Below are 57,671 nucleotides of genomic sequence, written 5' to 3' on the forward strand. Positions count from 1 at the left end.
GGGGCCGCGCTGACGCCGCAGCGCCATCGGCGCCAGTTGCTCAGGCGCCGACACGCGCGCACTGGCGGCGGCAGCGGGAACGGTCGGCATGGCGGCGCGGCGGACGGTCTTCATTTGCTCAAGTCGATGCTGTAGAGGGCGAAGCCTTTGCCGCCGCCGTCATCGGCTTTCAGCTGGCTGACGTTGGCCAGGCCGGCGGCGCGGGCCAGCTCCAGCTGATTCGGTGCGGAGTGGAACACCACCGGGCCTTTAATCGCGGCCGGCGCGAAACGCCAGCTGCGGGTGGCGCCGTTGTGTGCGCGCGTCAATTGGCCGGTTTTCTTGATGTAGGCGATCAGCACGTCCCGGCTGGAATCCGGCGCAGCGATGACGGTGCGGCTGCCATCCAGGCCTGGGAAGCCGCCGCCACCGCTGGCGCGGTAGTTGTTGGTGGCGATCAGGAATTCCTGTGTCGGCGACAGCGGTGCACCTTTGTAGTGCAGGCCGGCGATGCGCTGGCCCACCGGCTGGGTGACGTCGATCTGGTAGCGGATGTCGGCATTGGTCAGCATGTCGAAATTGAAGCCGGCAAAGCCGGTGTTGACCAGCTCCTGCGGCGCGCTGCTGGCCGGGTCGATGCGGTTGAAGCGCTCGGCGGATTTTTCCAGCCAGGCTTTCAGTTGCGCGCCGTTGAGTTTTACGGCGTGCAGCGCGTTCGGGTACAGATACAGGTCGGCGGCGTTGTTGAGCGCCACCGCGCCCGACTTGACGTCGGTGTAGTCGGCCACGCCGGCGGCGCCGGTCTTGAACGGCGACGCCATCGACAGCACCGGCAGCGCGGCGTACTGCGGCAGGTTGGCCTTGACGTAGTCCTGCACGTAGGCGGTCTGCGCCTGGTTGACCAATTCGATGGCGCTGATGTCGCCGACGTCGGCGAAGTAGCTGGTCATGCGGAAGTCGCTGGTGCCGACAGGCGTTTGCACGTAGCGGATAGTGGCCGCGTGTTCGTTGGCCACCAGCGCGGCGATAGCCGGGTCGGCGGCGACGTAGCTGCCGTCGGCCTGCTTGGTGCTGCGCGCTTCGACCGTGGTTCGGCTTTTGTCGATCACCCAGTGGCTGCCGTCATAGGTCAGGTGCAGGCCGATCACGCCCAGGTGCTTGCCCCACAGGTTGGCCATCACGGCCGGCACGCCGTAGATGGTGCCTTTGACCTTGTCGACGCCCGGCAGGTTGAAGCCGGCGCGCTGGCTGGCGGCGTCCGGGAACGGCAGGTGTTCGTGGCCGATCAGCAGCGCGTCCACGCCCGGCACTTGCGCCAGGTAGTAGTTGGCGTTTTCCATTTGCGGCGTGTACGGCGCGCCATCGACGCCGCCGTGAGAGACGGCGACGATCAGGTCGGCGCCCTCGGCGCGCATCTGCGGGATGTATTTTTGCGCGGTTTCGCGCACGCCTTCGGCGTAGACCTTCCCTTCCAGCCAGCGCTTGTCCCACGACAGCACGCCCGGCGGCGTGAAACCGATCACGCCGATCTTGATGGTGGCGCGCAGCGGTTTGCCTTCCGGGCCGGTGGCGACGATCGCGCGCGTGAGGATGCGGTATGGGGCGAACAGCGGCTGCTTGGTGCGGGCGCTGTAGATATTGGCCAGCACGATCGGGAAGTCGGGGCCGGCGCAGCGCGGCGCGTCGGCCGGCACGCTGTCGACGTCGAAGTGGCTGGCGGTGACCTGATTCAGATATGCCAGACCGTAGTTGAATTCGTGGTTGCCGATGCCGGCGATGTCGACCTTCAGCTGGTTCATGGCCTTGTAGATGGCCAGCGTGTCGCCGCAGGCCACCGGCTGGACCAGCGCCTGGTATTCGGCCAGCGCCGTGCCTTGCAGGGCGTCGCCGTTGTCGATCAGCAGATTGTTCGGGTATTCGGCGCGCGCCTGTTTGATCAGCGTGGCGGTGCGTTCCAGGCCGAGCGCGGGATCGGCCTGCAGCTTGTAATAATCATAACTGAGCACGTTCGCATGCAGGTCGGTGGTTTCCAGCAGCGCCAGCGTGGCCTGCGCCCCGGCGCGCGGGCCGTTATCGAACGGGAAGCCGGCGCAGCCGGCAAGCAGCAGGGGCAGAGCGAGGTAGACGAGACGCATGGGCTGGGCGAATTGGGCGAAATAGCGATTTTACAGGCTGCAGCATTCTATCTGGTTTTCGGCAAATATTGTGGCAAAAATGGCAGCATTGCGCGCGCGAAGCGGCCTGCGGCGCGCCGCACTGGGAGAGCCGGCCCGGCTAGCGTATAATTCAGGGTTTGATTTCAGCCTAAGAGAAGAAGAAAACCATGGAAGCCGAACGTATCAACGCCCTCACCTCCCTGCTCGCCGATCTGACCACGCGCGAAGCCGAACTTCGGAGGTATCTTTGACTTCGATCGCAAGTCGGAGAAACTGGAACAAGTAAACGGCGAGCTGGAAGATCCAGCCGTCTGGAACGACCCGAAAAAAGCCCAGGACCTGGGCAAAGAGAAAAAATCGCTGGAAGCCATCGTCTTCTCGCTGACCAAGGCTGACGCCGATCTGAAAGACATGGCCGACCTGGTCGCCATGGCCAAGGAAGAAGGCGACGACGACACGCTGGAAGCGCTGATCCTCGACGCCGAGGAAGTGCGCAAGGTCATCGAAGGCATGGAGTTCCGCCGGATGTTCAACAATCCGATGGACCCGAACAACTGCTTCGTCGACATCCAGTCCGGCGCCGGCGGCACCGAAGCCCAGGACTGGGCCTCGATGCTGCTGCGCCAGTACACCCGCTATTGCGAACGCAAAGGCTTCAAGGTCGAGATCATGGAGCAGTCCGACGGCGAGGTGGCCGGCATCAAGACCGCCACGCTGAAGGTGGAAGGCGAATACGCCTACGGCTTCCTGCGCACCGAGACCGGCGTGCACCGCCTGGTGCGCAAGTCGCCGTTCGACTCGGCCGGCGGCCGCCACACGTCGTTCGTGTCGCTGTTCGTGTACCCGGAAGTGGATGATTCGATCGATATCGAGATCAACCCGGCCGACCTGCGCATCGATACCTACCGCGCGTCCGGCGCCGGTGGCCAGCACATTAACAAGACCGATTCCGCCGTGCGTCTGACCCACGGCCCATCGGGCATCGTGGTGCAGTGCCAGAACGACCGTTCGCAGCACCGCAACAAGGCCGAGGCGATGGAAATGCTGAAGGCCAAGCTGTACGAACTGGAACTGCGCAAGCGCATGAGCGAGCAGCAGAAGCTGGAAGACTCCAAGACCGATGTGGGCTGGGGCCACCAGATTCGCTCGTATGTGCTGGACCAGTCGCGCATCAAGGATTTGCGCACCAACTTCGAAACCGGCAATACCAAGGGTGTGCTGGACGGCGACATCGACGACTTCATCTCCGCTTCGCTCAAACAAGGCGTGTAATGACCACTCAGCGTGCTTTTATCTTCGACATGGACGGTACCATTGTCGACAATATGTCGTTCCATGTGAAATCGTGGCTGGAGTTCTTCCAGCGCCGCGGCCACGTGCTGGATGCGGATGACTTCTTCCGCAACACGGCCGGCCGCCAGGGCCATGAAATCATGAGCACCTACTTCGGCAAGTCGCTCAGCAAGGAAGAAAGCGCGGCGCTCGATTTCGAGAAGGAAGCGCTGTATCGCGAGATGTACGCGCCGCACCTGGCGCCGACCACCGGCTTCGTCGACTTCATCGAACGCGCCAAGGCGGCCGGCATCAAGCTGGCCGTGGCCACCGCAGCGCCAAACGAGAACATCGACTTCACGCTCGACGGCCTCGATCTGCGCAAGCAGTTCCACGCCATCGCCGGCGCCGCCGATGTGGCGCGCGGCAAGCCGAATCCGGACGTGTTCCTGCTGGCGGCCGAACGCGCCGGCACGTTGCCCGCCAACAGCATCGTGTTTGAAGACGCGCCGCTGGGCGTGGAAGCGGCACGCCGCGCCGGCATGCGCGCGGTGGTGCTGACCACCACCCTGCCGGCCGAAGCGTTTGCGGAATTCGACAATGTGATCGCTGTCGTCAGCGATTTCAGCGCGCTGGATGTGGACGAGCTGTTCGCCTCCGCCACCAATTAATCATCACCTCAATCAAAGTAAAGACCATGACTACGGATCTTCAAGACCAAGCAGCCGCTCCTGACGAAAACAAAATCATTGCGGAGCGCCGCGCCAAGCTGGCCGCCATCCGCGAGCAAGGCATCGCCTTCCCGAACGACTTCAAGCCGGAACACAAGGCGGCCGACCTGCACGCGCAGTTCGGCGAGAAGACGCGCGAAGAGCTGGAAGCGGCGCCGGTCACCGTCAAGCTGGCCGGCCGCATGATGCTGAAGCGCGAAGCTGGCAAGAAGGCCGCTTTCGCCACTCTGCAGGATTCGTCGGGCGCCAAGGCCGATGGCCGCATCCAGATCTACGCCACGCTGGACCTGACCGGCGAAGCCGCCATGGCCGCGCTGCACCACTATGACCTGGGCGATATCCTGGGCGTGGTCGGCACGCTGTTCAAGACCAAGACCGATGAGCTGACCATCAAGGTCACCGAGCTGCGTCTTATCACCAAGTCGCTGCGCCCGCTGCCGGACAAGTTCCACGGCCTGGCCGACCAGGAAACCAAGTACCGCCAGCGCTACGTGGACCTGATCATGAACGAAGACACGCGCCGCACCTTCAAGGCGCGTACCGCCGCCATTTCGTCGATGCGCCGTTTCATGGAAAAGAACGAGTTCATGGAAGTGGAAACGCCGATGCTGCACGCCATTCCAGGCGGCGCGGCGGCCAAGCCGTTCATCACCCACCACAATGCGCTGGACATGCAGATGTTCCTGCGCATCGCACCGGAGCTGTACCTGAAGCGCCTGGTGGTCGGCGGCTTTGACCGCGTGTTCGAAATCAACCGCAACTTCCGCAACGAAGGCGTATCGATCCGTCACAACCCGGAATTCACGATGATGGAATTCTACGCGGCGTACACCGACTACAAGTGGATCATGAACTTCACCGAAGAGATCATCCGCCAGGCGGCGATCGACGCGCACGGCACGGCGACGCTGACCTACGGCGGCCGCGAGCTGGATCTGGCCAAGCCGTTCCACCGCCTGACCATCGTGGAAGCGATCAACAAGTTCGCGCCGGGCTACACGCCGGAGCAGCTGGGCGATGCGGAGTTCATCAAGAAGGAACTGCTGAAGTTCGGCGTCAAGCCGTTTGCCACCGCCGGCCTGGGCGCGCTGCAACTGGCGCTGTTCGAGGAAACCGCCGAGGCGCAGCTGTGGGAACCGACCTTCATCATCGACTACCCTGCTGAAGTGTCGCCACTGGCGCGCGCGTCCGATACCGCTGCCGGCATCACCGAGCGTTTCGAGCTGTTCATGGTGGGTCGCGAGATCGCCAACGGCTTCTCGGAGCTGAACGATGCGGAAGACCAGTCGGCGCGCTTCCTGGCGCAGGTAGCTGCCAAGGACGCCGGCGATGAAGAGGCGATGTTCTATGACGCCGACTACATCCGCGCGCTGGAATACGGCATGCCGCCAGCCGGCGGTTGCGGCATCGGCATTGATCGTCTGATGATGATCATCACCGACTCGCCGAACATCCGCGACGTGCTGCTGTTCCCGCACCTGCGCCGCGAAGAGTAATCTTCAACGCCCACGAAAGAGCCGCTCCATCGAGCGGCTCTTTTTATTTAGCGCTTCGGCGGTGATTTCTTCTTATCGAAAAAAGTACGCAACCGAGTATTATCGTCAGGCCACACAGCGTGATCAGAGAAAGAATGTGTGAATCCAGAAGCAACATCTTGTTCGCACTCGACATCCCAAGACTGATCACACCTGTCGCAATCGCAACAGCAATCAAAAGGGCTATCATAGCCGCCGCTAATTTTCTAATAGCCATAGCGCTCCAGACCTTCACTTAACGATTTAGGTATTTGATGGTCGGCCCGCCCAACATACCCATCCCATACATTGCACTGCCGAGCCACATCCCTGCCGATACTATGCCATATGCGGCGGCAAAATCTCCCATTGATTAGTTGCAACCATATTATCCAACATGAAGATGTTACAACTGACGTATATCAATTTAATAGCACTTACTTTCGCGACATAGTCGCCAGGTAGGTCGTCGCTTACGAACAGTAATCTGCAACATCTCCAGAAAGCCACTTCGAAAATTAATCAAATGCGATGTCTTCAAGGCGGAAGCGCCATTTGAGGCGCTTCCGCCAGAGCAGGCGATGGCGCTGCGGGTGCTTGCGGTGGCGCGATAGCTTGGGCTGCGAGGCTTGCTTTTGCTTTGCGCGCTTCCTCCTGTTCCCGCTGAACTTCTTTACGCATCAGGTCGGCTTGTCGGAATTGTTTGTCGCCGGGGCGGCGTATCCGCAAGTCGAGCCACGCGTTGCGATTGGTGCGGGCGAAGGCGCGGGCAAACTCGTTTGGGGTGACGGATCGTCCACGATGGATGATTTCATCACCCTCCACGCAGGCATGGTTGTTTTCGCCGTAGCTCCACGAGCGCAGCACGGTGCCCTCGGGCAGGAGCAGGCATTTCCATTGGTAGCCGTGCAGGCCGTTTGGATCAGCTGTTTTGGGGAGCTGCTTTTGGTCGGCCAGCCAGAATCTGTTCGATGAATGTGAGTAGGGTATGGGTGGGCAGTGCCACAGTCACTGTGGTAAACATTCTTTTTCCTTCTAAAAAAAAGAGAAAAAAAGAAGGAGAAAACGAGGGTTTACCACAGGGGGGATAACTAGCTCTCCTCCCCCATGTCCTGCTTACTGGATCACGCGGTAGCACGGCGTGTAGGGCTTGCCGGCCAGTTTCATGCGCGACTGGGCGACGAAGGAGGCCAGCAGCGCGTCCATCGGGCCCATGATGGCTTTGTCACCGTGGATTTCAAAGTGGCCGTATTTCTCAATCGCGCGCATGCCCTCTTCCTTCACGTTGCCGGCCACGACGCCCGAAAAGGCGCGGCGCAGGTTGGCCGCCAGCAGGTGCACCGGCTGGTCCTTGCGCAGGCTCAGGTTGCGCATGTTCTCGTGCGTCGGCGGGAATGGACGCTGGAATTCGGCGTCGATCTTGAGGCCCCAATTGTAGTAGTAGGCATCGCTGCGCGACTTGCGGAACTCGCGCACCGCCTTGATCCCGGCCTGCATCTCGCGCGCCACCAGTTCCGGATCGTCGACGATGATCTTGTAGCGCTGCTGCGCCTCAGGGCCCAGCGTATCGTGAATGAACTGGTTGATCTGCACGAAGTATTCACGCGAGGTTTCCGGACCGGTGAAGATCAGCGGGAACGGAATCTCGGCGTTATCCGGATGCAGCAGGATGCCCAGGATGTACAGGATCTCCTCGGCGGTGCCGGCGCCGCCCGGGAACACCACGATGCCATGGCCGGTGCGCACAAACGCTTCCAGACGTTTTTCAATATCCGGCATGATGACCAGCTCATTGACGATCGGATTCGGCGATTCGGCGGCGATGATGCCCGGTTCGGTGATGCCCAGGTAGCGGCCGCGGTGCAGGCGCTGCTTGGCGTGACCGATGGTGGCGCCCTTCATCGGGCCTTTCATCGCGCCCGGGCCGCAGCCGGTGCAGATGTCCAGGTCGCGCAGGCCCATGGCGTAGCCGACTTCCTTCGAATAGTTATATTCGGCGCGGTTGATCGAGTGACCGCCCCAGCACACCACCAGATTCGGATTGAGCATCGGCTTCAGCACCCCGGCGTTGCGCAGGATGTGAAACACGGCGTCGGTGATGCCTTCGGTTTTATCCAGGTCGAACTTGGGGTTGTCGGTCACCTCGTTGCTGACGAAGACGATATCGCGCAGCACCGAGAACAGGTGCTCGTGGATGCCCTTGATCATTTTGCCGTCGACAAAAGCGATGGCCGGCGCGCCCTTGATATCGAGCTTGATGCCGCGCTCGCGCTGGACGATGCTGATGTCGAACGATTGATAGCGCTCCAGCAGCTCCTTGCCATCGTCGATGGTGCTGCCGCTATTGAGCACGGCCAGCGCGCACTTGCGAAACACGTTATACAAGCCGCCCTGGCTGGTATCGAGCAGTTTATTCACTTCCGCCTTGGAGAGAATCTCCAGGTGGCCTTCGGGGGAAATCTGGGTATCGACAACGTCATGTTCCATGATGCGTAAATCCTATTCAGTTTCTATAAGTGTTGCGCCACCAATATACGACAAACCAGCCGCTTGTGGGCTGGCAAATTATTAACACAAATGACACAAGTTTGCAGGGGCAGCATCAAAAAGTGCATCAGCAGCCACTTTGTAGATTAAAATGGCGCCCAATTTGGCCACCCCACAAGGGTGTCCAGTTCCTTTAGACCATAATTATTAGGAGGAACCGCATGAGCGGTGCGACCACCACCAACACGGAAGCAGCGATTCCGGAGTTCAAGCAGATCCTGGGGCATCCCGCCCCACTGTGGATGTTGTTCATGACCGAGTTCTGGGAGCGCTTTGCGTTCTACGGCATACGCTGGGCGCTGGTGCTCTACGTGGTGGCACAGTTCTACAACGGTGACGCGGCGGGCGAATCGTCGGCCAACCTGGTGTACGGTTCCTACCTGGCGCTGGTGTATGCGGCAGCGCTGTTCGGCGGCTATGTGGCCGACCGCGTGCTCGGCTATCAGCGCTCGATCCTGGTCGGCGCCGCCTTCATGGCGGCCGGGCTGTTCATGATCGCCTTCCCCAACGAGACGGTGTTCCAGTTCGGTCTGGCCACCATCATCGTCGGCAACGGCATGTTCAAGCCCAACATCTCGACCATGGTCGGCAAGCTGTACAGCACCGGCGACACGCGCCGCGACTCCGGCTTTACCGTTTTTTACATGGGCATCAACTCCGGCGCGATGGTGGCGCCGGTCCTGACCGAATGGCTGGCGACTGCCGTCTTCGGCACCGGCGGCATGCCGGCCTATAAAGTGGTGTTCATGTCGGCCGGCGTCGGCATGCTGGTCAGCCTGGTGTGGTTCTACATCGGCCGCGCCCAGCTGAAAGGCATCGGTGCCCCGGACGCCCGCAACGCCGATCCGAAACGCCTGCTGTACGTGGTGCTCGGCTCAGTGTGCGTGATCCCGGTGGTGTACTCGCTGCTGGCGACCGGCGCCAAGAACCTGCAAGTGGTGCTGTCGGTGCTGTTCGTGCTGCTGGCGGTGATGCTGCTGGTGGAAGGCATCAAGAACGGCAAAGTGGCGCGCGACAAGGTGATCGCCATGCTGCTGATCTTCTTCTTCAACATCATGTTCTGGTGCTTCTTCGAGCAAGCCGGCAGCTCGTTCACCTTCCTGGCCGAGAAAATCGTCGACCGCGACATGTTCAACTGGACCTTCCCGGTAGCCTGGTTCCAGACCGTCAATTCGCTGGCCATCATCGCCTTCGCGCCGCTGGTGGCCTTCATCTGGGTGGCCATGGGCCGCGCCAATCCGTCGATCCCGCGCAAGTTCGGCCTGGGCCTGATCTTCAACGGCACCGCCTTCCTGCTGCTGATGTTCGCGCTGTCGAGCCTGGTGGACGCCAACAACAAGATCCCGTTCTGGACCCTGTTCATGGTCTACGTGCTGCAGTCGATCGGTGAGCTGTGCCTGTCGCCGATCGGCCTGTCAATGGTGACCAAGCTGGCGCCAACGCGTCTGGTGGGTCTGGGCATGGGCGGCTGGTTCCTGTCGACCGGCATCGGCAACAACCTGTCGGGCATCTTCGCCTCGGCGGTGTCGGGCGAAGGCGGCATGTCGGTGCCGTCGGCGCTGCACGGCTACACCTTCGGCTTCTGGTCGCTGATCATCGGCGGCGCACTGCTGTTCCTGATCGCCCCGCTGATCCAGAAGTTAATGCACGGAGTGAAATAAAACCAACGGCGCCCGAGGGCGCCGTTTTTATTTGTCCGGTAAGATAAAACCGATGGGGCGCTTATGCCGGGAAGCTGGCTGCGCCATCAATCCCTTGAAGGTTTCAAGCATTTGCTGGAACTGTCGAAGTGTCTGTCCTTCAAAATCTTCTTGCCGTGATGACACTGTGGCCAATTGGCGCTCCAACTCGTCCAAGCGGGAAGCCAGCGCCTTGTCCGAAACAAACATCTCGCGCAGGCGAACGAACGAGCGCACTACATAGACGCCCATCTGGATTGCCTGCTGCGATCCCAGCACATTTGCTGCCTGAATTGCCCCGTGCTCGGTGAACGCGGTTGGAAGCGTCTTGGAGAATTTTAATTTGGCGAGGATGTCGCTATTTGCGACCACCTCGGCCTTCTCCTCCGATGTAAGCGTGAACATGAAATCGGCGGGGAATCGGTTCAAATTGCGCTTGACTTGCTCGTTCAGCCGTCTCGTCGGAACCCCGTACAAATAAGCAAGATCTGCGTCAATGATCACCTTCTGCGACCGTATCACCAAGATCCGTGCCTCGATCGTCAACAAAGACGTATCCGTAGATACAGGTAGGGAACAGGCCGATTTCATTGCAGGCTCCAGACAACGACGCATCATTAACCCTACTGCATCAGCACATCAACCGGTCTGAGGCAAATCAAACTAACGACTGAGCGGATGGGCGTTGAGCCAGGCTTGCAGCTGGTCGGCGGCGCTGGCCGGCAGATGCAGGCCGAGCTTGGTGCGGCGCCACAGGATGTCCTGCGCGGTGCGAGCCCATTCGTAGCGGCGCAGGTATTCCACTTCCACCGCGTACAGGCCGGGCAGGATTTCCTCGCCGAGGTCGGCCAGCGCGGCGCGCTCGGCCAGCAGGGTGTGGATGCGGGTGCCGTAGGCGCGGCAGTAGCGCGTCAGCAGCGCCGCCGGCAGCCAGCCGTAGCGGCTGCGCTGAGCGCCAACCCAGCTATCGAACTCCTTAACCGCGCGGTTCTGCGGCGTGGCGCCAAACAGGTCGCCGCCTGGCAGGCAGGCGTCGTGGGTCCAGCCGCCGTTGCGGTTGTCCAGTGCCTTGGCGATGTGGTCGACGGCCTCCTCCGCCAGCTTGCGGAAGGTGGTGATCTTGCCGCCGAACACACTCAGGATCGGCGGCCCGTGGCTGTCGATCTCCAGCCGGTAGTCGCGCGTGACGGCCTTGGCGTCGGCGCCATCCTCGACCAGCGGCCGCACACCCGAATAGGTCCACACCACATCGGCCGGCACGACCGGCGCGACAAAATACTGGCTGGCCAGCCGGCACAGATAGGCGATCTCGTCCTCGCTGATGGCGACCTGGTTGGCGTCGCCGTGGTAATCGAGGTCGGTGGTGCCGATCAGCGTAAACTCGCCTTCGTACGGAATCGCAAACACGATCCGCCCATCCGGATGCTGGAAGATATACGCGTGGTCATGCTCGAACAAACGCTTGACGACGATGTGGCTGCCCTTGATCAGCCGCAGGTGACCGCCGCCCTCCTTCGGCAGCGTCGCGTGCAGCAGTTCGGCGGTCCACGGCCCGGCCGCATTGACCACATAGCGGGCGTTGACGCGGATCTCGCCGCAACTCGGCTTGAACAGCGTGGCCTGCCAGTCGGCCGCCTGGCGCTCCAGTTTCGTGCAGACCGCCTGGGTCAGGATGGTGGCGCCCTTCTCGCCGGCGTCGATGGCGTTCAGCACCACCAGCCGCGCATCGTCGACCCAGCCATCGGAATACACGAAGCCGCGCGCAAACTCCGGCTTGAGCGGCTGGCCCAGCGCATGGCCGAGCAGCTTGATGGCGGCCGAGGCCGGCAGCAGGTCGCGCCGCGCCAGCCGGTCGTACAGCCACAGCCCGGCGCGGATCAGCAACGCCGGCCGCTGGCCGGGCGCGTGCGGCATCACGAAGCGCAGCGGCCACATGATGTGCGGCGCGGCGCGCAGCAGCACCTCGCGCTCAAGCAGCGCCTTGCGCACCAGGTTGAACTCGTAATACTCCAGATAGCGCAGCCCGCCGTGAATCAGCTTGGTGGAGGCCGACGACGTATGCGCGGCCAGATCGTCCTTCTCGCACAGCACCACCGACAGCCCGCGGCCGGCGGCGTCGCGGGCAATGCCGGCGCCATTGATGCCGCCGCCGATGATCAGGACATCGCAATCGAGAATGTGCTGGGGTTGCGCCATGTAATCCCTTGGGAGTTATATCCCTGTACGTTACGTCAAGTGACGCCAAGTAACAATAGCCATGTTCTATAATCGCGCATACTTCCGCAACCGAGAGATAGTGTTTTGACAACCTCCAACCTGCCGGCGTGGGTCAACCGCCGCAATCTGATCCGTGCCGCCATCGGCGCCGGCCTGGCCGCCCTGGTGGGCGGCGGCCTGCTGCTGGCGTATCTGCTGCTGTACGTAGCGCCTAATCTGCCGTCGCTGGACGCCATCACCGACTACCGGCCGAAGATCCCGCTGCGCATCTACACCGCCGACAACGCCCTGATCGGTGAATTCGGCGAAGAACACCGCGACTTCATCCCGATCAAGGACATGCCGGAGCTGATGAAAAAATCGCTGCTGGCGATCGAAGACAAGCGCTTCTACGAGCACAACGGCATCGACTGGAAACGCGCGCTGGGCGCGGCCAAGGCCAACCTGGGCGGCGCCATGCGCCAGGGCGGCTCCACCATCACCATGCAGGTGGCGCGTAACTTCTTCCTGACGCGCGACAAGTTCTACAGCCGCAAGCTGACCGAAGTGATGCTGGCCCTGAAGATTGAGGCTGCGCTCAGCAAGGAACAGATCCTGGAACTGTATATGAACCAGATCTACCTCGGACAGCGCTCGTTCGGCTTCGGCGCCGCCGCCCAGACTTACTTCGGCAAGCCGCTGAAGGAACTGGACGTGGCCGAAACCGCGATGCTGGCCGGCCTGCCGCAGAATCCGGCGCGCCACAACCCGGCCGTCAACCCGAAGCGCGCCAAGCAACGCCAGCAGGTGGTGCTGCGCGCCATGCGCGACCTCGACTACATCACCGACGCCCAGTACCAGAAGGCGCTGCATGAAACCCTGCACATCAACCGCAAGGGCCAGGACTTCGACGTCCACGCCGAATACGTGGCCGAACTGGCGCGCCAGACCGTGTACGCGCAGTTCAAGGAAGAATCGTACACGCGCGGCATCAGCGTCTACACCACGATCCTGAAGGCCGACCAGAAAGCCGCCTACGACTCGATGCGCCGCAACGTGCTGAACTACGACCAGCGCCACGGCTACCGCGGCCCGGAAGCCTTCATCACGCTGCCAGCCAACGAGGACGAGCGCGACGACGCCATCGAGGACGCGCTGCAAAAGCGTCCCGGCAGCGACGGCCTGATCCCGGCCGTGGTGCTGGAAGTCGGCGCCAAGGCCATCAAGGTGCAAAACCCGTCCGGCGAGGAAATCACCATCAGCGGCGACGGCCTGCGGCTGGCCGCCGGCGCACTCAGCGACAAGGCCAAGGAAGCGATCCGCCTGCGTCCCGGCGCCGTGATCCGCATCCTGCAGGGCGACAAAGGCGGCTGGGCCGTCAGCCAGGTGCCGCAGGTATCGGCCGGCTTCGTCTCGATCGACGCCGTCACCGGCGGCTACCATGCGATGGTGGGCGGCTTCGACTTTAACCTGCAGAAGTTCAACCACGTCACGCAAGCGTGGCGCCAGCCGGGATCGTCGATCAAACCGTTCGTGTATTCGGCGGCGCTGGAGCGCGGCTTCTCGCCGGCCACCATCATCAACGACGCCCCGCTCAACCTGACCGGCGCCGAAACCGGCAACGAAGCGTGGTCGCCAAAAAATGACGACGGCAAGTTCGACGGCCCGATCAGCATGCGCACCGCGCTGTCGGAATCGAAGAACGTGGTGTCGGTGCGCATCCTGCGCGCCATCACCGTACCGTACGCACACGGCTACCTGGGCAAGTTCGGCTTCGACCTGGCCAAGCATCCAAAGAACCTGACCATGGCGCTGGGCACCGGCGCCGTCACGCCTGCACAGCTGGCCGGCGCCTACTCGGTGTTCGCCAACGGCGGCTACTCGGTCGAGCCGTATTTGATCGCCAAGGTCGTCGATGGCGACGGCAAGATCATTTCCGAGGTCAAGCCGCGCGCCACGCTGCCGGACGAAGCCCGCGTGATCGACCCGCGCAACGCCTTCGTTACCGACTCGATGCTGCGCCAGGTGACCCGCACCGGCACCGGCTCCGTCGTAGCGCGCCTTGGCCGTCCCGACCTGGCCGGCAAGACCGGCACGTCGAGCGATGCAGTGGATGGCTGGTTTGCCGGCTACGGCGGCGGCATCGTCGCCGTGTCGTGGATGGGCTATGACGACTCGCGTTCGCTGGGCGGCAAGGAATTCGGCGCCACCGTGGCGCTGCCGATCTGGATCGACTACATGAAAGTGGCGATGCAGAGCCGGCCGCCGCAAGAACGTCCGGTGCCGGCCGGCCTGACGCAGGTGGATGGCGAATGGCTGTACGATGAATTCACCGGCGACGCCGCGCGCCACACGCTGGATATGGACGACCAGCCGGCTGGCGCCGAGAACGTGACGCCGGGCGAAGTGCTGACGCCTGGCGCGCCGGGTGCGCCGGCGGCGGCTCCTGCCCCGGCAACGCCGCCGGGCGCGGAAAACATCAAGCCGGTGCCGACCGGCCCCGGCCGCTAAACTGGGCTTGTCGGGCTAAGCCGGGCCTAGCTGGACGCCAGATAGCCGCGCATCATCTGCACGGCGCTGTCGGCAAAGCGGTCCGGGCCGATGTCGGCGGCGCGGTACTTCCAGCGCTTGACGTACCAGTCCTGGAACGTGGCGAGAATATGCGCGGCGACCAGGTCCGGACTGCCGCGCAGTCCCGGCACTTGCGCGATCACTTCCGCAAACAGCGCCTGCACATGCAGCTCCGACTCCTTGGCGGTACCGCGCTGCTCGGCCTGCAACACGCGCGAATCCATGAAGACGAAGTAAAACCACGGCTGCAAAATCTCCGACACATAAATCGACGCGCGGATCAGCGCCTCCAGCCGGTTCAGCGGATCGGCGACGTCGGCGAACATCTTCGGCACCTCGTGGGTCGCGTGGCGCACCACATCCTCGATCATCTCGGCCAGCTGGTCCTTGCTGCTGATGTAGCCGTACAAGCCGCCCATCGACAGCCCGGTCTCGCCGCACAGATCGCGCAGATTCATGGCGCGGAAGCCGACCGCGTTGGCCAGCTTGAAGGTGGCGTTGAAGATTTTTTCCAGGTTCTCCAGCGCCGGCTTGCGGCGCTTGACCGTGATGCGGTCGGCATAGCGGTCGAGCAGATAGGCCCAGATATTGACGCCGTCGAGCGGCGTCATCGCCTGGAATTGGTGGAAGTCGAATGGCGACGGCAAGGTTGTCCCTGTAGTTTATTTTTGATTATGATTATAGCGCAGCCGTTTGCGCCCGCTCAGCAGGCCTGCAAATTGGCTCCGCAGGCCGTGCGTGCGGACTGCAAGGCCTGCTCGCCGGTGCTACATTCTGAGCACCGGGCCAGGCTGAGTCCGGCCACAACAACAATATCATCTCGGAGACCACCATGCGCCACCGCTTCCTGCAATGCCTGACCGTGTGCCTGATGTTATTTGCCGCCGTGCCATCGCCAGCGTCGGCGGCCGGCTACACGCAAACCCACTACCCGATCGTGCTGGTGCACGGCCTGTTCGGCTTCGACCGCGTCGGTCCGGTCGACTACTTCTACGGCATCGCGCCGGCGCTGCGCAGCGGTGGCGCCGACGTCTACGTGACTTCCGTCTCGGCCGCCAACAGCACCGAAGTGCGCGGCGAACAGTTGCTGTTGCAGGTCAAGCAAATCCTGGCCGCCACCGGCGCCACCAAAGTCAACCTGATCGGCCACAGCCACGGCGCGCCGACCTCGCGCTATGTGGCCTCGGTACGGCCGGACCTGGTGGCCTCGGTCACCAGCGTGGGCGGCGTCAACCAGGGCTCGCGCGTGGCCGACGTGCTGATCGGCGCGGTGCCGGATGTGACCTACGGCGTCGCCAACGCCGTGTCGGGCCTCATAAGCTTCCTGTCCGGCAGCCCGACGCTGCCGCAGAATGCGCGCGCGGCGGCAGTCTCGCTCAGCACCGCCGGCACGGCCGCCTTCAACGCCCGCCATCCGGAAGGCGTGCCGACCACCGCCTGCGGCGAAGGCGCCTATCAGGTCAACGGCGTGTATTACTTCTCGTGGAGCGGCGCCAAGCCGCTGACCAATGTGCTGGACGCCAGCGACCCGGTACTGGGTCTGACTTCGCTGGCCTTCAACGGCGCCAAGAATGACGGTTTGGTCAGCAGCTGCTCCAGCCACCTGGGCCGCGTGCTACGCGACGACTACGCGCTCAACCACTTGGACGAGGTCAACCAGTTGATCGGCATCACCAACCTGTTCGAGACCAATCCGGTCACCTTGTATCGCCAGCAGGCCAACCGCCTGCAAGGACTGGGACTGTAATGCAGACTGTCACGCGAACCGTGCTGCGCCTGCTGGTGGTCGGCGTGCTGGCGGGCGCCGGCGTCGGCCTGTTGCTGCGCCATGATGCGCCGGCCGCCCCGGCCGCGTTAACGGCAACGGACCGCGCTGGCGTCGCCGTCAACGCGCCAGCGCCGGATGGTTCGCCCGCCGAGCGCGCCACCGCCGGCACGCAGCCGGATGGCGCCGCGCGCGCCGACGCCAACGACCGGCTGCAAGTCAACGCCGAACTGGCCTACCTGTTCGATTACTATCTTGCCGGCCTGGGCCAACGCCCACTGGAAGCGATCCGCGCCGACATCATCCGTGAACTGGACAAGCGCCTGCGCCCCGCCCCAGCCGCCGAAGCGCGGCGCCTGCTGGACGCCTACCTGGCCTACAAGCGCGCACTGGTTGACCTTGAGCGCGGCCTGCCGCCTTCCACCGATCCGGCCCAAGGCGCTCGCCAGCGGCTGGCCGCCGTCCAGCAACTGCGCAACGCCTACTTCAGCAACGACGAAAGCGCCGGCCTGTTCGGCGTCAGCGACGCCTACGACCTGGACGCCATCGCCCGGCTCGACATCAACAGCGACGCCAGCCTGAGCGACGTCCAACGCCAGCAACGACTGGCCGCGCTGGACGCCCGCCTGCCGCCAAAACTGCGCGAAGACCGCGAAGCGCCAACCCGCATCATCAAGCTGGAAGCGGCAGTCAGTCAGGCCCGCGCACAAGGCGCCGACGACAACGAAATCTACCGCCTGCGCGCAACCGCGCTGTCGCCCTCCGCCGCCGCGCGCCTGGCCGATGTCGACCAGGAGGAAGCCGACTGGCAGCGGCGCATCAGCGCCTACCAGACTCAACGCCGCCAACTACAGCAATCGGCCAGCGACGCCGGGGCGCTCCAGCAACTGCGCGAGGCCGGCTTCACGCCCGACGAACAAAAGCGCCTGCCCGCCTACGAATAATCAATGCACATAGCGGGCGATGAAATACACGCCGCCCAGCATCAGCGAGGCAAAGCCGTACAGCTTCCACATATGGCTCATCAAGGACTTGTGCAGATCCTCGCGCTGCTTGGCCATCGCTGCCTGGAACTCAATCTTGTGCTCATACAGTAGCGTCAGCACCCGCTGGATATCCTCCTTGGTCGCAAAGCTGGCGCGGATCACCGCCAGATCCACCTGCAATGCCGTCAGGCGCGCTTCCAGCGCCATCAGCCGGACTTCAGTAGGCGGGCGTTCGCCGTTTTCCGCATGGGGCGGGCTGTCTGTGGCTGGCATGATGGGCCTCCTTGATGAGTCACCAAGCTATCACCGCACCGCATGCCGCATTTGATTTGCATCAAACGAAAAAAAGGCAGCCGCGAGGCTGCCTTAGTGTACTACTACGCCAAACGTGGCTTACGTTCTTGTTGGTTAAAACTCTTCCCAATCGTCCGACGCCGCCGTCGCCATTTGCCGGGCCGGCGCCTTGCCCGCTGAAGAAGCTGAGGCCGTCGCTGGCTTGGCCGCAGCCGACTTCAGCGCCGGCCGTGCCTTCGCCGTAGCCATAGCTGCCGGTACCGTGGCCGTAGCCGTGCGCCGCGCCGCCATCGCCGGCGCACGCGGCGCCGACACTGCATCCATGCGGAACACGCTGACCACCTCCGCCAGTTGCGCCGCCTGCTCCTCCAGCGACGCCGCCGCAGCCGCAGCCTCCTCCACCAGCGCCGCATTCTGCTGCGTCACCGTATCCATCTGCCCGACCGCCATATTGATTTGATCGATGCCGGTGCTCTGCTCCTGCGTCGCCATGCTGATCTCGCCCATGATATCGGTCACGCGCTGCACGCTGGTAACGATCTCGCCCATCGTCGCGCCGGCCTCTTCCACCAGCTTGCTGCCGGCGCCGACCTGCTCGACCGAATCGCCGATCAGTTGCTTGATCTCCTTGGCGGCCGCCGCCGAGCGATGCGCCAGCGTGCGCACCTCGCCCGCCACCACCGCAAAACCACGTCCCTGCTCGCCGGCGCGGGCCGCCTCCACCGCAGCATTCAGCGCCAAGATATTGGTCTGGAACGCAATCCCGTCAATCACCGCAATAATGTCGACAATCTTGGACGACGACGCATTGATCGAATCCATGGTCTGCACCACGCGCGCTACCACCTCGCCGCCGCGCTGCGCCACCCCGGACGCCGACGCCGCCAGCGTATTGGCCTGGCGCGCATTGTCGGCATTCTGCCGCACCGTCGAGGTCAACTCCTCCATCGACGACGCCGTCTCCTCCAGCGAACTGGCCTGCTCCTCGGTGCGCGACGACAAATCCAGGTTGCCGCTGGCGATCTGCGCCGACGCCGTGGCAATCGTCTCGGTGCCACCGCGCACCTGGCCGACGATGCGGATCAGGCTATCGTTCATTTCCTTCAGCGCGCCCAGCAACTGCCCGGTTTCCTCTTTGGTGGCGACTTCGATGTGGCTGGTCAGGTCGCCGGAGGCCACCGTTTGCGCCACCCGCACCGCCTCGTTGATCGGATTGGTGATGGCGCCGGCGATATACACCGCGCAGCCAATCGCCACCGCTGCCGCAATCACCGCCGCAATCAGCATCGCCCACTCGGCGCTGCTGACCGCCGCCATGCCCTCCTGCACGCTGGCATCGGAAATGCCTTCATTCAAGCGCTCGATTTTCATCAGCGTGGACTCGGCCTTCTGGAACAGCGGCCGCGATGGATTGAATACCTGATAGAACTCGCCGAACAAGGCGTTCTGGGTCTGCTCGTCCTTGTTGGCCGCCAGCTTGGCGATGATGGCGCCGAGCTTGTCGTCGGCCGCCTTCCATGCCGCCCACTCGCCGGTGAACTGCTTCCACAAGACCGACTCCTCGGCCGTCTGCGGCAAGGGTTCGTAGCGCTTCCAGCCGCGGTCGATATTGGCCCAGGCCTTCTTGCGCATTTCGATCGCCTCGGCGAACTTGTCCTGCGACTGGTATTCGTGCGACCAGGTGCCCACATACAGCGTGGCCGCCGACACCGCCGTCTGCCCCTCGCTCATCACTAGCAAGCCCTGGATCGACGGCAGGCGCACCACGCCGATCTCATTCACCGCGCCGCCCACCTTGGCAATCCCCCGATAGCCCGCCGCGCCCACCACCAGCAGCGCCACCATCATAATGGCGACCAAAGTCGCCAGCTTCCACTTGATGAGCAGATTCTTGAACATCCGGCCTCCGGCACATTGGTTAGATTTGGTGAATATTGTTCCTACCCAACTAATATGCGACCCCGACAACGTAACCGTCAATCACATTCGTGCCCGGTGTGGCGTGGCGCGCACAGTCTCAGCCGGCGGCCACGCGATTGCGGCCGCCGCGCTTGGCCTCGTACATGGCGGCGTCGCCGGCCGCAATCAGGCGGAACAGATCATAGCTGTGCTGATCCGAGCAGACCACGCCCAGGCTGGCCGTGTAGCGCACCGACATGCCGTCCCACTCGACCATTTCATGCTCGATGCGGGCCCGCACGCGCTCGGCGATATTCAGCGCCGCCGCGTGGTCGACGCCGTCCAGCACCAGCACAAACTCCTCGCCGCCGAAGCGCGCCATCAGATCATGCGGGCGCAGTTCCAGCTTGAGCAGGCGCGCCAGGTGGCGCAGCACCTCGTCGCCGACCGGATGGCCGTGGTTATCGTTAATCTGCTTGAAGTAATCGACGTCGATCATGATCACCGCCAGGCTGCGGCCGGCACGCAAGGCGCGCAGGCCGACCCGCTTGCCCTGGGTTTCCAGGCCGGCGCGGTTCAGGGCGCCGGTTAGCGCATCCAGCGTCGACAGCCGGCGCAGGCGCTCGGCATAGCGCCACATGACCATCTGGATCAGGCCGAAGGCGATGCAGATCTGCGCCAGCGGAATCGCCAGCGTGCTTACGCCCATCACAAGCGAACTGGTGTGGTCCGCCGGATCGCTGTGCAGCAGCATGTGCACGCCGCGCAGGAACAGCGCCAGCCCCAGCAGGCTAAACCCGGTCAGGCTGACGATGCTGACGCGCCACACGCCATGACGCGCCACCACCACCGCGCACAGCCAGTTGAGCAACGCAAAATAAAACCCGCTAAAACACAGGCGCGCGCGCAAGCTCGGCGCCACCAGCGTGAACCAGCCCGGAATCAGCAGCGCAAGCACGGTAATCACCGCGATGGCCTTCCACGACAAGCTGGAGGAGCAGTGCACGCGCAGGCCGCGCAGCACCAGCGCCAGGCCAAAGGCGATCACGCCATAGCCCACCACGCCGTGCAACCACACCGGCAACGACACGCCGGTGCTCAGCGCCAGGCCGACGCACACCAGCACATTGCCACCAGCCCACCAGCGCTGTTCGGGCGGACTTTCGGTATAACACGCCGAGGCCACCAGCAACGCCGTGGTCAGCAGCGTCACGCAAACTTGCACCAGTAGAAGAGTATCGAGATTCAGCACGCCAGCATCCATGTAATGAACTGTCAATGTAGCGCAGTGACTGCTTAGAGGCAATAATTAAATTGCAGAAAAGAAATCTAACCGCCCGCCCCGAATCGGGTACAGTAACGCACATCATCCATTCCCTGTCGTTCCATGCCCTATCCTATCGAGCACAAGCTGGTGATCGGCATCGCCTCCAGCGCCCTGTTTGACCTGACCGCCTCGCACCAGGTGTATCTGGAACACGGCGCCGAAGCCTACCGCAAGTATCAGGAAGCCCAACTGTCCACCGTGCTGGACAAGGGCGTCGCCTTCCCCTTCATCCGCCGCTTCCTCAACATCAACAAATTCCACCCGCAAAGCGCGCCGGTGGAAGTGGTGCTGTTCTCGCGCAATTCGCCGGAAACCGGGCTGCGGGTGATGAACTCGATCGCCCACTACGGCCTGGACATCTCACGCGCCTGCTTTTTGACCGGCGAATCGCCGTACCGTTACCTGCCGGCGTTCAACACCTCGCTGTTCCTGTCGGCCAACGAGGAAGATGTCAAGCGCGCGCTGGCCGCGCAGTATCCGGCCGGCCTGGTGCTGCCGTCGCGCACCGAGGATGACGAGACTGACGGCGAACTGCGCATCGCCTTCGACTTTGACGGCGTGATCGCTGACGACGAATCTGAAACTATCTTCAAGCGCAATAACGACGTCAGCGAATTCCACGCGCACGAGACCGAGCGTGTCGCCATCCCGCACCAGCCAGGTCCGCTGGCCGATTTGTTCCGCAAGCTGTCGCTGATGCAGCAGCTGGAGGAAGACGCCCAGCGCGCCGATCCGGCCTACAAGAAAATCCTGCGCATCGCCATTATCACGGCGCGCAGCGCGCCGTCGCACGAGCGGGTGGTGACCACGCTGAAAAGCTGGGGCGTGTCGGCCAACGAAACTTTCTTCCTGGGCGGCATGGAAAAAGCGCGGGTGCTGGGCATCTTCAAACCGCATATGTTCTTCGACGACCAGCTCAGCCACCTGCAGTCGCCGGCCGGCAACATCCCGATGGTGCACATCCCGTTCGGCATCGCCAACCGCTAACTCTAAAAACCGGGGCTTCGTCTATAATGTCGTGAGCGGCATGGCCACCCGGGCGATGCCTGGATAACCGTTGAATGTGTGTTGTGTCGTCAGCCTTAACTAAATCCATCCCAAAACCCGGCAACCGCTTTGCCCTGCCCGCGCTGCATGGCTCGGCGGACGCGTACGCCCTGGCGCAAATCGCGCTCGAACTCAAATCCCGCGGCCAGATGCTGGCCATCGTGGTCGCCAACGCCAGCGACGCCCAGCGCCTGCTGGACGAAATCCCGTGGTTCGGCGGCGCGCAGCTACGCTGCCACCTGCTGCCCGACTGGGAAACGCTGCCCTACGACGCCTTCTCGCCGCACCAGGACCTGGTGTCCGAGCGCCTGGCCACGCTGCACGAAATCTCCAGCGGCCAGTGCGACGTCATGCTGGTGCCGGCCACCACCGCGCTGGTGCGCATGGCGCCGCCGTCCTTCCTGGCCGCCTACACCTTCTTTTTCCAGCAGGGCGAGTCGCTGGACGAAGCGCGCCTGAAAGCGCAACTGACGCTGGCCGGCTACACCCACGTCACGCAAGTGATGTCGCCCGGCGAATACTCGGTGCGCGGCGGCTTGATCGACCTGTTCCCGATGGGTTCCGCGCTGCCGTATCGCCTCGACCTGTTCGGCGACACCATCGAAACCATCCGCACCTTCGACGCCGACACCCAGCGTTCGCTGTACCCGGTCAAGCAGGTGCGCCTGCTGCCGGGCCGCGAATTCCCGATGGACGAGGCGTCGCGCACCGCTTTCCGCAACCGCTGGCGCGAACACTTCGAGGGCGATCCGTCGCGCTCAGTGGTGTACAAGGACATCAGCGCCGGCATCGCCTCGGCCGGCATTGAATACTATCTGCCGCTGTTCTTCGACCAGACCGCGACGCTGTTCGACTACCTGCCTGCGGGCGCGGTGGTGGCCACCGTCGGCGACATCGAAGCCGCCATCAAGCGCTTCTGGACCGACACCGGCTCGCGCTACCGCTTCCTGAAAGCCGACCGCGAACGCCCGATCATGGCGCCGGAACAGCTATTCCTGACCGACGAACAGTTCTTCGTGCTAGCCAAGCCAGCGCCGCAGATCGCCATCCGCCAGAACGCGGACGCCGGCGCTTCCGAGCTGTCGGCGCCGGTGCCCAACATCGCCGTCAACCGCCACCTGGACGACCCGCTGACCAATCTGCGCGCCTACCTGATGCAGTCCGGCGCGCGCGTGATGATCTGCGCCGAATCCAACGGCCGCCGCGAAACGCTGCAACAGTACTTCACCGAATACGGCCTGGAACTGGCGGCGGTGGAAGGCTTCGACGGCTTTATCGCCTCGGACGCCAAACTGGCGCTGGGCGTGGCGCCGCTGCACGCCGGCTTCGAGCTGTCGGTCGACGGCAAGCCGCTGATCTTCATCACCGAGACCGAGTTGTACGCCGGCTCCGGCCGCCGCGCCGGCAAGAAAAAACAGGAAGCCGTCACCCAGGTCGAGTCGATGGTGCGCGACCTGTCGGAGCTGAAGATCGGCGACCCGGTAGTGCACATCAATCACGGCATCGGCCGCTACATGGGCCTGACCAGCATGGACCTGGGCGAAGGCGACGCCGAATTCCTGCACCTCGAATACGCCAAAGAGACCAAGCTGTATGTGCCGGTGTCGCAGCTGCACGTGATCTCGCGCTACTCCGGCGCCTCGCCGGACGACGCGCCGCTGCACACGCTGGGCTCCGGCCAATGGGAAAAAGCCAAGCGCCGCGCCGCCGAACAGGTGCGCGACACCGCCGCCGAACTGCTCAACCTCTACGCCCGCCGCGCGCTGCGCCAGGGCCATTCGTTCGAGTATTCGGCGCACGACTACGAACGCTTCGCCGACAGCTTCGGCTTCGACGAAACGCCGGACCAGCAGGAAGCCATCAACAACGTCATCAAGGATATGACCTCGGGCAAACCGATGGACCGCCTGGTGTGCGGCGACGTTGGCTTCGGCAAGACCGAGGTGGCGCTGCGTGCAGCGTTCATCGCCGTCATGGGCGGCAAGCAGGTCGCCATCCTCGCGCCGACCACGCTGCTGGCCGAACAGCATGCGCAAACTTTCGCCGACCGCTTCGCCGACTGGCCGGTGCGCATCGCCGAAATGTCGCGCTTCCGCACCGGCAAAGAGATCGCACAGGCGATCAAGGGCATGGCCGACGGCACGCTGGACATCATCATCGGCACCCACAAGCTGCTGTCGGACGACGTCAAGTTCACCCGCCTTGGGCTGGTGATCATCGACGAGGAGCACCGCTTCGGCGTGCGCCAGAAAGAAACCCTGAAATCGCTGCGCGCCGAAGTCGACGTGCTGACGCTGACCGCCACGCCGATCCCGCGTACGCTGGGCATGGCGCTGGAAGGCCTGCGCGACTTCTCGGTCATCGCCACCGCGCCGCAAAAGCGGCTGGCGATCAAGACCTTCGTGCGCAGCGAGGGCGAGTCGATCATCCGCGAGGCCTGCCTGCGTGAGCTGAAGCGCGGCGGCCAGGTCTACTTCCTGCACAACGAGGTTGAAACCATCCAGAACCGCATGGCGATGCTGACCGAGCTGCTGCCGGAAGCGCGCATCGCCGTGGCCCACGGCCAGATGCACGAGCGCGACCTGGAAAAAGTGATGCGCGATTTCGTCGCCCAGCGCTACAACATCCTGCTGTGCACCACGATTATCGAAACCGGTATCGACGTGCCGACCGCGAACACCATCATCATGCACCGCGCCGACAAATTCGGCCTGGCGCAGTTGCACCAGCTGCGCGGGCGCGTCGGCCGTTCGCACCACCAGGCCTATGCCTACCTGCTGGTGCACGATGTGCAGTCGCTGACCAAACAGGCGCAGCGCCGCCTGGACGCCATCCAGCAGATGGAAGAACTGGGCAGCGGCTTCTATCTGGCCATGCACGATCTGGAAATCCGTGGCGCCGGCGAAGTCCTCGGCGACAACCAGTCCGGCGAGATGACCGAGATCGGCTTCCAGCTGTACTCGGACATGCTGAACGAAGCGGTGCGCTCGCTCAAGGCCGGCAAGGAGCCGGACCTGGCGGCGCCGCTGTCGACCACCACCGAAATCAATTTGCACGTTCCGGCGCTGCTGCCGGCCGATTTTTGCGGCGACGTCCACGAACGGCTATCGATCTACAAGCGCATGGCGAATTGCGAAACGCAAGGCAAAATCGACGACATGCAGGAAGAGCTGATCGACCGTTTCGGCAAGCTGCCGGACCCGGTCAAGGCGCTGATCGAAACGCACCGCCTGCGCATCGCCGCCAAGACGGTGGGCATCATCAAGATCGACGCCCATACCGAGGCGGCAAGCCTACAGTTCATGGCCAAGCCACCGATCGACCCGATGCGCATCATTGAGCTGATCCAGAAAAATCGTCAGATCAAATTGAATGGACAGGATAAACTGAAGATCACCGCCGCCATGCCCGACCTGGCGGCGCGCGTCACGCAGATCAAGGCCGCCATCAAACAATTGACCGCTTAACGACTACCTCAACTACATTAACGCACATGACTAACGCAAAAACCGCCATGAACCTCGTCCTGCAAGGGGTCGGCGATTGCAAGGCGCGGCTGGAGCGCATCAGCGCCCTCACCGCGTCCGCCAACCTGACCTGGCTGGGCGAGCGCGCGCTGCGCTGCGAAGGCATCGCCTTTTCGCCGGCGCTGCGCCAGACCATCGAAGTGGCGGCGCAAGCCGCGCAGCTGGACGCCACCTACTCGATCGGCATGCACAAGATGAGCGACTACAAGCTGGTGGCCATGGACATGGATTCGACGCTGATCACCATCGAGTGCATCGACGAAATCGCCGACATGCAGGGTTTGAAAGCGCAAGTATCGGAGATCACCGAAGCGGCCATGCGCGGCGAACTGGATTTCGCCGAAAGCCTGCAACGCCGCGTGGCGCTGCTGCAAGGCCTGGATGCCTCGGCGCTGGAGCGCGTGTACGACGAACGGCTGCAACTGTCGCCGGGCGCCGAGACCATGCTGAAGGCGGTGCAGGCGGCCGGCCTGAAAACGCTGCTGGTGTCGGGCGGCTTCACCTTCTTCACCGAGCGCCTGAAAAAGCGCCTGGGCCTGGACTACACCCACGCCAATGAGCTGGAAATCGTCGACGGCAAACTGACCGGCAAGGTAGTGGGGGGCATCGTCGACGCCGAAGAGAAAAAGCGCACAGTGGATCGCGTGTGCGCGGAGCTGGGCATCTCGCCATCGCAAGCGATTGTGATGGGCGACGGCGCAAATGACCTGAAGATGATGAGCATCTCCGGCATGTCGGTGGCATTCCGCGCCAAGCCGGTGGTGCGCGAGCAGGCCAACGTCGCGCTCAATTTCGTCGGCCTCGATGGCATCCTGCCGCTGCTGACGTAATCTAATGCCGGCGCTTCTTGGCCGCCTTGATCGCGTACATCTGCGCGTCGCCGGCGGCCAGCAGCGCCTCCACTGACTGCGGCGCGGCCGGGTCAAACTCCACCACGCCGGCAGAAAACTGCAAATCGTAGCCCCGCTTCGCTCTGCCGTTGTAGTCGGTCAGCAGGCTGCCGAATTTGTACAACACCTGCTCCGCATCGCTCTTGCCGGCGCCGGTCAGCAGCACGACGAATTCATCGCCTCCCAGCCGCGCAAACAAGTCCGTGCTGCGGAAGCTGGCCTGCATCACCTCCGCAAACGCCGCCAGCGCAATATCCCCTTCCGCATGCCCGAACTGGTCGTTGATCGGCTTGAAGCGATCTAGGTCGATAAACGCCAGCGCCGCCGGCTGACGATTGCGTACACAGAAATTCAAACCATACTCCGCCAATTGCAAAAAGCCGCGCCGGTTGGATATCTGCGTCAGGTCATCGGTAGTGGAGGTCTGAAACGCCGTCAGCTCGTCCTCAATCATCGCCGCCAGGTCGCGCAACGCCAGTGCATCGTCCTGGTCGAATTCGCGCGGCACGTGGTCGATGATGCACAGCGTGCCGACCTTGTTGCCGTCGGGTGCACGCAGCGGACAGCCGGCATAGAAGCGCACATGCGGCGCGCCGGTGACCAGCGGGTTATCGGCAAAGCGCTGGTCGGCCAGCGCATCGGGAATCAAAAAAATATCGTCGCCAAGGATGGCGTGGCCGCAGAAAGAGACATCGCGCGGCGTCTCGCAGGCATCCAGCCCTTGCGCGGACTTGAACCACTGGCGGTTTTCATCGACGATGCTGACCAGCGCAACCGGCACGCGGAACATGCGCCGTGCCATGCGGGTGACGCGGTCGAAGCGTTCTTCGGCCGGCGTGTCGAGCACATTAAGCGACTTGAGACTTGCAAGCCGGACGGTTTCATTGAGGGGAATACCGGGCTGTTCCAAGGGATCTCCTATGCTTCAAAGCGTAGTCAGGACCATGATACCTCAAAGTGCGCTGCTTACTTTCCCTTCAATGTTGCAAGCAATCCGTCGCTGGCGTCTTCCAGATAATCCAGCACATCGTCGAAGCCGCGCCCACCGCCGTAGTAAGGATCAGGCACCGCGTCCACGCCGCTGTGGGTGGCGTGCGCCATCATCATGCCCAGCTTGTGGCGGTGCTGCGGCGGACACGCTGCTAGCAGCAGCTTGAGGTTATCGTGATCCATCGCCAGCACATGATCGAAGTCTTCAAAGTCCTGCGCCGTCACCTTGCGCGAACGCTGCGCCGACAAATCGTAACCGCGCCGCGACGCATACTCCATTGAACGCTCATCCGGCGGCGCGCCGATATGGTAGCCATGTGTGCCGGCCGAGTCGATGACAAAGCGGTCGCTCAAGCCGGCCGCCTCCACGCGCTGCCGGAACACACCCTCCGCCGTCGGCGAACGGCAGATATTACCCATGCAGACAAACAGCACCGATACTGGTTTCGCCATCGTCGCTGCTCCTTATATAATCATCATCGTTGCATTCTATGCGAAAAAGGATCAAGCATGAATTTGAGTTGCGGCTGCCGCGTAAGCAAGGTGCATGATGCTGTACAGGGCGCGGACATTGCGCTGGCTGTGCTTTATCCCGCACTTGGCGAAGAACATACCGAACACTTTGGCCCTTATTCGCTGGACGTGGCCAGCAACGCCGCGCCGGCCGTTGGCGCCTACCCGCTGGTGGTGATCTCACACGGCCATTCCGGCACGCCGTGGGCGTATCGCCAACTGGCCAAGCACCTGGCGCTGTCGGGCTTTGTGGTCGCCCTGCCCGCCCACACGGGCAACACCCGCAACGATAATTCGCTGGCCGGCACCGCCGCCAACCTGGCCAACCGTCCGCGCCACATCACGCTGACCATCGACGCGGTGCTGGCCGATGCCACGCTGGCGCCGCACGTCAGCCGCAATGGCGTGGCGATCATCGGCCACTCGATTGGCGGCTACACCGCGCTGGCAGCGGCCGGCGGCCTGCCGTGGACCGGCCCTTATGAACGTAAGGACTCCAATGCGCTGCCGGAGCCAGTGCCGGTCACGCCCGATGCGCGCATCCGTTCACTGGTGCTGCTCAATCCCGCCACGTTCTGGTTCATCGCCGGTTCGCTGCGGCCGGTGCGGGTGCCGATTCTGATCCGCACTGGCGAGAAGGACGACGTTACGCCGATCGAGCATGCGCACAAGATTATCGAAGGCGTGGCCGAGCCGTCGCTGGTCGAGCACAAGGATATTCCGGGTGGCGGCCACTTCGCCTTCATGAGCAAATTCCCGCCGGAGATGACGAAGCCGAACTTCAAGCCGTCGCAAGACCCGGAGGGGTTCGACCGCGAAAGCATCCAGCCCGCTTTCTTCGCCGACGTGACCGCCTTCCTGCGGCGGACACTGTGCGACACGCCGGCCGCCGGCTAGCTATACTCAAGCCATCACTAAGGAAAGGAGAGATCATGTCGCAAGAACTCGTATTGGAAGGCCGCCTGGAATCGGCCAAGACCACCGCATGGTGGCTGTATGTGATCCACGCGGTCAGCTTTGTATTTTCGCTCGGCGCGTTCTCCATCATCCCGTTGATACTCAACTACCTGCAACGGCCCAGTACCGAGGGCAGCTTCGTGCACAGCCATCACACCTGGATGATTCGTTCGTTCTGGTGGTATGTGGTGTGGGTGGTGGTCGGCGCCGTGTTCTTCATGACGTTCATCGGCATTCCGGTGGCGTGGCTGATCTGGATCGGCGCCTGGCTGTGGAAGGCATATCGCCTAATCGTCGGCATCAGCCGCATCAACCGGAACGAGCCGGCCCCAGTGTAAGTGCCTGCCGCAGGCCGGCGACAATTACGTCGTAGGCCTGCTGGCGGCTTTCCTCATCCCGCGCGCGCAGCACGAAGGACGGGTGGTAGACCGCCACCACCCAGCGTCCTTCATGCTGGAATGGCGCATCGATCACGGCGCTCATGGTCGCGCTGCCATCCTGTAGCACCGACTTCAATGCCGTTGCACCCAACGCCACCACCACTTCCGGCTTGACCTTCTCCATTTCCTGCTCCAGCCAGACGTGGCATGCGCTGACTTCGCGCTGCGCCGGTGTCTTGTGCAGCCGGCGCTTGCCACGCAGCTCCCACTTGAAGTGCTTGACGGCGTTGGTCAGGTAGACACTGTCGCGCGCCACGCCGGCTTCGGCCAGCGCGCGGTCCAGCACCGCGCCGGCGGGACCGACAAACGGCAGGCCTTGCAGGTCCTCCTGGTCGCCCGGTTGTTCGCCCACCAGCATGATGCGCGCCTTGCGCGGGCCAACACCCGGCACGGCTTGCGTGGCGTTGCGCCATAGTTCGCAGCGGCGGCATTGGTCCAGCGTGTCCGGTTGTTCGCGTTGCGGTTGCGCGCGTTCCGCCGTCACCGCGATGGTAGTGGCGCCGCTGCGCTGGCCGACGGTGTTGGTCTGGCCGGTGCGCCGGTCGCCGTTGGCGGCGGCGCTGATCATGGTCGGCACGATGGCGCCTTCGGGCAGATTCTTCCAGAAGCGCGACGGAATATGACTGCGCAGCAGATCGGCGTTCAGGCGCGCGGGGTTGAAGATGCTGCGGTAGTAGGTGAGCCACAGCGCTTCGCCGGCGTCGTCGATGTCGGCGGCGCTGCTCATACGTGGCGGTGCGTCGTGCAGTTGCTGGCCGTCCCACAGCACGGTGGCGGCGGGTGTGGCGATCATCCAGGTGGCGTGGCCCATGCGGCGGGCGAAGTGCCGGGCGACTTGCGGCAGCACTGCGTGTGTCGGCTCGAACCAGGCGACGAAGCGCGGCGCGCCGTCTTCCTCCTTGCGTTCGCGGAATCGTACATAGGCATGCATGTCGTGCTCCTCGCGGCGGACGGCTTTGACCATGGTGTACAGGCGCGCGCCGTCCGGATCGGCGGCCGACATCACATCGCGCTCACCCAGCTGCCAGCGCCAGACTACCTTGTACAGAAAGGCCCAGCGGTCGGCAGCGCTGAAGCAGGCGGCGCTGGCCAGCATCTCCACCAGCTCGCGCGGCAGGCGCAACGCGGCCGTTGGTGCGCACGACGGCGCGGCGGCGCCGGACGCGGGCGCGGCGACGGCTGACGAGAACAAATCGCCCTCGTCCTCGCTGCCAGCCCACTCCACCGACTCCGGCGGCACACCGTGCGCGACCAACTCCCTTACCGCCGCCCGCCACTCATCAAACGACTGCACCACCTTGCGCATCATGCCGCCTGTAACTCCGGCCACAAATTCATTTGCTGCGGCGCCTCCGCCATCGACCGCCGCAGATGCTCGGACGGACTGGCGTCACGCGCAGGAAAATAATCCGCCGTGATGATAAACGGCGAAATCTTCTTCATACTGCAACGCAAACGCGACAAGTCCGCATAGCGCACCTGCCGCAAGCGGCGCAGGTCCACAATGCGCTGCGCATTGCGTAATCCTATGCCAGGCACGCGCGCGATCATGTGCGGTTCCGCACGATTCAGGTCCAATGGAAAATGCTCGCGATGCGCCAGCGCCCACGCCAGCTTGGGATCAATATCCAGCGCCAGATTGCCGCCGCTGGCCGGCAGCAACTCCTGCGCCTGAAAGCCATAACTGCGCATCAGGAAGTCCGCCTGATACAGCCGATGCTCGCGCATCATCGGCGGCGGCGCCAGCGGCACGCTCTTCGGACTTTGCGGAATCGGACTAAACGCCGAGTAGTAGACGCGCTTGAGCTTATAGCTGCCATACAGCGTCTCCGCCGTCGACAAAATCTGCTGGTCATCGCTGGCGTCGGCGCCGACGATCATCTGCGTGCTTTGCCCAGCCGGCGCAAAGCGCGGCGACTTCGGTTCCTCCGCCTTCTCATCCAGCTTGCGGCGGATCGAGCCCATGGCCAGCTTGATCGTATGAACGCTCTTCTCCGGTGCCAGCTTCTGCACGCTGTCCTGGGTCGGCAGCTCGATGTTGACGCTCAGCCGGTCCGCATAGCGCCCCGCCGCCTCGATCAGCGCCGGATCGGCATCCGGTATCGTCTTCAGATGGATATAGCCGCGAAACTGATGCACCTCGCGCAGCTCACGCGCCACCTGCACCAGCTGCTCCATGGTGTAGTCGGCCGACTGGATGATGCCCGAGCTGAGAAACAGCCCGTCGATGTAATTGCGGAGATAAAAATCAGTGGTCAGCCGCACCACCTCGGCCACCGCAAAGCGCGCACGCGGCACATTGGAGCTGCGCCGGTTCACGCAATACTGGCAGTCGTACAAACAGTAATTGGTCAGCAGGATCTTCAGCAGCGAGACGCAGCGTCCATCCGGCGTGTAGCTGTGGCAGATGCCCATGCCGGTAGTCGCGCCAAACCCGCCCTTGCCGATGGAGTCGCGCTTCGGCGCGCCACTGCTGGCGCACGAGGCGTCGTATTTAGCCGCATCGGCCAGGATTTCCAGCTTGTCCTTGATCTCCATCGCATTCCCGATATACTGTGTTTTCATACAGTATATCAGCAAACCCGCTACAAAGCCTATTTTGTCATGGACAATTGGCGGGGCTGTGGCGAGGGCGCCGTCAGCCGCCGCAGCGCGCCCTCCTCGTGCGAGTTAAGCTGGAACACGCTGACCAGCTCCGCCAGCGACGTCGCCTGCTCCTGCATGCTCTGCGCCGCCGTCGCCGCCTGCTGCACCAGTTCCGCATTCTGCTGCGTCACCGTATCCATCTGCGCGATGGCCTGGTTGACCTGCTCGATGCCGTGACTTTGCTCGCGGCCCGCATTGGTGATCTCGGAAATCAGATCAGTCACGCGCTGCACGCTGGAGACCACGCGCTCCATCGTGGTGCCGGCTTCCGCCACCAGCTTGCTGCCCTCCTCCACCTGCGTGACCGAATTGCCGATCAACTCCTTGATCTCGCGCGCCGCGCCGGCCGAACGCTGCGCCAGATTGCGCACTTCCGACGCCACCACCGCAAAGCCGCGTCCCTGCTCACCGGCGCGCGCCGCCTCCACTGCCGCGTTCAGGGCCAGGATATTTGTCTGGAACGCGATGCCGTCAATGACCGTGATGATGTCGCCGATCTTGCGTGACGACGCATTGATCGACTCCATCGTATTCACCACGCGGCCCACTACCTCGCTGCCCGCCTGCGCAACGTCGGAGGCGGAACCGGCCAGCTGGTTGGCTTCCGCCGCCGCGTCGGAATTCTGCCGCACGGTGGACGTCAACTCCTCCATCGACGCCGCAGTCTCCTCCAGCGAACTGGCTTGCTGCTCGGTGCGCGAGGACAGATCCAGGTTGCCGGCCGCGATCTGGCCCGAGGCCGACGCAATCACATGGGTCGAGCCGCGCACGTCGGTGACAATCTTGGCCAGGTTGTCGCGCATGGTCTTCATAGCGAACAGCAGGCTGCGGCTATCGCCCGAGCGCAGTTCCACCTGCGCCGACAGGTCGCCGGCAGCGATGCGGTTGACGATATCCACCGCATACGCCGGCTCGCCGCCCAGGCTACGCATCAAGCGGCGCGTGATCAGGAACGCGCCGGCCGCACCCAGCACCACGCTGACCAGCATCAGCGTAATAATCAGCACCCGCGACGACGAATAACGTTTCACGCCTTCAGCCGCCGCCTCCTTGCCGCCCTGGCTGTAGAAGTTGACCAGCTTGTCCACTTGGCCGCGCATCGAGACGATTAACTTGTTCGAGTCGCCGCGAATCAGCTTCTTGGCTTTTTCCACATCACCGGCGCGCATGGCGGCGCGGATCTTGGCGTCTTCCTCCATATAACGCCCCCACTGCTCGGTAATCTGCGCATACATGGCTTTCTCATCCGGCGTTTCCATCAGCGCCTGATATTCATCCTGCATCTTTTTCAGGTCATCCAGATCGGTGGCGATGACTTTATCGTATTTATCCATCTCACTGGCATCGCTGGAGATAATATATTGAAACTCCCGTGTGCGTATTCGCGCTATTTGAGATTTTATATCCTCAATAATTCTCACACTTGGTAACCAGCGCGAAGATAATCGTGTCGATATTTCATTCACTTGCGACAATTCCACAATAGAAAATATTCCCACAATGGCTGTCATGGACAAAACCGCACAGAATGAGGCCGCCAGCTTGGTTGCAATAGGCAATTCAGTTAATCGCATGATGATATTCCCCGGTTAATAAGTCGCTTATCTCTTCCTTGAAAATCATCATAACGCAAGCAGATCATTTTTCGGAGTCACTGTCAGAATTAAACTACAAACCGATTATTAAAAATCCCCTAGAATAAATTCAATCAACCGGGGGAGGTAATCATGTTGGCATCAATTAAATATCAAGGAAACATCGCGCAGGCGGAGGCGGATTTCTCGTGGAATAATGATTTCAATATTATCCATGAGCTATTAAGCAGGCGATTCGATAGTTTTAATGACAATGGTTTTTATCCGCATCCGGACGAAGTGGCGCTGCGCCAGGAGCTGAAGGAAGTGGCCACGCTGCGCAAATTGAGCGAACGGATACGTGGGCTGGATGGCAATGCGCTGGTGCTGCGCGGGCTGGGCCTGAGCGGCCTGCCGGAAGAGCGCCGCAACGCCGTGCTGTACGCGCTGACGCTGATGCTCGGCTACCCCACCTCCACCGACCAGCGCACCGGCCGCGTGGCGTGGGACGTCAAGGCACGGCCGGAGACCGGCATTGACGGCCGCTTCGTCACATTCTCAGAACGCGTGGGCAGCGCCGATATGCATACCGATTCGTCGTTCTATCCGATGCCGGAGGAGCAGTTCATTCTGTACGTGGTGAATGCGGCGCAGTGCCACGGCGGCCATTCGACCTTGATCGATGCGGACGATATCTACACCGCGCTGCATCGCACGCCGGAGGGTGCGGCGGCGTTTGAACTGCTGCGCACAACGCCGTTGCCGTTCCGAGTGCCGGCTGTGTATGCGGCGGGTGATGAGACGATGGAGTTTCATGTGGCGCCGGTGTTTGGCCCGCCGGTGCGGGAGGGCGACCGCTTCACCATGCGCTGGCGGTATGACGCGATCAAGAAAGGCCTGGCGGCGCGGCCGGAGATGAACAGTCCTGCGCTGGCCGATTCGGTGGAGCTCATGCACCGCGTGGCCGAGCAGGAAGCGCCGCGCTTCATGGAGCAGCTGCCGACCGACACGCTGATGTTGGCCGATAACCACCGCATGCTGCACGGCCGCACCACCTACACCGACGAGCGCCGCCACCTGATCCGCATCCGCATGTCGGACGTGCCGAACGCCCAGCGCATCGGCCCGTCCGGCGTGGTGCGGGATTAAGCCAGGATTTGCTTGAGCGCCACCACCAGCTTGGCGCATTCCTCATCGGTGCCGATGGTGATGCGCAGGAACTGGTCGATACGCGCCGACTTGAAGTGGCGCACGAGAATGGCGCGCTCGCGCAACGCCGCCGCCAACTGCGCGCCATCATGTTGCGGATGACGCGTGAAGATGAAGTTAGCCGCCGATGGCAGCACCTCAAAGCCCAGCACCTGCATCTGCGCCGTCAGCCACGCGCGGCTGGCGATGATGGCGTTCGACGTCTGCTCCATATAGGCCACATCGTCCAGCGCCGCGACCGCGCCGGCCTGCTGCACCTGACCGAGTGGGTAACAATTGAAGCTGTTCTTCACGCGCTCCAGACCCGCAATCAGATCCGGATGGCCGAGTGCAAAGCCGACCCGCAAGCCAGCCAGCGAACGCGATTTGGACAGCGTCTGGATCACCAGCAGGTTATCGAAGCGGCCCAGCAGCGCAGCGGCGCTCTGCGCGCCGAAGTCCACATAGGCTTCATCAATCACCACCACCTGCTCCGGATGCGCCACCAGCAGCGCCTCGATCTGCGCCAGCGACAGCGCAATGCCGGTCGGCGCATTCGGGTTGGCCAGGATGATCGCGCCGCATGGCTGCGCGTAATCAGCGACATCGATCTCAAAGCGCTGGTTCAGCGGAACGTAGACCGCCTCAATGCCATACAGGCTGCAATAGGTTGGATAAAAGCTGTAGCTGATATCGGGCGTCAGCAGCGGCAAGTCGTGCTTGAGCAAAGCGTGGAAGGTATGCGCCAGCACTTCGTCCGAGCTATTGCCGACGAAGACCTGCTCGCGCGTCAGCCCGAAGCGGCGCGCCACCACATCCTTCACCACCGCATTAGACGGATCGGAATACTTGCGCAAGCCATCCCCGGCCGCTTCCTGCATCGCGGCGACCGCCTTGGGCGACGGGCCGTAGGGATTTTCGTTGGTGTTCAACTTGACCAGGCCAGGCATCTGCACCTGTTCACCCGGCGTGTATGGCGTCAGGCCGTGAACCACTTTGCTCCAGAACTTGCTCATGCCATTTCCTCAAATGCCCGCTCGATGTCGGCGATTAAATCATGTACGTCTTCCAGGCCCACGTTGAAGCGTATCAGTATGCCCTTGTCGGTCCAGTCCTTGCGCATATGCTGGATGCGATATGGCATAACCAGGCTGTTGGCGCCGCCCCAGCTATAGCCGATCTTGAACAGCTTGAGCGCATCGACAAAGCGGTCGGTCTGCGCTTCGGTATAACGTTCGTCGAAGATCACCGAGAAAAGGCCGCCGGCGCCGCTGAAGTCGCGCTTCCACGTTTCATGGCCGGGACATTCCGGGAACGCCGGATGCAGCACCTTGGTGACTTCGGGCCGCGTTTGCAGCCAGGCCGCCAGCTTGCGCGCCGCCGCGTCGTGCGCGTCGAAGCGCAGGCGCATGGTCGGCAAGCCGCGCTGCACCAGATACGCATCGTCCGCACCCACGCCCAGGCCAAGCCGCATATGCGCCAGGCTGATGCGGTCGTGCAGCTCGCGGTCGCGCGTGATGACGGCGCCCATCAGCACATCCGAACTGCCAGACTGGTATTTGGTCAGCGCCTGCATGATGATGTCCACGCCCAGATCGAAACCGCGCAGCGCGAGGCCGGCAGACCAGGTATTATCCAGCGCCACCAGCACACCGCGCTCGTGCGCCGCCTTGCAGATGGCCGGCAAGTCCGGCACTTCCATCGACACCGATCCCGGCGCCTCGGTCCAGATCAGCTTTGTATTCGGCTGGATCAGCGCCGCGATGCCCTCGCCGATCAGCGGATCGTAATAGCGCGCGGTGATGCCAAAATCGGCCGACAGCCAGCGCCCCAGTTCGCGATTCGGGTTGTAGACGTTATCCGGCAACAGCACATCGTCGCCGGATTTGAGCAGCGCGAAATCCACCATCGAGATGGCGGCCAGACCGCTCGGCGCCAGCAGGCAGTATTTGCCGTCCTCGATTTCCGCCAGCCGCGCCTCCAGCGTAAACGTGGTCGGCGTGCCATGCAGCCCGTAGGTATAGGCGTTCTTGTCTTTCCATTCGCCCGAGCGCATCGCCGCCACATTCTTGAACAGCACCGTGGAGGCGTGATGGATGCCGACCGGGAAAGCGTCGAAGCCTTCCGGCGCCTTGTAGTCCGTGTGGATCAGCGCCGTCTGCGGCGATTTCTTCATGGTCGCCATCAGCGCATATTGCCGGTATGGCCCAGCGAGTAGCGGCCCGGTTGCGGCCATACGGTCAGGCCGTGCGGCTCCTGGCCGACCTTGACCTGCTTGACGTCGCCGTTGGCGGTGTCGATGCGGTACACCACATCATCGAAGCGGCCGGACAGCCACAGATATTTGCCGTCGGCGCTGACGTTGCCCATGTCCGGGCTGCCGCCGCCGGGAATCGCCCATTGCGACACCACTTTTTCGGTAGCGAAGTCAATCACCGTCACGCGGCCCTTGCCTTTACGCTTGCCGTGGATATTGTGCGTGCCACGGTTGGCCACATACAGCTTGGTGCCGTCGCGGCTTGGATACAGACCGTGCGCACCAACGCCGGTCGGGATGAAGCCTACCTTGGTGAAGGTGGCCGCATCGACGATGTGCACGCCGTCGGCGTCCATGTCGGCGATGTAGTAACGTTTACCGTCCGGCGAGACGCGGATATCCTGCGGCATGCCCTTCTTCTTGCTGCACACCTCATTCGCCAGCAGTTGGTCGATCGGGTCTTTTTCGGAGAAGCGCGTAGTCGGCATCGACAGCTTCAGATAACCGTCCACCTTGCGCGCCGCGAGGTCGATGCGCGCCACGGCGCCATCGAATTCGCAGGTGAACATGGCGTAGCGGCCGTCCGGCGAGAAGTCGGCGTGGTTGATGCCGCCGCATTGCGGCACATCGATCGCGTACTGCATCGCCATCGTCTTCGGATCGCGGAAGTCCAGGCGGTGCAAGGCTTCCGCCACCACGATGGCGGATTTACCGTCCGGCGAGAAGTACATATTGTATGGGTCGTCCACCGCCACCTGCGGGCCAGGCTTGCCGGTGCGTGGATCGATCGGCGTCAGGCTGCCCTTGTTGGTGCGCTCGGCGTTATTCGCCACCCACAGCGTTTGCAGGTCGTAGGCCGGCACCACGTGCTGCGGGCCGACGCCGACCTTGAACTTGTCGACCACCTTCAGCGTTTCGGGATCGATCACATACACGTCGTTGGAGCGCAGATTAGGCACGTAGACGCGCTGCAGCTGGTCCTTGACTGCAGGACTCATATTGGCCGGGCCGATGCCGGCGTAGACGTTGACCGGCGCCGCGGGCGCCGCACCGGCGGCCGGCGCGGCTTGTGCAGCCTGCGCGTTCTCCATGTTGGCGACAGCCAGCAAACCGCCAGCGCCGATCAAACCAGCGACGGCCAGCGCCGCCAAGACGATACGATTAGTTTTCATTTGGATGCTTTACTAGAAGTAGACGGCGCGCCATGCGCCGCAAAATCGGAAATCGCTGCCACCGAGGCGTCGACGATGCGCTGCACGCCAAGCTTGCCCAATTCGGCGGTAGCGCGGCGCGCGTCACCGCGCACGCCTTGCGCAGCGGTCGGCGACGGCCCTTTGGCCAGCGCCTCGGTACGCACCAGGGATTTATCGGTAGCCAGCATCAGCGCCGCATCGGCCAGGCCGGCATGCAGGCCGATTTCGGCCTTGCTGTAGCCGCGCTTTTCAAGATCGGCGATAAACGGTTCCTGCGTGACGTCGTAATAGGCCAGCAGCGCCAGGGCCGCAGCGTCGCCATCCTTGGCCCAGGCCTTGTTCAGCTTCTGCGCCACGCGGGTTTCGCTTTTCTGGTAACCGCCATGGTCGCCGATGAAGACGATGCGGCGGAAGCCGTGCTGGCGCAGGCTTTGCGCGGTGGCGACCAGCAGCTCTTCAAAGGTGGCTTCGGGAATCGACAAGGTGCCGGCAAACTTCATGTGGCCAGCCGGCGGCGTGATGCTGCCTTCCGGGACGTAAGCCACTACCGGGGCGACCACCGCATTGCCGAGCTTTTGCGCGATCATCCGCGCCAACACGGTGGCGCGCACATTGTGCTTGCCCAGCGCGATATAGGGACCGCTTTGTTCGGTGCCACCGATCGGAATGATGGCGGTGGTGGCGCCGGCGTCAATGCGGGAACGCAGCTCGGTGCTGGTCATCTCTTCCAGCATGACGGCCGCGTCGGCGGCCAATACAGGCCGCGCCAGCAGGCCGGCCAGCAGGCAGGCGGCAAGCGCCGCCGGGAGTTTCAAGTCACGCATAAGGCTCACTAACAAAAAAAAGGCGGACCGCGATAACGCCGGTCCGCCTTTATTATAGTGGATGTGCCGTGAAAAACGCCTTAAAGCGCCTCACCCCACAAATCGTGGGCATCCGAGGTCGTGATTTTTACGTCAACAAACTGGCCGACTACCAGCTTCTTGTGCGGTTCGTACGGCGGTTTGACGTACACCACGCCATCGATTTCCGGCGCGTCGGCAGCCGAGCGGCCCACGCCGCCGGTGCGGTTGACTTCATCGATCAGCACGCGGACGGTCTTGCCGACTTTCGCTTTCAGGCGCGCTTTGGAGATTTCTTCCTGCAGCAGCATCACGCGGCCACGGCGCTCTTCGCGCACTTCTTCCGGCACTGGATTAGCCAGTTCGTTGGCGGTGGCGCCTTCCACCGGCGAGTAGGCGAAGCAGCCCAGGCGGTCGATCTGCGCTTCCTTCAGGAAGTCCAGCAGGTATTCGAATTCCTCTTCCGTCTCGCCAGGGAAGCCGGCGATGAAGGTCGAGCGGATGGTCAGGTCCGGATTCATTTTGCGCCAGGCCAGGATGCGGTCCAGGTTTTTCTCGCCGCTGGCCGGACGCTTCATGCGCTTCAGCACATCCGGATGCGCGTGCTGCATCGGAATGTCCAGGTACGGCAAAATGTGTTCGCCCATCAGCGGGATCACCTGATCAACGTGCGGGTATGGATACACGTAGTGCATGCGCACCCAGGCGCCGTAGGACTTGGCCAGTTCGCCCAGCGCTTCCATCAGCTGCGTCATGTGAGTCTTGATCGGACGGCCGTTCCAGAAACCGGTGCGGAACTTGACGTCCACGCCGTAGGCCGAGGTATCCTGCGAAATCACCAGCAGTTCCTTGACGCCCGACTTGAACAGGTTCTCCGCTTCCAGCAGCAGTTCGCCGATAGGACGCGACACCAGGTCGCCGCGCATCGATGGAATGATGCAGAACGAGCAGCGGTGATTGCAGCCTTCCGAGATTTTCAGGTAAGCGTAGTGCTTCGGCGTCAGCTTGATGCCTTGCGCCGGAATCAGGTCGATGAACGGCTCGTGCGGCTTAGGCAGGTGCAGGTGGACCGAATCCATCACTTCAGCCAGCGCGTGCGGGCCGGTGACGGCCAGCACCTTCGGGTGGACCTTGGTGATGATGTCGTCGCCGGCGGCGTCCTTCTTGGCGCCCAGGCAGCCGGTGACAATCACCTTGCCGTTTTCGGCCAGCGCTTCGCCGATGGCGTCCAGCGATTCCTGCACGGCGGCGTCGATGAAGCCGCAGGTGTTGACGATCACCAGATCGGCGCCGGCATAGGACTTGGCGGTCTCGTAACCTTCAGCACGGAGCTGGGTCAGGATCTGTTCGGAGTCGACCAGCGCTTTAGGGCAGCCGAGCGATACAAAGCCCACTTTCGGTGCTGGCGCGCCGGCGGCTGGCTGGGGAAAACGGGAGAGTGGTTGCGATTGCATATGGTTGCCTAAAGCTTCACAATAATTACGAGCAATCGACGATTATACCATGTTACGATAGTGGCTTAACGCCCATTGCTAGAGGAGATTGTGTGGCAACACTGAAAGACGTCGCAATGCTTGCTGGTGTAGGCATGTCGACAGCATCGCGCGCCATTTCCGGCGCCGGCCCGGTCTCGGCGGAAGCGATGAAGAAGGTGCAAGCCGCCATCGAGCAACTCAACTTCCGCCCCTCCTCCATCGGCCGCTCGCTGTCGGCGCAGTCGCTGGGCATGATCGGCATTTTCTGCCCCTCCTTCTTCGGCGCCTACTACGGCACCATCCTCAAGCAAACCGACATCGAACTGCGCGCCATGCGCCGCCACGTGGTGGTGGCCACCGGTTGTGGCGACGGCTCGCCGCGCGATGAAGCCATCGAAGCGGTCAAGTTCCTGATCGGCCGCGATTGCGACGGCATCGTGGTGCTGGGTCACGACCTGCTGGACGAAGACATGCAGATGCTGCACAAGATGCATCCGAAGATGGCCTTCCTCAACCGCCGCAGTCCGGGGCTGGAGGCGTCGTCGTTCTGCCCGGACCATTACCACGGCGGCGAACTGGCTGCGCGCACTTTGCTGGATGCCGGCCATCGCCAGCTGGCGGTGATTTCCGGCCCGGTCGGCACTTCGGACAATGAGGAGCGCTTGAATGGCTTCTTCGACGAGCTGGCGCGCCACGGCATCGAACGCGATGCGGTGCGCCTGATCGCATCGGACTTCTCGCGCGAAGGCGGCTTTGGCGCCACGCAGCAACTGGTCAACGAAGGCTGCCAGTTCACCGGCCTGTTTTGCGCCAATGATGAGATGGCGGTTGGTGCGATGTCGTGCTTCCACCGCGCCGGCGTGCGCGTGCCGGACGACGTGTCGATCGTCGGCTATGACGATGACTATTCGGCGGAATTTTCGTCACCGGGCCTGACCTCGGTGCACATCCCGATGCAGCAGCTGACCCAGAATGCGGTGCGCTGGCTGCTCAACATCTGCTACGGCACCCAGCACGAAATTTCGCGCGCGTTTCCGGTGACCGTCACCATGCGCGGCTCGGTCGCGCCCCACTCTTGAACCCCGCAGGGCCACGCAGGGGGCTGACCCCGTACGGGGTCAGACCCCGACCTCTGCGCGACGCTTAGGGGTGCAAGCATAAAAAAAGGGCTGGCGAGGGGAGCCGCCAGCCCGAAAGACTACTTACCCCTTACTGCTATCAGAACTTGACCGACACCCGGCCGCCGAAGGTGCGCGGGTTGTTGTAGTACGCGGCCCAGATCTGCTGCGTCGGCTGGCATGGCGCGCCGACCTGCGTGCAGACTTCGATCGCGTCGTACTTCACTTCCTTGTCGGTGGCATTGTTGACGAACAGCTCCGCCGTGTAAGCCTTGTTGCGTGGCTCGAAGCGCACGCTCAGGTCCAGCGTGGTGTACGAATCCTGCATCTTCACGCCTGGATGGCCCGGCACGTCGTTGGCAAATGCGCCCGATCCGACGAAGGACTTGGTTTCGTAGTGCGCCGAAATACGCGGCGTGATGCGGCCCTTGCCGATGTCGAAATCACGCTCGTACATCAGCGTACTCGCAAAGGTCGGCGCGTGTTTCAGCACGGTGCCGCCGACGTTGACGGTCGGCGCGGTGGTGCCGCAGGCCTGGCCATTGGCGCGTGCCGCATCGACGTCGCAGGACAGGAAGTCGTCATAGCGCGCCTTCAGCCAGGTCGCGTTGCCGCTGAAGCGGTCGACGCTGGTCGGACGCCACATCCATTCTGCCTCCACGCCCTTGACCGAAGCGCCGGCGGCGTTGAAGTTTTGCAGCGTGTTGTTGACTACCTGCGACTCCAGCTTGTCCTTGTACTTCATCCAGAAGGCGTCGATGTTCAGCGACAGCTGTTTGTTCAGCAGGTCCGACTTGAAGCCGAGTTCATAGCTGGTCAGCTTTTCAGGCTTGGTGGTGGCGCCGCCGTCGCCGATGGCCGGCGAGTGGAAGCCGGTGGTCACCGAAGCGAAGGTCAGGATATCCGGCGATACCTTGTACTCCACGCGGCCCAGCCAGGTGGCCTGGCCGTATGCCAGGTCGGCCGTGTTGTCGCCGTAGGTATTGCCGCAAGTGGCTTGATTCACCACCCCGCCCGGCCCAATGTTGTGGGTATTGATGGTGCCGACGCCTGGCGTGACCAGTTGCGCGATCTGGCTCGGCGTCAGGGTGGCGCCGCGCGGCGCGTTGTCCGGCCAGTTCGGGCAGGCCCAGTTCTGGCCGCCGATGTCGAACTTGTGGTCCTTGGTGTAGCGCGCGCCGGCGGTCAGCTTCCATACCGGATCGATATCGTAGCTGGCTTGCGCAAAGGCGGCCTTGGAATGCAGCTCGCGGTCGCCCTGGATGAAGGACATGGCCGAGGCGTACTGGCCCACGGTCGGCTGCACGAAGATCACGCTGCCGTTGGCGATATCCTGCGCCAGCATGGCTTCGGAAATCTGGCTGCGGTCGATGTCGAAGCGCACCTTGTTTTTCTCGCGGAAGAAGAACAGGCCGCCCACCCATTGCAACGGCGAGTCATATTCCGAACGCACCTGCACCTCGTTGGAGACGCTGTCGAACTGCGACCATTCGGTGCGGTTCTCGGCCTTGAAGCCTGGGTAGAAGCCGGCGTCCGCATCGCTGGCGTTGGTCCGTTTCAAACGGCTCCACGCGCCCAGATACTGGGTAGCGATGCCTTCCACCGGACGCCATTCGACCTTGGTCTTGGCGGTGATGATCGACTGGTCCAGGTTACCCGGCGTATCGATCAGCGCGGAGCGCAGATTCTGGCCCGGCTTCGGTTCGGCCGACAGGTAGATGTTGCCGGCGCCGGTGTCGCTGTAATAGTCGGCGATAAAGGTCGCCTTCAGCTCCGGCGTGAACTTCCACAGCAGCGAGGCGCGCGCGCCCGACTGGTTGCCGGCGCCGTACTTCTGCGCGCCCGGTGATACGTTGGAGCCCTTGAGGAAATCGACATATCCGTCATGCTGGTCCTTGATCGCGGCGATGCGCAGCGCGATGTCGTCGCTGAGCGGGATGTTGATCATGGCCTGCGTCTGGATGTGGTGGTAGTCGCCGATGGTGACGCTGGCCGAGCCGAACACCTTGGCGGTGCTTGGCGCGCCGGACACCAGGTTGACCGCGCCGGCGGTCGAGTTCCGGCCGTTCAGCGTACCTTGCGGGCCGCGCGCCACCTCGACGTGGTTCAGGTCATACATCAGCGCCGTGGCGCCCTGTGGACGCGGCACGTAGATGCCATCCACATAGAACGCCACCGCCGGGTCGCCCAGCTCCGTGTGATTGGCCGAGCCGACGCCGCGCATGTAGACGTGGACGCCGCCCGAATCGCTGTGCGGCTCCACAACCAGGCTAGGCACCATGGCGGTCATGGTCGCCAGATCCTTGACCTGGTTGTTGGCCAGCGTGTCCTGCGTGTAGGCCGTGATGGCCAGCGGCGTATCCTGCACCAGCGTGTCGCGGCGGGTGGCGGTGACGATAATCTTCTCCATGTTGTCGCCGGCGGCCGGGGTGGCGGCTGCAGGTGGTTGCTGTTGCTGCTGCGCGTATGCTGCGCCGCCGCTCAACATCATCTGGGCGATGCTTAAAGCTAGAACTGTTTTTTTCATTGATGTCTCCTCGCTTATTCCAAGTGGAACCGGTTCCACCACAAGACGCACCTAGGCGTCGGGCCATACCATGGCAGACCCGGTAATTTAGCAACTACGGAAATTCGGGGTCAGTTCTGCCAAATGTACATGGGCTCGTGTGCATTTGGCAGAACTGACCCCGGGTTTTGCTTTAGAGCCGCTGTTCGCTGGCTCCGTCAAACAGGGAAATACGATTGGTACGGATCGAGAAATTGATGTCCTTCTCGGTCTCGATTTGCAACTGGTCCTGCACGATGCCCGCAACCTGGGTGCCGTGGAAGTCCAGCCACACTACGCGGTGCGCGCCCATGGCCTCGATCAGCGAGACCGATGCGCGCACCGCTGCACTGCCAGCGACGCCGTCACCATGCCCGACGTCGATGTCCTCCGGCCGCACACCGAGCACGCAATCGTGCTTGCCGGTGAGCGGCTGCTTGAATGGATAGCCGGTCACGTCGACCGACAGATGCTGGTTGCTGAAGATGGCCTTACCACCCTGCTGCTCCAGCGTGCCCTTGAACAGATTCATGCCCGGCGAACCAAGGAAGGTCGCCACGAACAGATTGGCCGGCGTGTTGTAGATAACGTCCGGCGTGTCGAACTGCTGCACCACGCCGCCCTTCATCACCGCCATGCGCTGCGCCAGCGTCATCGCCTCGACCTGGTCGTGGGTCACGTAGATCATGGTGGCGCCGAGCTGCTTGTGCAGCTGTTTCAGTTCGCGCCGCAATTCCGTGCGTAGCTTGGCGTCCAGGTTGGACAGCGGCTCGTCGAACAGCATCACATCCGCTTCGCGCACGATGGCGCGGCCGATCGCCACGCGCTGACGCTGGCCGCCCGACAGGTTGGCCGGCTTGCGCTTCAACAGCGGGCCGAGTTGCAGCATGTCGGAAGCGCGCGCCACGCGGCGGGTGATCTCCGCCTTCGGCGTGCCGTTGATGCGCAGGCCGAAGGACATATTCGCTTCCACGTTCATGGTCGGGTACAGCGCATAGGACTGGAATACCAGCGCGATGCCGCGGTCTTTCGGATCGGCCCAGGTCATGTCCTTGCCGCCGATTTCAATCTGGCCGGCGCTGGTGTCGATCAGGCCCGCGATACTGTGCAGCAGCGTGGACTTGCCGCAGCCCGAAGGCCCCAGCAGCACCACGAACTCCCCTGCTTTCACATCGAGGTTGAGCGATTCAATCACCTTGTTGCCGCCCAGCTGGATCTGCAAATTACGAATAGCTACGTTAGACATGATTTAACCCTTCACAGCGCCAGAGGCGATGCCGCGCACGAACCAGCGGCCAGAAATAAAGTAGAGCGCCAGCGGCACGATCGACGTCAGGATGGTCGCCGCCATGTTCACGTTGTACAGGCGCTCGCCGGTGGTGGTGTTGATGATGTTGTTCAGTTGGACCGTCATCGGCAGATGCTCCGAGCCGGCAAACACCAGACCAAGCAGGAAGTCGTTCCAGATGCCGGTCACCTGCATGATCACTGCCACCACGATCACCGGCGTCGACATCGGCAGCATCAGTTGCAGGAAGATGCGCCAGAAACCGCCGCCGTCGATGCGCGCCGCCTTGAACAACTCCATCGGCAGCGCCGCATAGTAATTGCGGAACAACAGCGTCATCACCGGCATGCCGAAGATGGTGTGGATGATGATGATGCCCGGCAGAGAGCTGAACAGATTCACCGACGCCAGCACCCGCACCAGCGGATAGATCATCACCTGCACCGGAATGAAGGCGCCCATCATCAGGATCGCGAACAGCACGCCGGCGCCACGCGGACGCCAGAACGACAGCGCATAGCCATTCACCGCGCCGATGGCGATCGACAGGATGGTGCTCGGCACCACGATGGCCACCGAGTTCCAGAAGCCGCTGCGGATGCCGCCGCATTCCAGGCCGGTACAGGCCGAGGACCAGGCCTGCACCCAGGGTTCCAGCGTCAGGTGCTGCGGCAGCGCGAACAGCGTGCCGAGACGGATCTCTTCCATCGGCTTCACCGACGTCACCAGCATCACGTACAGCGGCAGCAGGAAGAACAGCGCCGCCACAATCAGGAAGCCGTACACGCCAAGGCGGGCCGGCGTCCATGCCGGGCTGCGGCGCGGACGTGGCGTCGGGATGCTGGCGTCGTTGGCGGCGGCCAGGCGTGCTGCTGCCGCAGTCGCGGCTTCTTCGGCCGCAGTTTTATCGAGTTTCACAACTTGTCCCATCATGCCCCCATTGCGGCGCGGCGATTGCGCACGAAGTACAGCGGCGCGACGATGGCCAGCACCGTCAACAACAGCACGATCGAGGCGGCGGAAGCCAGGCCGATATTCGCGCGGCCGAACAGATAATCCATGATGAATTTGGCCGGCACTTCGCTGGCCGTGCCAGGACCGCCCTGCGTCATCGCCACCACGGCGTCGAACACCTTCACCACCATCACGAACAGCAGCACGAAGGCAGTCGATACCGAAGGCTTCAGCATCGGCAGCACAATGCTGGTGTAGACGCGCCAGCGCGGGATGCCGTCGATGCGCGCCGCCTTCCAGATTTCGTCATCCACGCCGCGCAGGCCGGACAGCATCAGCGCCATCACCAGGCCGGAAGCCTGCCACACAGTGGCGATGACGATGGTGTAGATCGCCATGTCCTGGTCGACGATCCAGTCGAATTTGGCGCTGGTCCATCCCAGTTTGTGCAGCACTTCCTGGATACCCAGTTCCGGATTCAGTATCCATTGCCAGATCAGGCCCGTGGCCACGAACGACATCGCATACGGATACAGGAAGATGGTACGCAGCGCGCCTTCCGCCATCACCTTCTGGTCGATGAACACCGCCAGCAAAAAGCCGATGACCAGGCAGGCGGCGATGAACAGCACGCCGTACAGCGCCACGTTTTGCAGTGACAGCAGCCAGCGCTCGTTGTTGAACAAGCGGATGTACTGCGAGGCGCCGACAAAATCGCTGGCCGGGAAGGTGCGCGAGCTGCTCACCGATACGCGCGCCGTCCACAGCATGGTGCCGAGGTAGGCCAGCAGCACGGTCAGCGCCATCGGCACCATGGCGATGTAGGCCGCGAAGGAAACGCTTTGACGTTTCTGTGCCATGGCTTATTCGCCCTTGATCGCGCGGGCGAACGCTTTTTGCGCGTCTTCCGGCGACTGGTTCTTGTTCCAATAGCTGGTCAGCACGTCCTGCAATGCGCCGGTGGTATCCGGCGATGCCAGCATCTCGGTGTTAGGCAGCTGGCGCGATTTATCCTTCATGATCGCCAGGCCCTGACGGGCGCAGATATCCAGCTGCGATTCGTCCACATCGCCGCGAATCGGGATCGCGCCTTTACGCGCAGCGAAGGCCACTTGCGCCGTTGGAGACGTTACCACATTGGCTAAAAGTTTTTGCGCCTTGATGGCATTGGCGTCGTTCGTCTTCGGGAAGACGAAGGCGTCACCGGCCACGATGTACGGCGACTTCGGACCAAAGCCCGGATAGCAGCCGAAGTCCTTGCCGGCCACCTGTTTGGCGGCGGCGAATTCGCCCTTGGCCCAGTCGCCCATGATCTGCACGCCGGCTTTGCCCTGCACGACCATGGCGGTGGCGTCGTTCCAGTTGCGGCCCGGCGAGCCGGCATCCACAAAGCCTTTCAGCTTTTTGAATTCGACCAGCACCTGCTTGAAGGCCGGCGACATCACGGCTTTCTGGTCGCGGTCACGGTACACCTTCAGGTACAGGTCCGAACCGCCGACCATGGCGAAGATGGCGTCAAAGGTGATCTTCTCCTGCCACACCTGGCCGCCGAAGGCCAGCGGCACCACGCCGGCGGCTTTCAGCTTGCCCAGCTGCGCGAGGAATTCTTCCCAGGTCTGCGGTTCGTTGGTGATGCCGGCTTTCTTATACGCGGCCTTCGAGTAGAAGAACCAGGCCGGCATATGGATGTCCACCGGCGCGGCGTAGAAATGGCCGCTGATCTTGATCGCCTGGAGGATCGACGGGGGCATGATCTGGTCCCACTTGCCGGCGATCGCCACGTCGTCCACGTTGTTCAGCAATCCCTGTTCGACAAAATCGCGGAATTGTTTGGAGGTGTTGAACTGCGCGGCGGTCGGCGCATTGCCGCCGACGATGCGATTGATGGTGGTGGCGCGCGACTGGTCGGCGCCGGCCACTGCCTGGTCGACCCATTGGCCACCGGCCTTGTTATAGGCTTCTGCAAACTGCTTGACGGCGGCGGACTCGCCGCCCGAGGTCCACCAGTGAATTACGGTTGCCTTCAACGGCGCTTGCGCTTGGGCGGGCGCGCCGCTTACTGCCAAGGCTAGCGCGATGGCGCTGCCCACTTTTGTGGCCTTCAACATTCTGTCTCCCATTGGGCGTCGAGCGCCCATTTTATTCGGATAGCTTACTGGCGGCTTACTGTGCGGCTCTCTCCGCCAAAAATTGTGTGACCAATTTGGCGCTGCGCTTCAGCGTACGCTTCTGCGTGGCGTAATCGACATGGATCATACCGAAACGGCGCTCATAACCAAAGGCCCATTCGAAGTTATCCATCAGCGACCAGATAAAGTAGCCGCGCACATCGACGCCCTGCTTGACCGCCGCATCCACCGCCGCCAGGTGCCGGCGCAGGAAGGAAATGCGCTGGTGGTCGTCCACTTCACCGTTGACGACTTTGTCATCGGTGGCCATGCCGTTTTCGGTGATGAAAATCGGCGGCAGGTTCGGGTAGTCGCGGTGGAAGCCGACCAGCAGGTGGCGCAGGCCCTCGGGATACACTTCCCATCCCATCTGCGTGCGCTCCACGCCTTCCAGATCGACTTCGGTGTAGCCGTGCTGACCGTCGCTCACCACATTGGTGCGGAAGTAGTAATTAATGCCCAGGAAGTCCAGCGGCGTGCCGATGATGTCCATGTCGCCATGCAGGATGGTCGGCTCGGCGCCTGGCCACAACTCCCACAGCGCCGATGGATAGGACTTCTTCAGCAGCGGATCGAGGATCCAGTTATTGTGCTGCAGCTCGAACAGCCAGGCGGCGCGCTGGCCGGCGTCGCTGCTGTCGGTGCTGGTGCCGCGTCCCACATTGGCGACGATGCCGACCTGCGCTTGCGGATCGTTGGCGCGCAGGTGCTGCACCGCCAGCCCGTGACCGAGCAGCAGATGGTGCATGGCCTGGGTGGCGAAGACCACGTCCTGTTTGCCCGGCGCGTGGTGGCCGGTGCCATAGCCGTGCATCGCCGAGCACCATGGCTCGTTCAGCGTGGCCCAGGCGTCCACCAGGCCGGCCAGCTGCTCGCTGATCATGTCGGCGTATTCGGCGAAGCGGTAGGCGGTGTCGCGGTTGACCCAGCCGCCCTTGTCTTCCAGGTGCTGCGGCAGATCCCAGTGGTACAGCGTGACGTAAGTCTTCAAGCCCTTGGCGCGCAGCGCCTTCAACAGCTGGCGATAGAAATCGATGCCCTTCTCGTTCGGCTGGCCATCCTGCGTCATCACGCGCGGCCAGGAGATCGACAGCCGGTAGGCGCCGACATTCAGGCTGGCCAGCAGCTCGACGTCGCCTTGCCAGCGGTGATAGTGATCGCAGGCGACTTCGCCGGTATCGCCGGCCAGGGTCTTGCCCGGCGTGGCCGAGAACGTGTCCCAGATCGACGGGATACGGCCGTCTTCATGCACTGCGCCTTCGATCTGATAGGCAGCGGTGGCCGCGCCGATCAGGAAATCTTTGCTCCACAAGACCGAGTCGGCCGGCGGATTGAACATCTCTTCAACCACAAAAACTCCTTCGCTGAAACATGGAGTGGAAGCGCTTCCACTTGATGTTGTCAATAGTAATACTGATGAAATTGAGGTGTCAACGGAATTATCGGAATTTTGTAATCAAGTTACAAAAACGGCACAGCCACCGTGGTGTGCTGTGCCGCTGGGCTACTGCAAAGCTGCGTAGCGAAATTACTTTTTGTCGGTCGGCGGAACCGGGACAAAGGGGAAAGTGCCGAACAAATTCTTGCTCTGGCTCTGCATCTGCTCCTGCATCTGCACGAACAGGCTCTTGCTCTGGTCGATGTAGTTGTTCATCATGCCCTGCATCATCGGGCCCTGGACGTTCATGAACTGGGTCCACATTTCCGGGCTGAACGGTTGGCCGCCAACGGCGGTGCCGGTGGTGAACTTGCGCTGGATGTCGGTGAAGGCCTGGACGTTCTTTTCCAGGTAGGAGCCCATCATGCCCTGCATGGCGTGGCCGTAGAAGCGGATGATCTGGGCCAGCACGTCGCTGGAGAACATCGGCGCGCCGCTGGCCTCTTCTTCCAGAATGATTTGCAGCAGAATGCTACGGCTCAGGTCTTCATTTGTCTTGGCGTCGACAACGGTGAACACCTCGTTGTCCAGCACCAGCTGTTTCACGTCGGTCAACGTAATGTAGGAACTGGTCTGTGTATCGTACAGCCGGCGATTGGGGTATTTTTTGATCAGGCGGTCAGCATTTTTTTTCGCACTACTCATCACAAGTCCGTTTATTGCGCCGCAGCGCATGTCTCTTAAATATCGGATAGGAAGCGAACTGGTAGTCCCCTTCCCGCGTGCCTACTTTACTTATTATAGAGGCGAAACAGAATATCTTGCACAATCTGATATAAGTTTCCACCTTTATTGCAACGCAACTAATTTTTCCAGTTAGTCGGCTTTCACTTTGACGTAACGGCCCGGCGCCGGCTCGATCGCCTTGTATTTGGCGTTGCCCGGCTTGGCTTTGGCCTTGACCTTTTTGCCGCCGTTTTCATTCAGGAACGCCGACCATTCCGGCCACCAGCTGCCCGCGTGTTCGGCCGCGCCCTGGAACCAGGCGTCGGCGCTGTCCGCCTTGCCGCTGTCGTTGGTCCAGTAGTTGCGCTTGTTCTTGGCCGGCGAATTGATCACGCCGGCGATGTGGCCGGACGCGCCCAGCACGAAGCGCGTCGGGCCGCTGAGGATGGCCAGCGAGTCATAGGCCGACGGCCATGGCACGATGTGGTCCTCGCGCGAGCCGTAGACGAAGGCCGGAGCGTCGATGGTGGTCAGGTCGACGGTTTCGCCCGCCACCACCAGTTCGCCGCTCTTGAGGCGGTTTTCCAGATAGGTGTTGCGCAGGTACCAGCAGAACATCGGGCCCGGCAGATTGGTGCTGTCCGAGTTCCAGTACAGCAGGTCGAACGCGGCCGGCTCGTTGCCCTTCAGGTAGTTGGACTGCACGTAGTTCCACACCAGGTCGTTCGGGCGCAGGCTGGAGAAGGTGCTGGCCAGGTCGCGGCCCGGCATCAGGCCGCCGTCCTTGAGCTGCTGCTCGCGCAGCGCCACCTGGGTTTCGTCGACGAACACATCCAGCACGCCGGTGTCGCGGAAGTCTAGGAAGGTGGTCAGCAGCGTCAGGCTGTTGGCGACCTGCTCGCCGCGCGCGGCCAGCACCGCCAGCGCTGTGCCGACCAGCGTGCCGCCGACGCAGAAGCCGAACATATTCAGCTTGTCTTCGCCGCTGATCTCCTGCACCACGCGGATCGCCTGGATCACGCCCTGGTCGACGTAATCGTCCCAGGTGGTGCGGGCCAGCGATTTATCCGGATTGCTCCACGAAATCAGGAACACGGTATTGCCCTGCTCCACCGCGTAACGCACCAGCGAATTTTCCGGCTGCAAATCCAGGATGTAGAACTTGTTGATGCACGGCGGCACCATCAGCAGCGGCTTCTGGTTGACGGTGGCGGTTTTTGGCGTGTACTGGATCAGCTGGAACAGCGGGTTTTCATACACCACCGTGCCTTCGGTAATCGCCAGGTTGCGGCCGACCTCGAACGCCGATTCATCCGACAGCGAAATGTGGCCCTTGCCCATATCGCCCAGCATATTGGCCAGGCCGCGGGTCAGGCTCTCGCCCTTGGTTTCGATCAGTTTCTGCTGCGCTTCCGGATTGGTGGCCAGGAAATTGGCGGGCGACATGGCGTCGACAATCTGCTGCACGGCAAAGCGGATTTTCTGTTTCTGCTGCGGCGTGACATCGACGGTTTCCACCATCGCATTAAGAAATTTGGCGTTCAGTAGATAGGCGGCGGCGTTAAACGCCGTCATCGGATTACCCTGCCACGCGGCCGAATTGAAACGGCGGTCGCTGACGGCCGGGGTTTTACCGGCCAACAAATCCTGCCACAACGCGCCGAAATCCTGCAGATAGGACTGCTTGAGCGCCTCCATCGCCTCCGGCTTGATGTGGGCGCCAACATCCTGCATCATGGCGGCCATGGGATTGGACTGCATCCAGTTGGCAAAGGCTTGCGGATCGGGCAAATTCATCTGTGGTTCCCTAAAAGTGAGTTAAACACAATGCTGATTGTCGCTGTTGCTTGGATCTACGTGGTCGGCCTGATGGCGTTGACGGAACCGTCCATCGTTGCGGGAATTGTAACGTTTTTATTCTATTGCGTGCTGCCGCTAAGTACCCTGATTTACATCGCAGGGACGGGCAAACGCAAGGCCCGGCGGCGGGCTGCAGAGCAAGCCGCGCGGGATGCTGGTTCATTTGAGCCAGATTAAGGTGGCCTGACGGCCCGTGACGCCGTCGCGCCGGTAGGAATAGAAGCGGCCGGAGTTGGAGACGGTGCAGAACTCGCCGCCATGCACTTCCTTGACGCCGGCACGGTGCAGCAGATAACGCGCCAGACCGTAGATATCGGTCAGGTATTTGCCCGGCTTGCCTTCGATCAGGCTGAACGCCGCCTCGACGTGGCGCACGTCCGAATCGTCCAGTGCGCCTTGCAGGAAAGCCTGCTTGACGTCCGGCCCGACCTCGAACTGGTACGGCCCGATCGCCGGCCCCATCCACGCCATCAACTCGCCGGCGCCGGCCGCGCGCATTGCCGCCACGGTATTTTCCAGCACACCGGAGGCCAGCCCGCGCCAGCCCGCATGGGCAGCGCCGACGGTCTTGCCTTCCTTGTCGGCAAACAGCACCGGCAGGCAGTCGGCGGTCATGATCACGCACACTTTGCCGGGAATGGTGGTGACGCTGGCGTCGGCGTCCGGCACCTGCTGCGGCCCCACGTCCGCCAGATTGGTCACCGCCGTGCCGTGCACCTGCGACAGCCAGGCCGGATCGCCCGGCAACATTTCACGCAGGATGGAGCGGTTGCGGGCGACGTTGTGCGGCTGGTCGCCGACATGCGTGCCCAGGTTCAGGCCGCCGGCGCCCATGCCGTCGCCGTACGGTGCGGGGCTGACGCCGCCACGCCGGGTGGTCGACAGCACGCCCACATTCGCTGGCAAGCCCGGCCAGTGCGGGAACAACCACTGCTGCTGTGTAGCCATCAAATCTGTTCCGGTTCCTCAATTCCAGCCCGCGCCAGCAGGCCGGCAAAATCGTCCGCCAACGGCACGATCCATTCACATTGTTCACCCGTGGCCGGATGCACCAGGCCCAGGCGGCGCGCCTGCAGCGCCTGGCGCGGGAAATAATCGGCCAGATGCTGCTTGCCGTACACCGTGTCGCCCACCAGCGGGAAGCCGATCGACTGCATGTGCACGCGGATCTGGTGGGTGCGGCCGGTTTCCAGGCGACACTGCACCAGGCTCACCGGACGGCCTTCGCCCAGCTTGCCGCTGGCGATCAGCGAATAGTGGGTGATGGCCGGCTTCGAGCCCATGCCGGTCGAGACCGCCATCTTGACGCGGTCGCGCGGGTGACGGCCCATCGCCGCATCAATAGTACCGCTAATCCGCGGCGTGCCCCACACCACTGCGAAGTACTCGCGCTTGACGGTGCGCGCGGCCAGCTGGCGCACCAGGTCGGTCTGGGCGGCCAGCGTCTTGCCGACCACCATCAGGCCGCTGGTGTCCTTATCGAGTCGGTGCACGATGCCGGCGCGCGGCACGCCGCTCAGTTGCGGATAGTGGTGCAGCAGGCCGTTCAGCAGCGTGCCGGACCAGTTGCCATTGCCCGGATGGACCACCAGACCGGCCGGCTTGTTGACCACAATCAGGTGGTCGTCCTCAAAAACTATGTTAAGTTCCATCGGTTCAGGCTTAAAAGCCTCGTCTTCCGGCTCCGGTTGGGGCAGAATGACGATCTTCTCGTCGCCGTAGACGGTGTCCTTGGTGCTTTTGGCGGTTTTGCCGTCGACCGTCACGAAGCCATCGGTGATCCAGGTCTGCAGGCGGCCACGGGAAAATTGCGGTACCAGGCCCGAGATGACTTTGTCCAGGCGCTGGCCGCAGTGCTCAGTAGCGAGTTGCAGTTCGATGGGAGCCAGACCGTCATCATCGTCGCCAAAGTCGCCGTCATTGACGATCACGTCAGTGTCGGCATCGTGTTCGGAAGAAGATTCGGCCACATTCGGCTTTGCGTTTAATATCACGGTAATCCTATCGGCTATAATTAGCCTCGTAAAACTTTGGTTAAACAGTCTCTTGCAAAAGATATGCAAAAAAAATTAGCGGTAGTCGCAGCAACGGTTGTTCTGCTTGGTTTGTCCGGTTGCGGCCTTTTCTCTGAAAAGATCGACGAAACAAAAGGTTGGAGCGCATCGAAATTATACTCGGAGGCGAGCGATGAGCTAGATGGCCAGCACTACGAGCGCGCAATTCAGTTGTTTGAGAAGCTGGAATCGAGCTATCCATTCGGCACCTACGCCCAGCAGGCGCAGATGAATATCGCCTATGCGTACTACAAATCGCAGGACCAGGCCCAGGCCTTGGCGGCGGTGGAGCGCTTCATCAAGCTGCACCCGAATCATGCCAACGTCGATTATATGTACTATCTGCGTGGTCTGATCAACTTCAACGACCAGGTCAGCTTCCTGAACTTCATCTACGAACAGGACGCCACCGAGCGCGACCCGAAAGCCACGCGCGAAGCGTACGCGGCTTTCAAGGAACTCGTCACCAAGTTCCCAAACAGCAAGTATACGCCGGATTCGCTGGACCGGATGCGTTATCTGCTGAATGCGATGGCGTCGTATGAGATCCACGTGGCGCGCTACTACTACCGTCGTGGCGCCTATCTGGCGGCGGCCAACCGCGCGATGGGCATCATGAGCGACTTCCGCGACACGCCGGCGATTGAAGAAGCGCTGTTCATCATGATTCGCAGCTACGACAAGCTGGGCATGACCGAGTTGAAGACCGACACCGAGCGCGTCTTCAAGCTGAACTACCCGAACTCCAAGTTCCTGGACGAAGGCAAAAAAGCCGAGCGCCACTGGTGGCGTTTCTGGAGTTCCAACGCCAGCATGTAAAACCCAATCCGGGGTCAGGTCCGGCATTCGGACACGAGCCCGACCGTATCAAAGACTACGGTTGGGCTCGTGTCCGAATGCCGGACCTGACCCCGGAGTTTATTCAGCCAGCTTGCGGCGGAACAGCCAGGTTTTGTCGCTGGAGGCGTCCGGCACGTAGCTGTAGCCGTCGAGGTCGAACTTTTTCAGCTTTTGCGGATCTGTGATGCCTTTGACGGCGGCGTAGCGCGCCATCAGCCCGCGCGCGCGCTTGGCGTAGAACGAGATGATCTTGTATTTGCCGTTCTTCCAGTCTTCAAACAGCGGCGTGATCACCGGCACGTCCAGCAATTTCGGTTTGACCGATTTGAAGTATTCTTCGGACGCCAGATTGACCAGCGTGTCGGCGCCCTGCTCCGTCGCCTGCCGGTTCAGCGCCTGGGTGATGGTCTCGCCCCAGAAGTCGTACAGGCTCTTGCCGCGCGGCGTGCTCAGGCGGGTGCCCATTTCCAGCCGGTGCGGGTGGATCAGGTCCAGCGGCCGTAGCATGCCGTACAGGCCGGACAGGATGCGAATCCGCGATTGCGCGTAGTCCAGCTGCCTCGGCTGCAAGCTGCGCGCGTCAAGGCCGTCATAGACGTCGCCGTTAAAGGTCATCACCGCCTGGCGGCCTTCGCGGGTGTCCTTGGTCCAGGTCGCATAACGGGCCACGTTCAGGGCGGATAAGTTGTCGGACAAGTCCATCAATTCACCCAGCTCGGCCGGCGAAAATTCGCGCAGCCGGTGGATCAGTTGTTCGGAGTGGTCGAGAAACGACGGTTCAGTGTGCAGCTTGGTGGTGGGTGGCGTCTCCAGGTCGAGACTTTTTGCCGGGGAAAGCACTATCAGCATAAGATTCCAAATACATTTTTACGTAACTAGCCTCCATGATACCTGTTCCAAAGAAAGTCGTTATCGACACCAACGTTTGCCTCGACCTGTTCGTGTTTAACGATCCGCGCTGGGCCAAACTGGTCGCCGCCATCGAAAGCGGCGAAGTCGAGGCCGTTACGCGCTCCGATTGCCGCGACGAGTACAACATCGTGCTGCACTACAAGCATCTGCCGCTGGATGACGACAGCCGGCCGCTGGCCGCCGCCCGCTTTGACGCGCTGATCAAGGTGGTGGCGCCGCCCGAGTCCAGCATCAAGCTGCCGGTGTGCAGCGACCGGGCCGACCAGAAATTCCTCGAAATCGCCCGCGACGCCGGCGCCGAGGTGCTGATCACCAAGGACAAGGCGCTGCTGAAACTGGCCCGCCGTCTGGCCCGCGAAGGTATGTTCAAGGTGATATTGCCGGAGAAGTGGATTGCGCTAGAATAGGTCATCAGCCATCCATTCAGCCATCTATGACCAGCAGCAATCATTTACCGACGACGCCCACATTGACCACCCGCCTGCCGGCAGTCGGCACCACGGTCTTCACCCGCATGTCCCAGTTGGCCACGCAAGCGGGCGCGGTCAATCTTGGTCAGGGCTTTCCGGATTTTGGCTGCGAGCGCAGCCTGCTGTCCGCCGTCAACGACGCCATGCAGGCCGATTTCAACCAGTATCCGATGATGAGCGGCGCGCCGGTGCTGCGCCAGGCCATCGTCGCCAAGATCGCCGCGCTGTACGGCCATCAATACCACGTCGACAGCGAGATCACCGTGACCGCCGGCGCCACCCAGGCACTGACCACGGCCATCTTCTGTTGCGTGCATCCGGGCGACGAGGTCATCGTCATCGAGCCGGTCTACGACAGCTACGTGCCGGCGATTACGCTGGCCGGCGGTGTGCCGGTGTCGGTGGAAATGGAAGTCGGCGCCGCCGGCTACACCGTGCCGTGGGCCAAGGTGGCTGCCGCCGTCACCAGCAAGACGCGCCTGATCATCATCAACACGCCGCACAATCCCACCAGCACCGTACTGCGCGCTGCCGATTTGCAGGCGCTGGCCGACATCGTGCGCGGCACCGACGTGCTGATCCTGTCCGACGAGGTCTACGAACACATGGTGTACGACGGCCACCAGCACGAGTCCGTCAGCCGCTACCCGGAACTGGCGGCGCGCGCTTTCGTGGTCTCCAGCTTCGGCAAGACCTATCACGTGACCGGCTGGAAGATCGGCTACGTGGCGGCGCCGGCGGCATTGACGGCCGAGTTCCGCAAGGTTCACCAGTACAACGTGTTCAGCGTCAACACGCCGATGCAACATGGCATTGCCAGCTATATGGCCGATCCGGCACCGTATCTCGAACTGCCCGGCTTTTACCAGCGCAAGCGCGACCTGTTCCGCGACGGCCTGAAAA

General features: G+C 62.5%; 48 protein-coding genes (1 of these 48 running past the window's edge). 18 read left to right on the top strand and 30 right to left on the bottom strand.

The features are described from left to right. Positions 1 to 110 precede the first annotated feature (110 nt). On the bottom strand, positions 111 to 2,114 hold the full coding sequence (locus GTP69_RS26510; RefSeq protein WP_161057693.1) for a bifunctional 2',3'-cyclic-nucleotide 2'-phosphodiesterase/3'-nucleotidase: 2,004 nt from the start codon (positions 2,112 to 2,114) through the stop codon (positions 111 to 113). A 188-nt stretch (positions 2,115 to 2,302) separates the two neighbouring features. Here GTP69_RS26510 and prfB point away from each other — a divergent pair. The 3 genes from prfB (at position 2,303) to lysS (ending at position 5,634) form a co-directional block, all read left to right on the top strand. Next, a protein-coding gene (gene prfB, locus GTP69_RS26515; protein WP_110847662.1) for a peptide chain release factor 2 occupies positions 2,303 to 3,407 on the top strand; the annotation gives its coding sequence in 2 pieces (ribosomal slippage) (positions 2,303 to 2,383 and positions 2,385 to 3,407; 1,104 coding nt in all). Then, entirely contained in the window at positions 3,407 to 4,078 is a 672-nt protein-coding gene (locus GTP69_RS26520) for an HAD family hydrolase (RefSeq protein WP_161057694.1), read from the top strand. Before prfB ends, GTP69_RS26520 begins: the two co-directional genes overlap by 1 nt. A gap of 26 nt (positions 4,079 to 4,104) precedes the next feature. After that, complete coding sequence (lysS, locus tag GTP69_RS26525; RefSeq protein WP_161057695.1) at positions 4,105 to 5,634, top strand: lysine--tRNA ligase; 1,530 nt, start codon at positions 4,105 to 4,107, stop codon at positions 5,632 to 5,634. A gap of 555 nt (positions 5,635 to 6,189) precedes the next feature. On the opposite strand, the gene GTP69_RS26530 is transcribed toward lysS, so the two are convergent. Together GTP69_RS26530 and ppnN are read right to left on the bottom strand one after the other, a co-directional pair. Continuing rightward, entirely contained in the window at positions 6,190 to 6,519 is a 330-nt protein-coding gene (locus tag GTP69_RS26530) for a hypothetical protein (protein ID WP_161057696.1), read from the bottom strand. Positions 6,520 to 6,768: 249 nt separating this feature from the next. Beyond that, positions 6,769 to 8,139 (bottom strand): nucleotide 5'-monophosphate nucleosidase PpnN, encoded by a 1,371-nt coding sequence (ppnN, locus tag GTP69_RS26535; RefSeq protein ID WP_161057697.1) that lies wholly within the window; start codon positions 8,137 to 8,139, stop codon positions 6,769 to 6,771. Positions 8,140 to 8,360: 221 nt separating this feature from the next. Here ppnN and GTP69_RS26540 point away from each other — a divergent pair, with 221 nt between their 5' ends. Beyond that, complete coding sequence (locus GTP69_RS26540) at positions 8,361 to 9,860, top strand: peptide MFS transporter (protein ID WP_110847658.1); 1,500 nt, start codon at positions 8,361 to 8,363, stop codon at positions 9,858 to 9,860. A 27-nt stretch (positions 9,861 to 9,887) separates the two neighbouring features. Here the strand turns inward: GTP69_RS26540 and GTP69_RS26545 are convergent, their stop codons facing one another. Continuing rightward, complete coding sequence (locus GTP69_RS26545) at positions 9,888 to 10,469, bottom strand: ORF6N domain-containing protein (protein ID WP_161057698.1); 582 nt, start codon at positions 10,467 to 10,469, stop codon at positions 9,888 to 9,890. Positions 10,470 to 10,541: 72 nt separating this feature from the next. Beyond that, positions 10,542 to 12,074 (bottom strand): glycerol-3-phosphate dehydrogenase, encoded by a 1,533-nt coding sequence (gene glpD, locus GTP69_RS26550; protein ID WP_161057699.1) that lies wholly within the window; start codon positions 12,072 to 12,074, stop codon positions 10,542 to 10,544. A 105-nt stretch (positions 12,075 to 12,179) separates the two neighbouring features. Between glpD and GTP69_RS26555 the strand changes: the two genes are divergently transcribed. Then, on the top strand, positions 12,180 to 14,585 hold the full coding sequence (locus tag GTP69_RS26555; protein ID WP_161057700.1) for a penicillin-binding protein 1A: 2,406 nt from the start codon (positions 12,180 to 12,182) through the stop codon (positions 14,583 to 14,585). A gap of 26 nt (positions 14,586 to 14,611) precedes the next feature. Here GTP69_RS26555 and GTP69_RS26560 read toward each other — a convergent pair whose 3' ends face one another. Then, entirely contained in the window at positions 14,612 to 15,292 is a 681-nt protein-coding gene (locus GTP69_RS26560) for a TetR/AcrR family transcriptional regulator (RefSeq protein ID WP_229261161.1), read from the bottom strand. Positions 15,293 to 15,477: 185 nt separating this feature from the next. On the opposite strand from GTP69_RS26560, the gene GTP69_RS26565 reads away from it, so the two are divergent. Both GTP69_RS26565 and GTP69_RS26570 read left to right on the top strand, forming a co-directional pair. Further along, on the top strand, positions 15,478 to 16,392 hold the full coding sequence (locus tag GTP69_RS26565; protein WP_161057701.1) for a lipase family alpha/beta hydrolase: 915 nt from the start codon (positions 15,478 to 15,480) through the stop codon (positions 16,390 to 16,392). Beyond that, positions 16,392 to 17,354 carry a lipase secretion chaperone gene (locus GTP69_RS26570; protein WP_161057702.1) on the top strand — a complete coding sequence of 321 codons (963 nt, stop codon included), beginning with the start codon at positions 16,392 to 16,394 and terminating at the stop codon, positions 17,352 to 17,354. Before GTP69_RS26565 ends, GTP69_RS26570 begins: the two co-directional genes overlap by 1 nt. Here the strand turns inward: GTP69_RS26570 and GTP69_RS26575 are convergent, their stop codons facing one another. From GTP69_RS26575 to GTP69_RS26585, 3 genes are all read right to left on the bottom strand, one after another. After that, positions 17,355 to 17,669 carry a hypothetical protein gene (locus GTP69_RS26575; protein WP_161057703.1) on the bottom strand — a complete coding sequence of 105 codons (315 nt, stop codon included), beginning with the start codon at positions 17,667 to 17,669 and terminating at the stop codon, positions 17,355 to 17,357. A gap of 135 nt (positions 17,670 to 17,804) precedes the next feature. Beyond that, positions 17,805 to 19,589: a methyl-accepting chemotaxis protein gene (locus tag GTP69_RS26580; protein ID WP_161057704.1), complete on the bottom strand. Its 1,785-nt coding sequence runs from the start codon at positions 19,587 to 19,589 to the stop codon at positions 17,805 to 17,807. Positions 19,590 to 19,707: 118 nt separating this feature from the next. Beyond that, on the bottom strand, positions 19,708 to 20,841 hold the full coding sequence (locus GTP69_RS26585; RefSeq protein ID WP_371868138.1) for a GGDEF domain-containing protein: 1,134 nt from the start codon (positions 20,839 to 20,841) through the stop codon (positions 19,708 to 19,710). 135 nt (positions 20,842 to 20,976) lie between these two features. On the opposite strand from GTP69_RS26585, the gene GTP69_RS26590 reads away from it, so the two are divergent. From GTP69_RS26590 to serB, 3 genes are all read left to right on the top strand, one after another. Then, positions 20,977 to 21,903 carry a 5'-nucleotidase gene (locus tag GTP69_RS26590; RefSeq protein ID WP_161057706.1) on the top strand — a complete coding sequence of 309 codons (927 nt, stop codon included), beginning with the start codon at positions 20,977 to 20,979 and terminating at the stop codon, positions 21,901 to 21,903. A 74-nt stretch (positions 21,904 to 21,977) separates the two neighbouring features. Then, positions 21,978 to 25,430: a transcription-repair coupling factor gene (mfd, locus tag GTP69_RS26595; protein WP_202424585.1), complete on the top strand. Its 3,453-nt coding sequence runs from the start codon at positions 21,978 to 21,980 to the stop codon at positions 25,428 to 25,430. Positions 25,431 to 25,477: 47 nt separating this feature from the next. After that, positions 25,478 to 26,320, top strand: coding sequence for a phosphoserine phosphatase SerB (gene serB / locus GTP69_RS26600; RefSeq protein ID WP_161057748.1), 843 nt, complete (start codon positions 25,478 to 25,480; stop codon positions 26,318 to 26,320). Between the two features lies 1 nt (position 26,321). On the opposite strand, the gene GTP69_RS26605 is transcribed toward serB, so the two are convergent. Continuing rightward, on the bottom strand, positions 26,322 to 27,290 hold the full coding sequence (locus GTP69_RS26605; protein ID WP_161057708.1) for a sensor domain-containing diguanylate cyclase: 969 nt from the start codon (positions 27,288 to 27,290) through the stop codon (positions 26,322 to 26,324). Positions 27,291 to 27,346: 56 nt separating this feature from the next. Further along, on the bottom strand, positions 27,347 to 27,823 hold the full coding sequence (locus GTP69_RS26610) for a low molecular weight protein-tyrosine-phosphatase (protein WP_161057709.1): 477 nt from the start codon (positions 27,821 to 27,823) through the stop codon (positions 27,347 to 27,349). A 57-nt stretch (positions 27,824 to 27,880) separates the two neighbouring features. Here GTP69_RS26610 and GTP69_RS26615 point away from each other — a divergent pair, with 57 nt between their 5' ends. Further along, positions 27,881 to 28,780, top strand: coding sequence for an alpha/beta hydrolase family protein (locus GTP69_RS26615; RefSeq protein WP_161057710.1), 900 nt, complete (start codon positions 27,881 to 27,883; stop codon positions 28,778 to 28,780). Between the two features lie 35 nt (positions 28,781 to 28,815). Further along, positions 28,816 to 29,178: a DUF4870 family protein gene (locus tag GTP69_RS26620; RefSeq protein ID WP_161057711.1), complete on the top strand. Its 363-nt coding sequence runs from the start codon at positions 28,816 to 28,818 to the stop codon at positions 29,176 to 29,178. On the opposite strand, the gene GTP69_RS26625 is transcribed toward GTP69_RS26620, so the two are convergent. The 3 genes from GTP69_RS26625 to GTP69_RS31760 are packed head-to-tail and all read right to left on the bottom strand — an operon-like array spanning position 29,150 to position 33,500. Next, positions 29,150 to 30,589, bottom strand: a complete 1,440-nt coding sequence (locus tag GTP69_RS26625; RefSeq protein ID WP_371868146.1) for a UdgX family uracil-DNA binding protein — start codon at positions 30,587 to 30,589, stop codon at positions 29,150 to 29,152. The genes GTP69_RS26620 and GTP69_RS26625 overlap by 29 nt on opposite strands. Continuing rightward, positions 30,586 to 31,818, bottom strand: a complete 1,233-nt coding sequence (locus GTP69_RS26630) for a putative DNA modification/repair radical SAM protein (protein WP_161057750.1) — start codon at positions 31,816 to 31,818, stop codon at positions 30,586 to 30,588. The genes GTP69_RS26625 and GTP69_RS26630 overlap by 4 nt, the downstream gene beginning before the upstream one ends. A 56-nt stretch (positions 31,819 to 31,874) precedes the next feature. Then, positions 31,875 to 33,500, bottom strand: a complete 1,626-nt coding sequence (locus GTP69_RS31760) for a methyl-accepting chemotaxis protein (RefSeq protein ID WP_161057712.1) — start codon at positions 33,498 to 33,500, stop codon at positions 31,875 to 31,877. Between the two features lie 153 nt (positions 33,501 to 33,653). On the opposite strand from GTP69_RS31760, the gene GTP69_RS26640 reads away from it, so the two are divergent. After that, positions 33,654 to 34,649 carry a TauD/TfdA family dioxygenase gene (locus tag GTP69_RS26640; RefSeq protein WP_161057713.1) on the top strand — a complete coding sequence of 332 codons (996 nt, stop codon included), beginning with the start codon at positions 33,654 to 33,656 and terminating at the stop codon, positions 34,647 to 34,649. Here GTP69_RS26640 and hisC read toward each other — a convergent pair. The 5 genes from hisC to rimO all read right to left on the bottom strand — a co-directional run bounded on the left by hisC (position 34,646) and on the right by rimO (position 40,434). Continuing rightward, on the bottom strand, positions 34,646 to 35,704 hold the full coding sequence (gene hisC, locus GTP69_RS26645; RefSeq protein ID WP_161057714.1) for a histidinol-phosphate transaminase: 1,059 nt from the start codon (positions 35,702 to 35,704) through the stop codon (positions 34,646 to 34,648). The two genes, GTP69_RS26640 and hisC, sit on opposite strands and share 4 nt — an antisense overlap. After that, complete coding sequence (locus GTP69_RS26650) at positions 35,701 to 36,873, bottom strand: cystathionine beta-lyase (protein WP_161057715.1); 1,173 nt, start codon at positions 36,871 to 36,873, stop codon at positions 35,701 to 35,703. The genes hisC and GTP69_RS26650 overlap by 4 nt, the downstream gene beginning before the upstream one ends. Further along, entirely contained in the window at positions 36,873 to 38,117 is a 1,245-nt protein-coding gene (locus GTP69_RS26655) for a YncE family protein (protein ID WP_161057716.1), read from the bottom strand. The genes GTP69_RS26650 and GTP69_RS26655 overlap by 1 nt, the downstream gene beginning before the upstream one ends. Continuing rightward, positions 38,114 to 38,962: a creatininase family protein gene (locus tag GTP69_RS26660; protein ID WP_161057717.1), complete on the bottom strand. Its 849-nt coding sequence runs from the start codon at positions 38,960 to 38,962 to the stop codon at positions 38,114 to 38,116. Before GTP69_RS26660 ends, GTP69_RS26655 begins: the two co-directional genes overlap by 4 nt. A gap of 80 nt (positions 38,963 to 39,042) precedes the next feature. Further along, positions 39,043 to 40,434 carry a 30S ribosomal protein S12 methylthiotransferase RimO gene (rimO, locus tag GTP69_RS26665; protein ID WP_161057718.1) on the bottom strand — a complete coding sequence of 464 codons (1,392 nt, stop codon included), beginning with the start codon at positions 40,432 to 40,434 and terminating at the stop codon, positions 39,043 to 39,045. Between the two features lie 92 nt (positions 40,435 to 40,526). Between rimO and GTP69_RS26670 the strand changes: the two genes are divergently transcribed. Beyond that, entirely contained in the window at positions 40,527 to 41,534 is a 1,008-nt protein-coding gene (locus GTP69_RS26670; RefSeq protein WP_161057719.1) for a LacI family DNA-binding transcriptional regulator, read from the top strand. A gap of 139 nt (positions 41,535 to 41,673) precedes the next feature. Here the strand turns inward: GTP69_RS26670 and GTP69_RS26675 are convergent, their stop codons facing one another. The 8 genes from GTP69_RS26675 to phaC all read right to left on the bottom strand — a co-directional run bounded on the left by GTP69_RS26675 (position 41,674) and on the right by phaC (position 52,429). After that, the gene (locus tag GTP69_RS26675) at positions 41,674 to 44,100 is read right to left on the bottom strand and encodes a TonB-dependent receptor (RefSeq protein ID WP_161057720.1); all 2,427 of its coding nucleotides are present in this window, start codon (positions 44,098 to 44,100) and stop codon (positions 41,674 to 41,676) included. A gap of 172 nt (positions 44,101 to 44,272) precedes the next feature. Beyond that, positions 44,273 to 45,364, bottom strand: coding sequence for an ABC transporter ATP-binding protein (locus GTP69_RS26680; RefSeq protein WP_161057721.1), 1,092 nt, complete (start codon positions 45,362 to 45,364; stop codon positions 44,273 to 44,275). Positions 45,365 to 45,367: 3 nt separating this feature from the next. Continuing rightward, the gene (locus GTP69_RS26685; protein ID WP_371868147.1) at positions 45,368 to 46,246 is read right to left on the bottom strand and encodes a carbohydrate ABC transporter permease; all 879 of its coding nucleotides are present in this window, start codon (positions 46,244 to 46,246) and stop codon (positions 45,368 to 45,370) included. 89 nt (positions 46,247 to 46,335) lie between these two features. Then, positions 46,336 to 47,220 carry a carbohydrate ABC transporter permease gene (locus GTP69_RS26690; protein ID WP_161052249.1) on the bottom strand — a complete coding sequence of 295 codons (885 nt, stop codon included), beginning with the start codon at positions 47,218 to 47,220 and terminating at the stop codon, positions 46,336 to 46,338. Between the two features lie 3 nt (positions 47,221 to 47,223). Further along, positions 47,224 to 48,468, bottom strand: a complete 1,245-nt coding sequence (locus tag GTP69_RS26695) for an ABC transporter substrate-binding protein (protein WP_161057722.1) — start codon at positions 48,466 to 48,468, stop codon at positions 47,224 to 47,226. Positions 48,469 to 48,523: 55 nt separating this feature from the next. Next, entirely contained in the window at positions 48,524 to 49,867 is a 1,344-nt protein-coding gene (locus GTP69_RS26700; protein WP_161057752.1) for a GH1 family beta-glucosidase, read from the bottom strand. A 189-nt stretch (positions 49,868 to 50,056) separates the two neighbouring features. After that, positions 50,057 to 50,611 (bottom strand): polyhydroxyalkanoate synthesis repressor PhaR, encoded by a 555-nt coding sequence (phaR, locus tag GTP69_RS26705; RefSeq protein ID WP_110847625.1) that lies wholly within the window; start codon positions 50,609 to 50,611, stop codon positions 50,057 to 50,059. Between the two features lie 171 nt (positions 50,612 to 50,782). Next, the gene (phaC, locus tag GTP69_RS26710) at positions 50,783 to 52,429 is read right to left on the bottom strand and encodes a class I poly(R)-hydroxyalkanoic acid synthase (protein ID WP_161057723.1); all 1,647 of its coding nucleotides are present in this window, start codon (positions 52,427 to 52,429) and stop codon (positions 50,783 to 50,785) included. A 30-nt stretch (positions 52,430 to 52,459) separates the two neighbouring features. Between phaC and GTP69_RS26715 the strand changes: the two genes are divergently transcribed. After that, entirely contained in the window at positions 52,460 to 52,669 is a 210-nt protein-coding gene (locus GTP69_RS26715; protein ID WP_110848070.1) for a hypothetical protein, read from the top strand. Here the strand turns inward: GTP69_RS26715 and pgeF are convergent. Both pgeF and GTP69_RS26725 read right to left on the bottom strand, forming a co-directional pair. Continuing rightward, positions 52,652 to 53,440 carry a peptidoglycan editing factor PgeF gene (gene pgeF / locus GTP69_RS26720; RefSeq protein WP_161057724.1) on the bottom strand — a complete coding sequence of 263 codons (789 nt, stop codon included), beginning with the start codon at positions 53,438 to 53,440 and terminating at the stop codon, positions 52,652 to 52,654. The genes GTP69_RS26715 and pgeF overlap by 18 nt on opposite strands. Next, positions 53,440 to 54,486 (bottom strand): RluA family pseudouridine synthase, encoded by a 1,047-nt coding sequence (locus tag GTP69_RS26725; RefSeq protein ID WP_161057725.1) that lies wholly within the window; start codon positions 54,484 to 54,486, stop codon positions 53,440 to 53,442. The genes pgeF and GTP69_RS26725 overlap by 1 nt, the downstream gene beginning before the upstream one ends. A 63-nt stretch (positions 54,487 to 54,549) precedes the next feature. Here GTP69_RS26725 and GTP69_RS26730 point away from each other — a divergent pair, with 63 nt between their 5' ends. After that, complete coding sequence (locus GTP69_RS26730; protein WP_161057726.1) at positions 54,550 to 55,365, top strand: outer membrane protein assembly factor BamD; 816 nt, start codon at positions 54,550 to 54,552, stop codon at positions 55,363 to 55,365. A gap of 99 nt (positions 55,366 to 55,464) precedes the next feature. Here GTP69_RS26730 and yaaA read toward each other — a convergent pair whose 3' ends face one another. After that, the gene (yaaA, locus tag GTP69_RS26735; RefSeq protein ID WP_161057727.1) at positions 55,465 to 56,235 is read right to left on the bottom strand and encodes a peroxide stress protein YaaA; all 771 of its coding nucleotides are present in this window, start codon (positions 56,233 to 56,235) and stop codon (positions 55,465 to 55,467) included. A 35-nt stretch (positions 56,236 to 56,270) separates the two neighbouring features. Here yaaA and GTP69_RS26740 point away from each other — a divergent pair, with 35 nt between their 5' ends. Continuing rightward, positions 56,271 to 56,705, top strand: coding sequence for a putative toxin-antitoxin system toxin component, PIN family (locus tag GTP69_RS26740; RefSeq protein WP_161057728.1), 435 nt, complete (start codon positions 56,271 to 56,273; stop codon positions 56,703 to 56,705). A gap of 26 nt (positions 56,706 to 56,731) precedes the next feature. Further along, positions 56,732 to 57,671, top strand: the 5' portion of a protein-coding gene (locus GTP69_RS26745; RefSeq protein WP_161057729.1) for a pyridoxal phosphate-dependent aminotransferase. 239 nt of this gene lie beyond the right edge of the window; 940 of the gene's 1,179 nt are visible here — the first part of the coding sequence; the start codon lies at positions 56,732 to 56,734; the stop codon falls past the right edge of the window.

The organism is Duganella levis (assembly GCF_009857605.1).
Classification (GTDB): Bacteria; Pseudomonadota; Gammaproteobacteria; order Burkholderiales; family Burkholderiaceae_D; genus Rugamonas; species Rugamonas levis.

Excerpts from the sequence above, each read along its gene's own strand:
- GTP69_RS26690 (WP_161052249.1), bottom strand. The coding sequence starts at position 47,220 with ATGGCACAGAAACGTCAAAGCGTTTCCTTCGCGGCCTACATCGCCATG.
- GTP69_RS26610 (WP_161057709.1), bottom strand. The coding sequence starts at position 27,823 with ATGGCGAAACCAGTATCGGTGCTGTTTGTCTGCATGGGTAATATCTGC.
- GTP69_RS26740 (WP_161057728.1), top strand. The coding sequence starts at position 56,271 with ATGATACCTGTTCCAAAGAAAGTCGTTATCGACACCAACGTTTGCCTC.
- phaC (WP_161057723.1), bottom strand. The coding sequence starts at position 52,429 with ATGAATTTGCCCGATCCGCAAGCCTTTGCCAACTGGATGCAGTCCAAT.
- GTP69_RS26655 (WP_161057716.1), bottom strand. The coding sequence starts at position 38,117 with ATGAAAACTAATCGTATCGTCTTGGCGGCGCTGGCCGTCGCTGGTTTG.
- serB (WP_161057748.1), top strand. The coding sequence starts at position 25,478 with ATGAACCTCGTCCTGCAAGGGGTCGGCGATTGCAAGGCGCGGCTGGAG.
- GTP69_RS26730 (WP_161057726.1), top strand. The coding sequence starts at position 54,550 with ATGCAAAAAAAATTAGCGGTAGTCGCAGCAACGGTTGTTCTGCTTGGT.
- GTP69_RS26615 (WP_161057710.1), top strand. The coding sequence starts at position 27,881 with ATGAATTTGAGTTGCGGCTGCCGCGTAAGCAAGGTGCATGATGCTGTA.
- GTP69_RS26675 (WP_161057720.1), bottom strand. The coding sequence starts at position 44,100 with ATGAAAAAAACAGTTCTAGCTTTAAGCATCGCCCAGATGATGTTGAGC.
- GTP69_RS26715 (WP_110848070.1), top strand. The coding sequence starts at position 52,460 with ATGCTGATTGTCGCTGTTGCTTGGATCTACGTGGTCGGCCTGATGGCG.
- GTP69_RS26580 (WP_161057704.1), bottom strand. The coding sequence starts at position 19,589 with ATGTTCAAGAATCTGCTCATCAAGTGGAAGCTGGCGACTTTGGTCGCC.
- GTP69_RS26660 (WP_161057717.1), bottom strand. The coding sequence starts at position 38,962 with ATGCGTGACTTGAAACTCCCGGCGGCGCTTGCCGCCTGCCTGCTGGCC.
- yaaA (WP_161057727.1), bottom strand. The coding sequence starts at position 56,235 with ATGCTGATAGTGCTTTCCCCGGCAAAAAGTCTCGACCTGGAGACGCCA.
- GTP69_RS26510 (WP_161057693.1), bottom strand. The coding sequence starts at position 2,114 with ATGCGTCTCGTCTACCTCGCTCTGCCCCTGCTGCTTGCCGGCTGCGCC.
- GTP69_RS26545 (WP_161057698.1), bottom strand. The coding sequence starts at position 10,469 with ATGAAATCGGCCTGTTCCCTACCTGTATCTACGGATACGTCTTTGTTG.
- GTP69_RS26570 (WP_161057702.1), top strand. The coding sequence starts at position 16,392 with ATGCAGACTGTCACGCGAACCGTGCTGCGCCTGCTGGTGGTCGGCGTG.
- GTP69_RS26630 (WP_161057750.1), bottom strand. The coding sequence starts at position 31,818 with ATGGAGATCAAGGACAAGCTGGAAATCCTGGCCGATGCGGCTAAATAC.
- GTP69_RS26565 (WP_161057701.1), top strand. The coding sequence starts at position 15,478 with ATGCGCCACCGCTTCCTGCAATGCCTGACCGTGTGCCTGATGTTATTT.
- lysS (WP_161057695.1), top strand. The coding sequence starts at position 4,105 with ATGACTACGGATCTTCAAGACCAAGCAGCCGCTCCTGACGAAAACAAA.
- GTP69_RS26650 (WP_161057715.1), bottom strand. The coding sequence starts at position 36,873 with ATGGCGACCATGAAGAAATCGCCGCAGACGGCGCTGATCCACACGGAC.
- GTP69_RS31760 (WP_161057712.1), bottom strand. The coding sequence starts at position 33,500 with ATGCGATTAACTGAATTGCCTATTGCAACCAAGCTGGCGGCCTCATTC.
- GTP69_RS26520 (WP_161057694.1), top strand. The coding sequence starts at position 3,407 with ATGACCACTCAGCGTGCTTTTATCTTCGACATGGACGGTACCATTGTC.
- GTP69_RS26640 (WP_161057713.1), top strand. The coding sequence starts at position 33,654 with ATGTTGGCATCAATTAAATATCAAGGAAACATCGCGCAGGCGGAGGCG.
- GTP69_RS26680 (WP_161057721.1), bottom strand. The coding sequence starts at position 45,364 with ATGTCTAACGTAGCTATTCGTAATTTGCAGATCCAGCTGGGCGGCAAC.
- GTP69_RS26695 (WP_161057722.1), bottom strand. The coding sequence starts at position 48,468 with ATGTTGAAGGCCACAAAAGTGGGCAGCGCCATCGCGCTAGCCTTGGCA.
- glpD (WP_161057699.1), bottom strand. The coding sequence starts at position 12,074 with ATGGCGCAACCCCAGCACATTCTCGATTGCGATGTCCTGATCATCGGC.
- hisC (WP_161057714.1), bottom strand. The coding sequence starts at position 35,704 with ATGAGCAAGTTCTGGAGCAAAGTGGTTCACGGCCTGACGCCATACACG.
- ppnN (WP_161057697.1), bottom strand. The coding sequence starts at position 8,139 with ATGGAACATGACGTTGTCGATACCCAGATTTCCCCCGAAGGCCACCTG.
- GTP69_RS26620 (WP_161057711.1), top strand. The coding sequence starts at position 28,816 with ATGTCGCAAGAACTCGTATTGGAAGGCCGCCTGGAATCGGCCAAGACC.
- GTP69_RS26590 (WP_161057706.1), top strand. The coding sequence starts at position 20,977 with ATGCCCTATCCTATCGAGCACAAGCTGGTGATCGGCATCGCCTCCAGC.
- pgeF (WP_161057724.1), bottom strand. The coding sequence starts at position 53,440 with ATGGCTACACAGCAGCAGTGGTTGTTCCCGCACTGGCCGGGCTTGCCA.
- GTP69_RS26625 (WP_371868146.1), bottom strand. The coding sequence starts at position 30,589 with ATGATGCGCAAGGTGGTGCAGTCGTTTGATGAGTGGCGGGCGGCGGTA.
- rimO (WP_161057718.1), bottom strand. The coding sequence starts at position 40,434 with ATGCAATCGCAACCACTCTCCCGTTTTCCCCAGCCAGCCGCCGGCGCG.
- GTP69_RS26540 (WP_110847658.1), top strand. The coding sequence starts at position 8,361 with ATGAGCGGTGCGACCACCACCAACACGGAAGCAGCGATTCCGGAGTTC.
- GTP69_RS26700 (WP_161057752.1), bottom strand. The coding sequence starts at position 49,867 with ATGTTCAATCCGCCGGCCGACTCGGTCTTGTGGAGCAAAGATTTCCTG.
- mfd (WP_202424585.1), top strand. The coding sequence starts at position 21,978 with ATGTGTGTTGTGTCGTCAGCCTTAACTAAATCCATCCCAAAACCCGGC.
- GTP69_RS26575 (WP_161057703.1), bottom strand. The coding sequence starts at position 17,669 with ATGCCAGCCACAGACAGCCCGCCCCATGCGGAAAACGGCGAACGCCCG.
- phaR (WP_110847625.1), bottom strand. The coding sequence starts at position 50,611 with ATGAGTAGTGCGAAAAAAAATGCTGACCGCCTGATCAAAAAATACCCC.